General features: G+C 60.0%; 56 protein-coding genes and 1 pseudogene (1 of these 57 cut by a window edge). 32 read left to right on the forward strand and 25 right to left on the reverse strand.

The window, feature by feature from the left end; translation table 11 throughout:
- Positions 1-791 (forward strand): zinc transporter ZupT (zupT, locus tag QKD99_RS03520; RefSeq protein WP_347950722.1); only part of this gene is annotated, 791 nt, incomplete at its 5' end.
- 28 nt (positions 792-819) lie between these two features.
- Here zupT and QKD99_RS03525 read toward each other — a convergent pair.
- From QKD99_RS03525 to QKD99_RS03535, 3 genes are read right to left on the reverse strand one after another with little or no spacing between them, the layout of a single operon-like run.
- Entirely contained in the window at positions 820-1,767 is a 948-nt protein-coding gene (locus QKD99_RS03525) for a DUF808 domain-containing protein (protein ID WP_347950723.1), read from the reverse strand.
- A 3-nt stretch (positions 1,768-1,770) separates the two neighbouring features.
- A complete protein-coding gene (locus QKD99_RS03530) occupies positions 1,771-2,307 on the reverse strand; it encodes a DUF402 domain-containing protein (protein ID WP_005323560.1) in 537 nt (178 codons plus the stop codon).
- Entirely contained in the window at positions 2,308-3,036 is a 729-nt protein-coding gene (locus QKD99_RS03535) for a hypothetical protein (RefSeq protein WP_347950724.1), read from the reverse strand.
- A 275-nt stretch (positions 3,037-3,311) separates the two neighbouring features.
- Between QKD99_RS03535 and typA the strand changes: the two genes are divergently transcribed.
- Positions 3,312-5,222 (forward strand): translational GTPase TypA, encoded by a 1,911-nt coding sequence (typA, locus tag QKD99_RS03540; protein ID WP_284766354.1) that lies wholly within the window; start codon positions 3,312-3,314, stop codon positions 5,220-5,222.
- An 11-nt stretch (positions 5,223-5,233) separates the two neighbouring features.
- On the opposite strand, the gene QKD99_RS03545 is transcribed toward typA, so the two are convergent.
- Entirely contained in the window at positions 5,234-5,896 is a 663-nt protein-coding gene (locus tag QKD99_RS03545) for a GPP34 family phosphoprotein (protein ID WP_347950725.1), read from the reverse strand.
- A gap of 89 nt (positions 5,897-5,985) precedes the next feature.
- On the opposite strand from QKD99_RS03545, the gene QKD99_RS03550 reads away from it, so the two are divergent.
- Genes QKD99_RS03550 through QKD99_RS03580 form a run of 7 tightly spaced genes read left to right on the forward strand, consistent with a single transcriptional unit; the run spans position 5,986 to position 11,748 of the window.
- Complete coding sequence (locus tag QKD99_RS03550) at positions 5,986-7,617, forward strand: ABC transporter family substrate-binding protein (RefSeq protein ID WP_347950726.1); 1,632 nt, start codon at positions 5,986-5,988, stop codon at positions 7,615-7,617.
- Positions 7,607-8,476, forward strand: coding sequence for a PIG-L family deacetylase (locus QKD99_RS03555; RefSeq protein ID WP_225747162.1), 870 nt, complete (start codon positions 7,607-7,609; stop codon positions 8,474-8,476). The genes QKD99_RS03550 and QKD99_RS03555 overlap by 11 nt, the downstream gene beginning before the upstream one ends.
- Complete coding sequence (locus tag QKD99_RS03560) at positions 8,476-8,853, forward strand: hypothetical protein (RefSeq protein WP_225747161.1); 378 nt, start codon at positions 8,476-8,478, stop codon at positions 8,851-8,853. The genes QKD99_RS03555 and QKD99_RS03560 overlap by 1 nt, the downstream gene beginning before the upstream one ends.
- Positions 8,854-8,906: 53 nt before the next feature.
- Positions 8,907-9,230 carry a ferredoxin gene (fdxA, locus tag QKD99_RS03565; protein ID WP_005327491.1) on the forward strand — a complete coding sequence of 108 codons (324 nt, stop codon included), beginning with the start codon at positions 8,907-8,909 and terminating at the stop codon, positions 9,228-9,230.
- A gap of 3 nt (positions 9,231-9,233) precedes the next feature.
- Positions 9,234-10,322, forward strand: coding sequence for a succinyldiaminopimelate transaminase (gene dapC, locus QKD99_RS03570; protein WP_347950727.1), 1,089 nt, complete (start codon positions 9,234-9,236; stop codon positions 10,320-10,322).
- Complete coding sequence (locus QKD99_RS03575) at positions 10,279-11,154, forward strand: pseudouridine synthase (RefSeq protein ID WP_347950728.1); 876 nt, start codon at positions 10,279-10,281, stop codon at positions 11,152-11,154. Before dapC ends, QKD99_RS03575 begins: the two co-directional genes overlap by 44 nt.
- 30 nt (positions 11,155-11,184) lie before the next feature.
- Positions 11,185-11,748 carry a GtrA family protein gene (locus tag QKD99_RS03580; RefSeq protein WP_269953321.1) on the forward strand — a complete coding sequence of 188 codons (564 nt, stop codon included), beginning with the start codon at positions 11,185-11,187 and terminating at the stop codon, positions 11,746-11,748.
- 305 nt (positions 11,749-12,053) lie between these two features.
- On the opposite strand, the gene QKD99_RS03585 is transcribed toward QKD99_RS03580, so the two are convergent.
- The 6 genes from QKD99_RS03585 to QKD99_RS03610 form a co-directional block, all read right to left on the reverse strand.
- On the reverse strand, positions 12,054-12,536 hold the full coding sequence (locus QKD99_RS03585) for a transcriptional regulator (protein ID WP_269953322.1): 483 nt from the start codon (positions 12,534-12,536) through the stop codon (positions 12,054-12,056).
- A complete protein-coding gene (locus QKD99_RS03590; protein WP_239206842.1) occupies positions 12,529-12,738 on the reverse strand; it encodes a helix-turn-helix transcriptional regulator in 210 nt (69 codons plus the stop codon). Before QKD99_RS03590 ends, QKD99_RS03585 begins: the two co-directional genes overlap by 8 nt.
- 54 nt (positions 12,739-12,792) lie before the next feature.
- Positions 12,793-13,653 (reverse strand): type IV toxin-antitoxin system AbiEi family antitoxin domain-containing protein, encoded by an 861-nt coding sequence (locus tag QKD99_RS03595; protein ID WP_338130267.1) that lies wholly within the window; start codon positions 13,651-13,653, stop codon positions 12,793-12,795.
- Between the two features lie 349 nt (positions 13,654-14,002).
- Positions 14,003-15,334: an amino acid permease gene (locus tag QKD99_RS03600; RefSeq protein ID WP_338130269.1), complete on the reverse strand. Its 1,332-nt coding sequence runs from the start codon at positions 15,332-15,334 to the stop codon at positions 14,003-14,005.
- A 99-nt stretch (positions 15,335-15,433) separates the two neighbouring features.
- Positions 15,434-16,405 (reverse strand): 2,3,4,5-tetrahydropyridine-2,6-dicarboxylate N-succinyltransferase, encoded by a 972-nt coding sequence (dapD, locus tag QKD99_RS03605; RefSeq protein WP_347950729.1) that lies wholly within the window; start codon positions 16,403-16,405, stop codon positions 15,434-15,436.
- A gap of 17 nt (positions 16,406-16,422) precedes the next feature.
- On the reverse strand, positions 16,423-17,781 hold the full coding sequence (locus tag QKD99_RS03610; protein ID WP_297846750.1) for an amino acid permease: 1,359 nt from the start codon (positions 17,779-17,781) through the stop codon (positions 16,423-16,425).
- An 89-nt stretch (positions 17,782-17,870) separates the two neighbouring features.
- On the opposite strand from QKD99_RS03610, the gene dapE reads away from it, so the two are divergent.
- From dapE to QKD99_RS03645, 7 genes are read left to right on the forward strand one after another with little or no spacing between them, the layout of a single operon-like run.
- On the forward strand, positions 17,871-18,959 hold the full coding sequence (gene dapE / locus QKD99_RS03615; protein ID WP_284844057.1) for a succinyl-diaminopimelate desuccinylase: 1,089 nt from the start codon (positions 17,871-17,873) through the stop codon (positions 18,957-18,959).
- 3 nt (positions 18,960-18,962) lie between these two features.
- The gene (locus QKD99_RS03620; RefSeq protein WP_347950730.1) at positions 18,963-19,727 is read left to right on the forward strand and encodes a TIGR00730 family Rossman fold protein; all 765 of its coding nucleotides are present in this window, start codon (positions 18,963-18,965) and stop codon (positions 19,725-19,727) included.
- A 14-nt stretch (positions 19,728-19,741) separates the two neighbouring features.
- Positions 19,742-20,554, forward strand: a complete 813-nt coding sequence (folP, locus tag QKD99_RS03625) for a dihydropteroate synthase (protein ID WP_294165309.1) — start codon at positions 19,742-19,744, stop codon at positions 20,552-20,554.
- Positions 20,551-21,273, forward strand: coding sequence for a glucosyl-3-phosphoglycerate synthase (locus tag QKD99_RS03630; RefSeq protein ID WP_347950731.1), 723 nt, complete (start codon positions 20,551-20,553; stop codon positions 21,271-21,273). Before folP ends, QKD99_RS03630 begins: the two co-directional genes overlap by 4 nt.
- Positions 21,274-21,276: 3 nt before the next feature.
- Entirely contained in the window at positions 21,277-21,570 is a 294-nt protein-coding gene (locus QKD99_RS03635) for a DivIVA domain-containing protein (RefSeq protein WP_005327512.1), read from the forward strand.
- A gap of 13 nt (positions 21,571-21,583) precedes the next feature.
- The gene (locus QKD99_RS03640; RefSeq protein ID WP_005323535.1) at positions 21,584-21,751 is read left to right on the forward strand and encodes a DUF3117 domain-containing protein; all 168 of its coding nucleotides are present in this window, start codon (positions 21,584-21,586) and stop codon (positions 21,749-21,751) included.
- Between the two features lie 9 nt (positions 21,752-21,760).
- Positions 21,761-22,627, forward strand: coding sequence for a methyltransferase domain-containing protein (locus QKD99_RS03645; RefSeq protein WP_284844055.1), 867 nt, complete (start codon positions 21,761-21,763; stop codon positions 22,625-22,627).
- Between the two features lie 333 nt (positions 22,628-22,960).
- Here QKD99_RS03645 and QKD99_RS03650 read toward each other — a convergent pair whose 3' ends face one another.
- Both QKD99_RS03650 and glgA read right to left on the reverse strand, forming a co-directional pair.
- The gene (locus QKD99_RS03650; protein WP_347950732.1) at positions 22,961-24,403 is read right to left on the reverse strand and encodes a GH32 C-terminal domain-containing protein; all 1,443 of its coding nucleotides are present in this window, start codon (positions 24,401-24,403) and stop codon (positions 22,961-22,963) included.
- A 12-nt stretch (positions 24,404-24,415) separates the two neighbouring features.
- Complete coding sequence (gene glgA / locus QKD99_RS03655) at positions 24,416-25,570, reverse strand: glycogen synthase (RefSeq protein WP_297553471.1); 1,155 nt, start codon at positions 25,568-25,570, stop codon at positions 24,416-24,418.
- 109 nt (positions 25,571-25,679) lie between these two features.
- Here glgA and glgC point away from each other — a divergent pair, with 109 nt between their 5' ends.
- Positions 25,680-26,897 carry a glucose-1-phosphate adenylyltransferase gene (gene glgC, locus QKD99_RS03660; protein WP_239277895.1) on the forward strand — a complete coding sequence of 406 codons (1,218 nt, stop codon included), beginning with the start codon at positions 25,680-25,682 and terminating at the stop codon, positions 26,895-26,897.
- Here glgC and QKD99_RS03665 read toward each other — a convergent pair.
- Positions 26,894-27,541, reverse strand: coding sequence for an O-methyltransferase (locus QKD99_RS03665; protein WP_284836429.1), 648 nt, complete (start codon positions 27,539-27,541; stop codon positions 26,894-26,896). The two genes, glgC and QKD99_RS03665, sit on opposite strands and share 4 nt — an antisense overlap.
- Before the next feature lie 151 nt (positions 27,542-27,692).
- Between QKD99_RS03665 and sigE the strand changes: the two genes are divergently transcribed.
- From sigE to QKD99_RS03680, 3 genes are all read left to right on the forward strand, one after another.
- Complete coding sequence (gene sigE, locus QKD99_RS03670) at positions 27,693-28,337, forward strand: RNA polymerase sigma factor SigE (protein ID WP_239277897.1); 645 nt, start codon at positions 27,693-27,695, stop codon at positions 28,335-28,337.
- An 85-nt stretch (positions 28,338-28,422) separates the two neighbouring features.
- On the forward strand, positions 28,423-28,872 hold the full coding sequence (locus QKD99_RS03675) for an anti-sigma factor (protein ID WP_239277899.1): 450 nt from the start codon (positions 28,423-28,425) through the stop codon (positions 28,870-28,872).
- Positions 28,873-28,895: 23 nt separating this feature from the next.
- Positions 28,896-29,447, forward strand: a complete 552-nt coding sequence (locus QKD99_RS03680) for a twin-arginine translocase TatA/TatE family subunit (protein WP_347950733.1) — start codon at positions 28,896-28,898, stop codon at positions 29,445-29,447.
- A gap of 4 nt (positions 29,448-29,451) precedes the next feature.
- Here the strand turns inward: QKD99_RS03680 and QKD99_RS03685 are convergent, their stop codons facing one another.
- The gene (locus tag QKD99_RS03685; protein ID WP_347950734.1) at positions 29,452-30,582 is read right to left on the reverse strand and encodes an Mrp/NBP35 family ATP-binding protein; all 1,131 of its coding nucleotides are present in this window, start codon (positions 30,580-30,582) and stop codon (positions 29,452-29,454) included.
- Positions 30,583-30,687: 105 nt separating this feature from the next.
- Between QKD99_RS03685 and QKD99_RS03690 the strand changes: the two genes are divergently transcribed.
- Positions 30,688-31,428 (forward strand): hypothetical protein, encoded by a 741-nt coding sequence (locus QKD99_RS03690; protein ID WP_239277903.1) that lies wholly within the window; start codon positions 30,688-30,690, stop codon positions 31,426-31,428.
- A gap of 452 nt (positions 31,429-31,880) precedes the next feature.
- On the opposite strand, the gene QKD99_RS03695 is transcribed toward QKD99_RS03690, so the two are convergent.
- Both QKD99_RS03695 and QKD99_RS03700 read right to left on the reverse strand, forming a co-directional pair.
- Complete coding sequence (locus QKD99_RS03695) at positions 31,881-35,621, reverse strand: multifunctional oxoglutarate decarboxylase/oxoglutarate dehydrogenase thiamine pyrophosphate-binding subunit/dihydrolipoyllysine-residue succinyltransferase subunit (RefSeq protein WP_347950735.1); 3,741 nt, start codon at positions 35,619-35,621, stop codon at positions 31,881-31,883.
- Between the two features lie 159 nt (positions 35,622-35,780).
- On the reverse strand, positions 35,781-36,515 hold the full coding sequence (locus QKD99_RS03700; RefSeq protein ID WP_347950736.1) for a hypothetical protein: 735 nt from the start codon (positions 36,513-36,515) through the stop codon (positions 35,781-35,783).
- Between the two features lie 117 nt (positions 36,516-36,632).
- On the opposite strand from QKD99_RS03700, the gene QKD99_RS03705 reads away from it, so the two are divergent.
- The 3 genes from QKD99_RS03705 to QKD99_RS03715 all read left to right on the forward strand — a co-directional run bounded on the left by QKD99_RS03705 (position 36,633) and on the right by QKD99_RS03715 (position 40,283).
- Positions 36,633-38,336: a carboxylesterase/lipase family protein gene (locus tag QKD99_RS03705; protein ID WP_284844048.1), complete on the forward strand. Its 1,704-nt coding sequence runs from the start codon at positions 36,633-36,635 to the stop codon at positions 38,334-38,336.
- 81 nt (positions 38,337-38,417) lie between these two features.
- Positions 38,418-39,266, forward strand: coding sequence for a DNA primase (locus QKD99_RS03710; protein ID WP_179386333.1), 849 nt, complete (start codon positions 38,418-38,420; stop codon positions 39,264-39,266).
- Between the two features lie 174 nt (positions 39,267-39,440).
- A complete protein-coding gene (locus QKD99_RS03715) occupies positions 39,441-40,283 on the forward strand; it encodes a hypothetical protein (RefSeq protein WP_347950737.1) in 843 nt (280 codons plus the stop codon).
- Here QKD99_RS03715 and QKD99_RS03720 read toward each other — a convergent pair.
- The gene (locus QKD99_RS03720; RefSeq protein ID WP_239191617.1) at positions 40,280-40,798 is read right to left on the reverse strand and encodes a hypothetical protein; all 519 of its coding nucleotides are present in this window, start codon (positions 40,796-40,798) and stop codon (positions 40,280-40,282) included. The genes QKD99_RS03715 and QKD99_RS03720 overlap by 4 nt on opposite strands.
- Positions 40,799-40,910: 112 nt before the next feature.
- Here QKD99_RS03720 and QKD99_RS03725 point away from each other — a divergent pair, with 112 nt between their 5' ends.
- Complete coding sequence (locus QKD99_RS03725) at positions 40,911-42,152, forward strand: MFS transporter (protein ID WP_347950738.1); 1,242 nt, start codon at positions 40,911-40,913, stop codon at positions 42,150-42,152.
- Between the two features lie 14 nt (positions 42,153-42,166).
- Here the strand turns inward: QKD99_RS03725 and QKD99_RS03730 are convergent, their stop codons facing one another.
- The gene (locus tag QKD99_RS03730) at positions 42,167-42,388 is read right to left on the reverse strand and encodes a hypothetical protein (protein ID WP_347950739.1); all 222 of its coding nucleotides are present in this window, start codon (positions 42,386-42,388) and stop codon (positions 42,167-42,169) included.
- An 8-nt stretch (positions 42,389-42,396) separates the two neighbouring features.
- Between QKD99_RS03730 and QKD99_RS03735 the strand changes: the two are divergent.
- A pseudogene (locus QKD99_RS03735) lies at positions 42,397-43,020 on the forward strand ((Fe-S)-binding protein); the annotation flags it as partial.
- Positions 43,021-43,916: 896 nt separating this feature from the next.
- Positions 43,917-45,917, forward strand: a complete 2,001-nt coding sequence (locus QKD99_RS03740; protein ID WP_347950740.1) for an ATP-binding protein — start codon at positions 43,917-43,919, stop codon at positions 45,915-45,917.
- 4 nt (positions 45,918-45,921) lie between these two features.
- Here the strand turns inward: QKD99_RS03740 and QKD99_RS03745 are convergent, their stop codons facing one another.
- Positions 45,922-46,842: a NaeI family type II restriction endonuclease gene (locus tag QKD99_RS03745; protein WP_347950741.1), complete on the reverse strand. Its 921-nt coding sequence runs from the start codon at positions 46,840-46,842 to the stop codon at positions 45,922-45,924.
- 10 nt (positions 46,843-46,852) lie between these two features.
- A complete protein-coding gene (locus tag QKD99_RS03750) occupies positions 46,853-47,890 on the reverse strand; it encodes a DNA cytosine methyltransferase (RefSeq protein ID WP_347950742.1) in 1,038 nt (345 codons plus the stop codon).
- 176 nt (positions 47,891-48,066) lie between these two features.
- Here QKD99_RS03750 and QKD99_RS03755 point away from each other — a divergent pair, with 176 nt between their 5' ends.
- Positions 48,067-48,459, forward strand: a complete 393-nt coding sequence (locus QKD99_RS03755) for a hypothetical protein (protein WP_337888824.1) — start codon at positions 48,067-48,069, stop codon at positions 48,457-48,459.
- Here QKD99_RS03755 and QKD99_RS03760 read toward each other — a convergent pair.
- Positions 48,437-48,844, reverse strand: coding sequence for a (deoxy)nucleoside triphosphate pyrophosphohydrolase (locus QKD99_RS03760; RefSeq protein ID WP_347950743.1), 408 nt, complete (start codon positions 48,842-48,844; stop codon positions 48,437-48,439). The two genes, QKD99_RS03755 and QKD99_RS03760, sit on opposite strands and share 23 nt — an antisense overlap.
- 133 nt (positions 48,845-48,977) lie before the next feature.
- Here QKD99_RS03760 and QKD99_RS03765 point away from each other — a divergent pair, with 133 nt between their 5' ends.
- Together QKD99_RS03765 and QKD99_RS03770 are read left to right on the forward strand one after the other, a co-directional pair.
- A complete protein-coding gene (locus tag QKD99_RS03765) occupies positions 48,978-50,324 on the forward strand; it encodes a YjiH family protein (RefSeq protein ID WP_347950744.1) in 1,347 nt (448 codons plus the stop codon).
- A 98-nt stretch (positions 50,325-50,422) separates the two neighbouring features.
- Positions 50,423-50,860, forward strand: coding sequence for a hypothetical protein (locus tag QKD99_RS03770; protein ID WP_347950745.1), 438 nt, complete (start codon positions 50,423-50,425; stop codon positions 50,858-50,860).
- Between the two features lie 37 nt (positions 50,861-50,897).
- Here the strand turns inward: QKD99_RS03770 and hutG are convergent, their stop codons facing one another.
- From hutG to QKD99_RS03790, 4 genes are read right to left on the reverse strand one after another with little or no spacing between them, the layout of a single operon-like run.
- Positions 50,898-51,830 (reverse strand): formimidoylglutamase, encoded by a 933-nt coding sequence (gene hutG, locus QKD99_RS03775; RefSeq protein WP_347950746.1) that lies wholly within the window; start codon positions 51,828-51,830, stop codon positions 50,898-50,900.
- Positions 51,831-51,853: 23 nt separating this feature from the next.
- Positions 51,854-53,194: a YjiH family protein gene (locus QKD99_RS03780; protein WP_347950747.1), complete on the reverse strand. Its 1,341-nt coding sequence runs from the start codon at positions 53,192-53,194 to the stop codon at positions 51,854-51,856.
- 18 nt (positions 53,195-53,212) lie between these two features.
- Entirely contained in the window at positions 53,213-54,361 is a 1,149-nt protein-coding gene (locus QKD99_RS03785; protein WP_347950748.1) for a CoA transferase, read from the reverse strand.
- A gap of 26 nt (positions 54,362-54,387) precedes the next feature.
- Positions 54,388-55,554: an acyl-CoA dehydrogenase family protein gene (locus QKD99_RS03790; protein WP_347950749.1), complete on the reverse strand. Its 1,167-nt coding sequence runs from the start codon at positions 55,552-55,554 to the stop codon at positions 54,388-54,390.
- 199 nt (positions 55,555-55,753) lie between these two features.
- Between QKD99_RS03790 and QKD99_RS03795 the strand changes: the two genes are divergently transcribed.
- On the forward strand, positions 55,754-56,506 hold the full coding sequence (locus QKD99_RS03795; protein ID WP_239277919.1) for an IclR family transcriptional regulator C-terminal domain-containing protein: 753 nt from the start codon (positions 55,754-55,756) through the stop codon (positions 56,504-56,506).
- Positions 56,507-56,610: 104 nt separating this feature from the next.
- Positions 56,611-56,719: the start of a histidine ammonia-lyase gene (gene hutH / locus QKD99_RS03800; RefSeq protein WP_347950750.1), read on the forward strand. It continues 1,445 nt past the right edge of the window; 109 of the gene's 1,554 nt are visible here — the first part of the coding sequence; its start codon is at positions 56,611-56,613; its stop codon lies beyond the right edge, outside the window.

The raw sequence follows: 56,719 nt of genomic DNA on the forward strand, positions 1-56,719 counted from the left end.
TTAGTACCTTTGCCTTTGCCTTCGCCTTGGTGCTGCTGTCGGGTCTATCGACCTCGATTGGCGGCGCTTTGGCGGTGGGAAGGCGCCAGCCGGGGCCGGCTTTTATGGCCGCTGCACTGGGGCTTTCGGCCGGCGTGATGCTGTATGTCTCCTTTATGGAGATCCTGCCGGAAGGCATTGCGCAGCTTTCCGACGCCCTCGGCGAGGAAACCACCGGCACCTGGGCCGCCGTCGGGGCGTTCTTTGCTGGCATCGCCGTCATCGCCATCATTGACCGGCTCGTGCCGGAGGAGATTAACCCCCATGAGCCGGCCACCACGGCCGAAGAAGCCCGCCGCAAAAAGCTAATGAAAACCGGCGTATTTACCGCCTGCGCGCTGGGCCTGCACAATTTCCCCGAGGGGTTTGCCACCTTCCTATCCGGCCTGGATTCTAAGGAAGTTGCGGTGCCGGTGGCGGTGGCCATCGCCATTCACAATATCCCGGAAGGCATTGCGGTGGCTGTTCCGCTGCGCGAGGCCACTGGCTCCCGCAAGAAGGCCTTTTGGTGGGCCACCTTGTCTGGCCTGGCCGAGCCGCTCGGCGCGCTCATCGGCTTCGGCCTTCTCTTGCCGGTTATTGGGCCGGCGACGATGGGCATTAGCTTCGCCGCCATCGCCGGCATTATGGTCTTCATCTCGCTGGATGAGCTATTGCCCACCGCTGAGGAGACCGGCGAGCACCATCACGCTATCTACGGCTTGATTGCCGGCATGGCCGTGATGGCGGTTTCGCTGATGCTATTTATGTAGCCCGGCTATGCAGCCGGGCTACGGCGTTTTAAGCCTCCGCCGGCTGGGCGGAGGTGGCCGAGGTCTTGCCAAAGGAGGCCTTGACCGCCATCACGATGGTGGCAACGACTACGCCAAACACCAGGCCGCAGACCATGGAGATACCGGTATCTGCCAGCCACGCCAGGGCACCGTTGGAAATATTTTCGGTCACGGAGGCAATGAACTCGTGTGGCTGATCCATACCGAATTCGTGCAGGCCCTTGACCACGATATGGCCGCCGACCCACAGCATAGCGGCGGTACCGATGACGCCGATGATATCGAGTACGATCGGCATGCCCTTGACCAGAGCGGTGCCGATGGTGGAGTTGCCATTGTGGCGCTTATTGAGGGCTAAGCCGATATCATCCATCTTGACCAAGAGGCCAACGGCGCCGTAGACACCCAGGGTCAGCATGATGCCGACGAAGATGAGGGCACCGAGGCGCATCCAGAATGGCTCGTTGATGACCTCATTCAAGGAAATGACCATGATCTCAGCAGACAAGATGAGGTCGGTGGTGATAGCAGACTTAACTAGGCTGTCCTCGGCCTCGGCGCCCTTTTCCTGGACTGACTCGGTCTCCTTTTCCCGGTGGGGGAGAACGTGGTGCAAGATCTTCTCCGCACCTTCAAAGCACAAGAAAGTACCGCCGCACATCAGGATGGGGGTGAGCGCCCACGGCGCAATCCAGGAGAGGATCATGGCGATGGGCAAGATGATAACGAGCTTATTGATGAGCGAGCCCTTGGTAATGCGCCAGATCATCGGCAGCTCGCGCTGCGGCTTAATTCCCTCCACGTATTGTGGGGTTACGGCAGCATCGTCGACTACCACACCTGCGGCCTTCACGGAGGTCTTACCCGCAAGGGCGGCCACATCGTCAACGCTAGAGGCAGCGGAGCGGGCGATCAGGGCGACGTCGTCAAGCAGGGCAAAAAGGCCACCGGCCATAAATTATCCTTCTGGGGTTAAGGTGATGTTATCGGACCACGTTAAGTGTATCCCCTGATGCGCCAGCCAAGCCATCGCATCATCGCCGCTGCGAGTAATGCCCTCGACCGCGGCAAGTGTGGTGTCGATCGCCTTCTCGGCGTCCTCGGCGGAAATCAAGCCGGCGGAGGTAGCGGCAGAGAGTTCATCAATATCGAGCACGGAAATGGGCTCGCCGCGCGTGGCAACCAGATCCACATAAAGGTCGCGGGTGGTCCACACCGCGCCATCGCGCTGGATTTCGGCCACATCAATATAAAAGTCCTGGTGGACGTCTACACCAGGGCGGAAATGGAAGATATTGGCGCGCAGGTTGAGATCGGGCAGCAGCCACGATTCCAGGTAGCCAAAGCGCGGGTGATCGGCGCCGCGCGCCATGTAGAGGCCGAAATCCGTCTCGGTGTACGTGTCGACCTCGCGCAGGAAACCCTTGGGGTCGGTATTGGTGTACTCGGCGGTATTAAAGGTCTCGCGCTTGACCGGATGGAGATCCGCCGGCATCTACTTCACCTCAAGGAAGGCGGCGGTGGGGGCAAAATTGCAGCGGGATTCCTGGGTGTTTACGCCGCCAGAAAGCAGTGCGATGACGGTGCCCTTGCCAGTCTGGGCGGTGCCGGACAAGGTGGTAGGGCCGTCTTGATTGATGCCGTTGTTATTCAGTGGGGTGACGCCGCTGCGCAGGGTGTCAAGGTTGAACCACTGCACGTTCATCCCGCCTTGTTCGCGTGCGGCCGGTGGGGTGCCGAGGGCGGTGAAGAGGAAGACGGTTTCGCCAGGCTTTGCTCCCGGTGCTGGCATTTCGGTGGGGCCAGGAACAGCGATGGCCGAGCCCATGGCATCGCTGGTGCCGCCAATGCAGTGTGCGGAAACTGTGGGCCAGTAGAACTGGCGGAAGTTCGGGTTATTGCCCTCTGGCATGGCTACGCCGCCCTTGCCATTGCCGCCGCCGGCGAAGAATGCGAGGCCCGACAAGATGGCGTTGCGAACATCCTCGGGAATCCAAGGTTGTGCCGCAAAAGCGCGGATGCGGTCCTGGGTTTCCTGATTGGGGCGGCCGAGCTCGTCCAGCGGGCTATGGGAGGATGCCTGCTGCACCAAGGAAGAAAGATCCGGTGCGGAAGCCTGCGCTGGGGCGACGAGGGGAGAGGCGAGGCCAATGAGCGCGGCCGTGGCAGCGGCGATATAACCGGTGCGGCTGGACAGGTGCCAGGTGGTGCGGGCGTGGCTCACGTTATCAATTCCTTGGGTGCGGTCTCGGGAAGGGCGGTTAAACCCCAGTTGTCACATTCGTAACAATATTACCTACAGTAACGATAGTGATGGCTGGGGGAGTGTCAAGTGCTCTGGCAATCTATAAGATTTTTCGCCCGTTCTATACGGTGCGCTACGGGGTAAAGCCATCCCCAATGCTGCACTTGGCCCTTTAAGGGGGTATCGTGGGAGCTCGTTCAAGATCAATTTCGCGCGCGCAAGCGCTGTAGATCCTCCGAAGGAGAACCCCACTAGTGAGTAATACCGAGTTCCGTAATGTTGCCATCGTCGCGCACGTTGACCATGGCAAGACCACCCTGGTCAACGGCATGCTGGAGCAGTCCGGCGCCTTTGGTGACCACGGTGAACACACGGACCGCGTCATGGACTCCAATGATCAGGAGCGCGAGCGCGGCATTACCATTCTGGCCAAGAACACGGCTATTCACCGCAAGGGCCTGGGCAAGGACGGCCAGGACCTGATTATTAACGTCATCGACACCCCAGGCCACGCCGACTTCGGTGGCGAGGTCGAGCGCGGTATTTCCATGGTGGATGGCGTTGTCTTGCTCGTCGATGCCTCCGAGGGTCCGCTGCCGCAGACCCGCTTCGTGCTCACCAAGGCACTGGAAGCCAAGCTGCCGGTTATCATCTGCGTGAATAAGACTGACCGCCCGGATGCCCGCATCGACGAGGTTGTCTCCGAGTCCCAGGACCTGCTGCTGGAAATCGCCGCCGGCCTGGAGGATGAGGAAGCCGCGGCCGCCGCCGAGGAGCTGCTGGACCTGCCGGTTCTCTACGCTTCTGGCCGTGCTGGCGTTGCCTCCACCGAGAACCCAGGCGATGGCAACGTCCCTGAGGGCGAGGATCTGCAGCCGCTTTTCGACGTCATCTATAACGTCCTCCCAGAGCCTTCCGCTACCGTCGACGCCCCACTGCAGGCGCACGTGACCAACCTGGACGCCTCCGACTTCCTGGGCCGTATCGCGCTGCTGCGTATCTACGCCGGCCGCATCAAGAAGGGCCAGCAGGTGGCCTGGATTCACTACGACGAGGATGGCAATCAGCACACCAAGACCGTAAAGGTCGCCGAGCTGCTGCGCACCGTCGGCTTCGAGCGTCAGCCGGCCGAGGAGGCCATCGCCGGTGACATCGTTGCTATCTCCGGCATTTCTGACGTCATGATTGGTGACACCATCGCCGATCCGGAGCACCCAGAGGCCCTGCCGCGCATCACCGTGGATGAACCGGCCATCTCCATGACCATCGGCGTTAATACCTCCCCGATGGCAGGCCAGGGCGGCGGCGATAAGCTCACCGCACGTATGGTCAAGGCCCGTCTGGAGCAGGAACTTATCGGTAACGTGTCCCTGCGCGTGCTGCCTACCGAGCGTCCCGATGCTTGGGAGGTCCAGGGCCGTGGCGAGATGGCACTGTCCGTGCTCATCGAGTCCATGCGTCGCGAGGGCTTTGAGCTGACCATCGGCAAGCCGCAGGTTGTGACCAAGGAAATCGACGGCAAGACCTACGAGCCATACGAGATCCTCACCATTGACGCCCCGTCCGAGCACCAGGGTGCTATCACCCAGCTGCTGGCCTCCCGCAAGGGCCAGATGCAGGCCATGGACGTGCGCGAGGGCGACTGGGTACGCATGATCTTCCGTGTTCCTGCCCGCGGCCTCATCGGCTTCCGCACCCAGTTCATGACGGAGACCCGCGGTGCCGGCATCGCAAACTCCATTTCTGACGGCCTGGATGTCTGGGCCGGCGAGATCAAGTCCCGCCCAACCGGTTCCCTGGTGGCTGACCGCACCGGCCAGATCACCCAGTACGCGCTGATGCAGCTGGCTGACCGCGGTAACTTCTTCGTCGAGCCAGGCGCTGAGGCTTATGAGGGCATGGTCGTTGGTGCCAATAACCGCGATGAGGATATTGACATCAACATCACCAAGGAAAAGAAGCTGACCAATATGCGCTCCGCCACCGCGGATGCCACGGTCACCCTTGCTAAGGCACACACCCTTTCCCTGGAAGAGGCGCTGGAGTTCTGTGGCAACGACGAGTGCGTCGAGGTCGCCCCGGACGTTCTGCGCGTGCGCAAGGTGGAGCTTTCCGCTACCGACCGCAAGCGTGCTGCTGCTCGCGCGAAGCAGATGAATAAGTAAAAAGCCGCACCCTAGGTGGTGGTGATTGCCGCTGTCGTGGCCACCATCGCCGCAACCGCTGCCGCCTCCTCAACTACGGCCTTGACCGCAGAGGAGGCGGTTTTGTCGTACTCGACCTCTTCTTTGATCTCCTGAATGCGTGCCCGCATCTCGCGGCGCTTCATTCCCTCCGCGTCGTTTTTCAGCAGGGTATAGGCGCCGCTGACCTCGCGGAGGATATCCAGGATGATGACGTCATTGACCGTGGCTGGTCGCTGCGCCTCCAGGACTGCAACCAACCGTTCGCGCAGTTCCTTTTCCAGCTCCAGGTCCGTCATGATGTAGCGGTCGCCGCTAATCTGCCACCACTTGGCCTTTTCCACATCGAGCTGTCCATTCGCGTGGAAATCCAAGGCGATGATTTCCCGCGGGGTAAACCACGAAGCCTCCAACAGGCTCTGCATCCTGGTGGCCTTGTGCCGCTGCAGCTCTTCCCAAGCCCAAGCCAAGACGGGGTGCTCCGGGCGCTGTGGAGTAGTCTCTACCTTCTTTTTCTCACCGAGCTCTACGTGCCCGCCCAGTAGCAGGTCCGCGAGTACGGTGGCGCGCAGAGCGGCCTCATTATTGGACACCCAGTCTTCCTTCTTGCCGTTGTCCTTGGTCAGTAGAAGAAACATTTCTTGGCAGATGAGCATTGGGGTCTCCTTAATAGTTGCGGTCTGTGGCCAAGTCTAGCGCCAAAAATCTTCGTTTCGGCGGGGTGGAGGGACTAAAGTAGTCCGCGATGAAAAAGAATCCGGCTTCACCAAGGCGCGCGGCGTCGGCAATCGCAGCGGTACTCAGCACCGCCAGCCTTGCAATACTTAGCGCCTGCGCGGCTAACCCCGGCCCACCACCGGTGGTGGAGGAAAATTCCTCCGCGCTGCAAGAAGAACAGACCACCACCACGGCTACCCCGGACGAAGAGCAGCCGCAGGATGCTGACTCCGACAAGCGCCCCACCATCTCGGTGGGTGTGGACCCTCTGCGTGCGGGATTGAACCCGCACTTGGTGGCCAATAATTCCGAGCTGGTCGACCAGATTGCAGAACTGGTGTTGCCCTCGGCGTTCCACGACGGGCAAAGGGATGCCGATATCCTCGAATCCGCCTCTGAGGTCACCGCTCCTAAGGGCGTGGCGCAGCGGGTGCGCTACGTCATTGCCTCGCCCGCACAATGGTCCGATGGCACCCCCATTTCCGGCGCGGACTTTAGCTACCTGTGGAAGCAGATGACCACCACCGCTGGTGTGCGCGATCCCGCCGGCTACCACGCCATATCGGCCGTCAATACCTCCGATGGCGGCCGCGTAGTCACCGTGGACTTTTCCCAGAAGGTGAAAGATTGGCACCTGCTTTTCCATAATTTGCTGCCTTCCCACCTGCTGCAGGACGATAACTTTGGCTCTGCGTTAGCCGATAAGATTCCGGCATCGGCCGGGCGCTTCCTCGTCGATAGCGTGGACCGCGGCCGCGGAGTCATTACCTTGAACCGAAACGACCGCTTCTGGGGTGCTAATCCGGCCCAGGTGGACGTCATTCAGCTGCGCGAGGTACGCGATAGCACCCAGGCGCTCAATATGCTGCGCTCCGAGCAGATTGGTTTCGCGGACTTTACCCCGGATCAAACCTCGCAGGAGGCACTGGGTCTTTTAGGGCATGTTTCCGATAAGACACTGACCCGCCCGCGCCAACTGCGCCTGCACATGTCCACCGCGGATGGAGCGCTGGAAGAAAGGGCAGCGCGCCGCGGATTGGCCTCGCTGATTGATACGGACCAGGTCGCGCGCTTGGCCACCGGCCGCGCTTCCAACCTAGAGCCCGGGAATAACCCGATAAGCAAGGATGTGGATCTCACTGCGCTGCGCACCCGCGCTAGTAAGAAGCCGATTCGCTTTGCGGTAGACCCCACCAGCCCCACGGCCTTGGCTGCGGCCAATACGCTTTATGACGTCCTCGAAGCCCACGGGATCGCTGCCGAGGTGGTGTCCGAACGCCTGACCACGATCACCTCCAAGCTCCTGCCCGAAGGCGAGGTGGATGCGGTAGTGACCTGGGAGGATATCTCACTGAACTCGGTGTCCGCGGCGAATATCTTCAGCTGCGATGACAAACAGCCGCTCGCCGGCGACCTGTCCGGAATCTGTCCGGAGAACGCGGATGAGATTCGCGAGGAGATTTTGTCCGGAGCCATGAGCCCGAAGGAAGCGCTCGGACGCATTCGAGATGTGAACTCTAAGGAGGCCCTCTACGTGCCTTTGGTGGATGAGACGCGTATCCACGCGCTCGGGGAGGGTATTGTAGGCCCCGGCCAGAGCATTGATGATTGGGACGAGGGTCTTATCACCGCGCCCCGCTGGAGGATAGATGAAGACTAAGGACTTAACCGGCTACCGCGTGGTGGCAGTGCACGCCCACCCGGATGATGAAACCCTCTTTATGGGTGGCACCCTGGCCACTCTAGCCGCACGCGGCGCCGAAGTTTCCGTCATTACGCTTACCTTGGGCGAGGATGGCGAGGTCATCGGCGAGCCTTACCAAGGCCTGGCCGATCATGATCAGCTCGGCGGTTTCCGCGCCCGCGAATTGGCCAATGCCCTCGATGCGCTGGGCGTCAAGGGAGTTCAATTGGGCGGATTCGGGCATTTCCGCGACTCTGGCATGGCGGGTTCTCCCTCGCACGATAACCCCCGTGCGTTGGTCAATCGCATCGAGGAGGCCGCCGAGTTTCTCAGCGACGAGCTCGAAGCCATCCAGCCCCACGCCATCCTCACCTACGGGCCCGATGGCGGCTACGGGCACCCGGACCACATTGCGGTGCATGAGGCGGTGATGAAGGCGGCTGCGCCAAGCACGCGCATTTGGTACGGCATTTTTGAACGCGCCGCCAACTATGCCGGCTTGGACACCCTGGATGCGCCGGCCGGGTGGACCAAGCCCAGCCAGGAGTACCTAGACAATTTCACCAACGAGGGCGCCGATGTCACCGTCGCTCTTTCCGACGCCGCCCTTGACGCCAAGCGCTGCGCCATGCGCGCCCACGCCTCCCAAATCTGGGTGGCCGATGGCTCCACCACCCGCACCAACCCCGAGGCCGCCGTGGCCGCGCTGCACGAACCCGAGCAGGTGCCCGGGGCCTATGGACTATCCAATCTGCTGGTCATGCCCCTGCTGCGCGCCGAGTACTTCCAGCTGGGACAGGGTGAGCCGGCCGATGACCTGCTGGGCGGCCTGTAATGCGCACGGATTTTAGTCGCGGCGAGCAGGTCACCGGCCTAGTGTGGCTGGCCATCGGCGCGTTGCTATCGGTCTTCCTCGAGGTCATCTACCTCACCGCGCGAATTCCGCTATCCAATGGGGCGAGCGTGGCCTTTCCCATCACCATCCTGCTTGCGTGGTGGTTTAATTCCGTGCTTACCCGCACTGCCCGGCTATGGAGTCCCGCGCCGGCGGTCGGCGCCATCCCGCTCATCGTCTGGTGCCTGGGCTTTTTCGCCTTCATGCTCCTCGTACCGATGACAGGAGACATGCTCTTGGCCAATAATATTCTCAGCCTGCTCCTGCTTTTGGCCGGGATAGGCGGGGGCGTTTGGCCATTTTTCAAGCAGAAGTGACATACTATTAATCACCCCAAATCCGAGAAATCAGGAAGCTTCAAGGAATCTCCATGACTTATACGATCGCACAGCCTTGCGTTGACGTAATGGACCGCGGCTGCGTTGAGGAATGCCCTGTTGACTGCATCTACGAGGGCAAGCGCATGCTCTACATCCACCCGGATGAGTGCGTGGACTGCGGCGCCTGCGAGCCAGCTTGCCCGGTCGAGGCCATCTTCTACGAGGATGACGTTCCCGATGAGTGGCTGGACTACAACGACGCCAACGCAGCCTTCTTCGATGACCTGGGCTCCCCGGGCGGCGCGGCGGCCCTCGGCCCACAGGACTTTGACGTCCCGATGATTGCCGCGCTTCCGCCACAGAATCAGGAGTAAGACATGGCACGCACACCGCTAGGAAAGACGCTTCCAGACTTCCCCTGGGATTCGCTGGCCGGCGCCAAGAAGAAGGCCCAGGCCCACCCGGGTGGAATCGTTGACCTCTCGGTGGGCAGCCCCGTTGACCCTGTGTCCCCAGGCGTGCAGCTCGCGTTGACCGCAGCCGCGCAGAACTCTGGTTACCCGCAGACCGCCGGCACCCCGGAGCTGCGCGAGGCCATCGCCGCCGCGCTCACCCGCCGCTATAATATGCAGGTTGACCGCGTCCTGCCGGTGGTCGGCACCAAGGAGGCCATCGCCTGGCTGCCCACGCTTCTGGGCATGCGCGGTGAGACCGTCGCTTTCCCCTCGGTGGCCTATCCCACCTATGAGGTGGGCGCCCTGCTCGCCGGCGCCACGCCGCTGCGCGCGGATTCCGATTTCCAGGATGCCTCCCTGGTCTTTTTGAACTCGCCGTCCAATCCCACCGGCCGCGTCCTCAGCGTGGAGGAACTGCGCCGCATCGTGGCGTGGGCGCGGGAGACCGGCGCCATCATCGCTTCCGATGAGTGCTATATGAGCCTGGGGTGGAACGACGATAATCCGCCGGTATCCATCCTTGATCCGCGCGTGACCGATGGAGATAACACCGGGCTCATCGCCATGCATTCGTTGTCTAAGACCGCGAATATGGCCTCCTACCGCGCCGGCTTCTTCGCGGGCGATAACGAGCTCATCGCCGAGCTGCTCCAGCTGCGCAAGCACGCCGGCCTCATCGTTCCAGGTCCCATCCAGGCCGCCATGGTCGCCGCGCTAAACGACGACGACACCGAGGCGCTCCAGCGCAACCGCTACGCTTCCCGCCGTGCGGTGCTCATGCACGCGCTTGTCGACGCCGGCTTTACCATCGATCACTCCGATGCCGGCATGTACCTGTGGGCCACCCGCGGCGAGAATTGCCGCGATACCATCGACTGGCTTGCTGAGCGGGGCATCCTCGCGGCTCCGGGTGACTTTTACGGCCCAGCCGGCGAGAAGCACGTGCGCATCGGCCTCAATGGCACCGATGAGCGCATCGATGCCGCCGTCGACCGCCTCGCCGGTGCCTAATTCCGGCAGGCCTCCCAGCCGCGCGGGCATTTCGCCGCGCAAAACGGTCCTGCGCGGCCGCGTGCCCGAGGAAGGGGAGTACTTCGCCGCCCGTGCCGGCGATTCCCCGTTTCCACCCGGCACCGCGCTGCCGCCCGGCGCCGTGCTCCCGCACCCCGTGCCGGCGTGGTACCACCCCTCCGTTCCTCCGGAGCGCCCGATTCCTTTCGACTACTCCGTGGTCCACGTCGACCACGACCTCATCGTGGCCGATAAGCCGCACTTCTTGCCCACGACCACCAACGGCCGCCTCCAGCGCGAAACGCTGCAAACCCGCCTCCGCGTGGATTTTGGCGAAGACGACATCGTACCCCTGCACCGCTTGGATCGCCTGACCGCTGGCCTCGTCATCTGCTCCCGCAATCCCGACACCCGCGCCGCCTACCAGCGCATCTTCCTGGAGGGGAGTGCGGTGAAGAGGTATCGGGGCGTCGTCAAGCAGTCGCTTTTCGTAGACCGGGAAATCACCCTGCGCATGCACAAGCCCCGCGGGGCGCGCCAGGTGCTCGTCGCCCCCGACGGCGCGCCCACCTCCACGTTTGTGCGGGCCGCCGGCCGAGAGGTGACCATGTGGCCGCGCACCGGCCATACCCACCAGCTGCGCGTGCTGCTCAATCACCTCGGCCACCCGCTGCTTGGCGACGATACCTATCCCACCCCGCGCGAGCTCGACCTCTACGACTTCCGAACCCCGCTCGCCCTGCTCCACGAGGCTATAACTTTTATAGATCCTCTATCACATTCCGAGCGTCAATTTTTCAGTTCCCAGGCCTTAAGAACTACAATCGAGTAGTTATTTAATCACTGGCTAGAAAGGCGGCCCATGGCAGACCTCAGCGTGGCGCGCTTTGTGTCCAATTTTGGGCAGTTTCTCAAATTCGGCATCGTTGGCGGTTCGGGAACCCTAGTGAACTTGGTTGCTTCAGTCATCGCCAAAAAATGCGGCTGGGCGTTCTTCGAAGCGATGCCCAATGACCCGCTGGTCAACCTCTTCGGAACCCAATTTCACCTGCGCTGGTTCATGCTGTATTCCACCATCGCTTTCTTGGTCGCGAATACGTGGAACTACCAACTCAACCGCATGTGGACCTTCAAATCCGTAACTAAGGTTTCCTGGCTGCGCGGCTTCTTCCCGTTCCTACTTACCGGACTCGGGGCATTCCTCGTTTCCATTGCTATCCAGCACTTTTTAATGAATCCCACCTCTCCGCTGCATCTGCCGGCCGATATTCTGGATGATTCCACCGGCCTGCGCACTATGTATTACTGGGCAAATGCGATTTCTATCATCGTGGCGATGCCTATCAACTTCGTTATTAACAAGTTGTGGACCTTCCGCTCGGAGCCGAAGGCGACTCAGGTCGTCCACGAAACTGAACCTGCCTAGCCAGATCCGGGGCCGGCCTCACCCGCCTTGCTCCGAACCGCCCCAATTCCCCAACACCCTTTGGCTCCATCGCCCTTCGCGCTCACCAGCGCACGGCGATGGGGCTTTTTCTTGCTGCCGGTGAGCGCGAAGGGAGCGTCGGTAAGCAAAGCTCCCGTAGCGGTCACCGGCATGCCTTCGACGACGGTGGGTGAGCCTCTCGGTGAGCGTGAAGGGGCGGTACCTCCCCACGCGCTCACTGGGGCAGAAAACGCGGGAACCCGCCGTCCGCAGTGAGCGCGAAGGGCGGGGTGAGGGCCGAGAGGTTAGTCTTCGAGCTCGGCATCCAGGCGAGCCTGGTCGCGGCGGTGCTGGCGGCGACGGATGAAGGGGGTGAGGATTAGTACGGTGATTGCACCGACGGCGGTGCCGAGGAGGTAAGAGGCGGGGTTGTGGCCGTCGGCAGGCGCGTAGGCGTTATAGGCAATGCCGACGAACATGGCGATGAGCGGGATGAAGTAGAGGGCCATTGCGGTCCAATTTCGGCCCACCGGTGGGGTGGCGACGCGTTGACGCATCCACGCGGTGCCGATCGTGTTGCCCAGGATGGACGGTACGAGCGCGAGGAAACACAGCATGCTCATTCGGCCGGGGAGGACCCAGGCGAGGATTGCAGCGACGACGAGCTCGAGGAAGGGGATGAGAGTGATGGCAATTGCGCTGGCTTTGTAGAGCGTGTCGCGTTCGAATTCATCGCGAGTGGCGCGTTCAATTTCAGTTTGGGTGTAGTTGGCGATGGCGTTAATCATGTTGTTCGGCTCCAAAGATTTCTTCGACGGTTTTTCCAAGTTCGTGGCAAATGTCCAGCGCGAGGTGCACGGAAGGGGAGTAATTGCCCCGTTCGATATTGGCAATAGTCTGGCGGGAGACGCCGGCTTTTTCAGCGAGTTCGGCTTGTGATAATTCGAGCCAGCGGCGCCACTTGCGGACCATGTTGGGGTGCTCGGCCATCCGGACTCCTTTACTGTCTGTCTTGCTTACACGTCTTAATGTAAAGGATAGTTGTCATCTAGGCAAATGTCTCACACATAGATGCCACTTCCAGTAAGGCTGAGCTGCTGAGGTCGGAAGCTCAGGGTTGCGGCCTTTTAGCACCTCAATAGTGGCTTTGATAAGCAGGATGGCTTCGCTGAGGTGGTAGTTGATGTCGTCGGCAGTAAAGCGCAAGACCGTATACCCGTGGGCGACGGCCGCGTTTTGTTTGGAGCGGTCAGCTTGAAAGGCCACGCTGTGTTTGTGGTATTCCCAGCCATCGACTTCCACCAGGAGCCTTCCAATCCTGAGATCAAAGCGGTACCCAGCAATGAGAGCATTGTGTTCTGGGAAAATTCCTACAGCGCGCAGCTTTCTGCTTAAAGTGCACTCCGGTGGGCTATCCGCTCCAATCGCAGCGTGCCGGATCGTCTCCTTTAGAGACCTCGGGACACGCCGCATTCGCCGACTGTCCATTTCTAGACGGCCGGGTCCGTGCTTTCCCCGATAGTGTTCTTCCAAAAGAGGCCTGCACGCACGCGAAATCCTACGTGCGGCCCACAACGGTTGCACCACCGGAAGGCCGTTGACTTTGTGCGTGGCTTGAAGTCGCGAATGTGAAACGCGAAAGTTCTTTCCCTTCAAAGTGCGCGGTCCCTCCGCTTCCAGAGGAAATGTCAGCTGCCGGCCGAGGTAAATCTCCTGCGCCGTCTTTCCCGTGAAGTGGATGCGGCTGAGCCCATGCGCCAGTGCCCGCGCCACCGCCCAGGGCGTCCATTCATCGGTGTAAATCCCCCGATGCACGCGAAAGAGCTTCCCCTCGCGTACCTTGCGACGAATCGCATCTTTGCTCAAACCTTGCCCGCGTAGTTCCGCGGTAGTCCATTCCCCCATGGGGCTTAACCTAAGCGGTCGTGTTGGGCTGAAGCTACGCGCGTCGCGGCATCCTGTGGATAACCCGGGGTTCGGAGGCAATCTTCCGCTGCGTGGTTCGGATGGCTGTGGATAACTGCCCTTCGCGCTCACCGGCGGCCCCGGATGGCCCCGATTTGTGCTCCCCGTGAGCGCGGCGGGGGCCGTGGGCAGAGCTCGCCCTTGGCGCTCACCAGGTGATGAAAAAGAGAGACCCCGCCTTGTGCCGGTGAGCGCGAAGGGCGGGGAGTGGCCAAAGGCGGGGTGTGCAAGGGCGGGGCGTGGCCGAGGGTGGAGGGAAGGGGCGAGGTGAGCCCCTGGGATAAGGGGGCTAGGTCAGAGGCAGCGTCGAGGTCGGGTTGATGCCGCGAACCTTGGAATTGATGACGCCGGCGAGGGCGAGCACCGCGAACATGGCGGCGGCGGAGAGGAGTTGGGTACGGGCGGTGGCGTCGGTAAGCATGAGCACAGCGATGGCCGCAAAGAGGGCGAGGGCGAACCAAGTGAGGTAGGGGAAGGCCCACATGCGGATGGGGAGGGGATGGAGGGCCTCGAGCTGGCGGCGCAGGCGCAGCTGGCTGACGGCGATGAAGACCCAGACGATGAGCAGGGAGGCGCCGGCGGCGTTGAGCATGAAAGTAAGAAGCCAACCGGTATCGGCGTAGTTGAGCACGACCATGACGGCCGAGAGGAGGACGGACAGGCCGATGGCGGTGGTGGGAACGCCGTCCTTATTGGTGGTGGTGAAGATGCGCGGGGCCTCGCCGCGGGAGGCTAGGGAGTGCATCATGCGGGAGGAGGCGTAGATCTGCGAGTTGAAGGCGGAGAGTAGCGCGAGGACGATGACGACTTCCATGATGCCGGCCGCGCCCGGGATGCCGGCGCGTTCGAGAACCATGGTGAAGGGCGATTCCGCGGCCGTGGAGGCACCGCCCAGGATGGAATAGGGCAAGAGGAACGTGATGACCAGGACGGAGCCCAAGTAGAACACGGAAATGCGCAAGATGGTGGAGCGCACGGCATTGACCAGGGACTTCTCTGGGTCCTCGGACTCAGCAGAAGCGATAGCAACCACCTCGATGCCGCCGAAGGCGAAGGCCACTGCGAGCAGGCCGGCCGCGACGCCGCCGAGGCCATTGGGCATGAAGCCGTCCTCTAGGAAGACGGAGGTGCCGATGAAGGAATGACCGGGCAGAAGGCCTAGGATGAGCAGCGCGCCGATAATGAGAAAGGCCACGATTACGATGACCTTGATGAGGGCGAACCAGTACTCGAATTCGCCGAAGCTGCGCACGCGCAGCAGGTTGATGATGCCGAAGAGGACCACGCAAACGGCGGCGGGGATCCACGGCGAGACGTTGAACCAGGAGCCAATGAAGCCGGCCGCGCCGGTGATTTCGGCGCCAAGGACGGCGACGGTGGCTAGCCAATAAATCCAGCCCTGGGTAAAGCCCGCCCAGCGGCCGATGCCGTGTTCGGCGTATTCGGAAAAGGAGCCGGAGGCGGGGATAACGGTGCCCATCTCGCCCAGCATCTGCATCACCAAAATGGCCAGAAAGCCAGCGATGACGTAGGCGAGGAGCACGGCGGGGCCGGCGGCGGAGATGCCGACGCCGGTGCCCAAGAAAAGTCCGGCACCGATGGTGGAGCCTAGCCCCATCATCGTCAGGTGGCGGACCTTCAGACCAGAACCGAGGGTGGAGGAGTTATCAGTCACCCCTCCATCTTATTTTGCCCGATTGGTCTATAGGAATCGGGGGTATTAATTCTTGTGCAGCTCGTCGTTAAGCGCGACGGCCTCGGACTTCCACTCCACGGCCTCAACCGCACCGGAGACGGAGTTGCGGCGCAGCAGCATGCCGGAGGCGCCGGAGAGCTGGGAGCCCTTGACGTTCTCGCCATTATCAACGCCCAGTGCTTCCGCGACCTTGCCAAAGACGGTTACCTTGGTGCCGGCGGTGACGTAGAGGCCGGCTTCGACCACGGCGTCGTCGCCAAGCGAAATGCCAATGCCGGAGTTGGCGCCGAGGAGGCACCGCTCGCCAATGGAAATGACCTCCTTGCCGCCGCCGGATAGGGTGCCCATGATGGACGCGCCGCCGCCGATATCGGAGCCATCGCCCACGACGACGCCCGCGGAGATGCGGCCCTCCACCATGGAGGCACCCAGGGTGCCGGCGTTGAAGTTGACGAAGCCCTCGTGCATAACGGTAGTGCCCTCAGCCAGGTGGGCGCCCAGGCGCACTCGGTCTGCGTCACCAATGCGGACGCCGGACGGTACAACGTAGTCCACCATGCGGGGGAATTTGTCCACGGAGTAGACAACGACCGGGCCGCGGGAGGCCAAGCGGCCGCGCACCATCTGGAAATCGGATACGGCGCACGGACCGTAGTTGGTCCAGACCACATTATTGAGGTGGCCGAAGATGCCATCCATATTCAGGCCGTGCGGCTTGACCGCGCGGTGGGACAGGAGGTGCAAGCGCAGGTAAGCATCGTAGGTATCGACGGGGGCGTCATCCAGATCCTTGATGGAGGTCTCAACGGCAACGCGGGCCACGCCACGCTCCTCGTCCGGGCCCGCCAGCGCGGAGAACTGCTGGGGAACCTCCTCCAAGCGCTTGGTTTCGGTGGTCTCTACGTTCTTATCGGTGTGTACGGCCGGAAACCATACGTCCAAGACGGTGCCGTCATGGGTAATGGTTGCTAGGCCGCGTGCGGATGCAGAAGTCATGCCCGCTAGCTTAGCAACTACTTCCGCGCCCCCGCGCGCTGGCCGGTGGGAAGCACAAAGGACAAGATAACGAGCACCGCAGCCAGGATGAGCACCGAGATGACCTGGTTGCGCGCGGCCGGATCAAAGAGCATCAGCAGGGTCAGTCCGGCCAGGGCGGCGGCCGTAACCCACGGAAGCCAGGGGAAGCCGGGTACGTGGATCTCGGTCAGCTCGCCGTTCTTGCGCAGCACGGGGTGCAACTTGATAAAGGACGCGACGATGAAGGCCCAGATGACTAGCAAGCACCCTCCGACCGCGTTGAAGAGGAATGCCAGAAGCCCCGGCGGGTTCCAGAACTGCAGGCCCACCGAAGCGAAGGCGAAGACCATGGACAACATGACTGCGTTGATGGGGGATCCGGCGCGGTTTTGCTTGAGGAAGAATCCCGGGGCGCAGTGGTCCTTGGCCATATCAAAGACCAAGCGAGAGGTGGCGTAAATCTGCGCGTTGAAGGCAGACAGCAGTGCTAGGGCGATAATCGCTTCCATGAAGCCGGCCGCGAAGGGAATCTTGGCGGCCGCTAGCACCAGGGTGAAGGGGGAATCGGCCGCGACATCGGCGTCCTGGATGGAGCTAAACGGCAGCGCCATGGTGATCACCACGATGGAGCCGATGTAAAAAATCATGATGCGCACGATGATGGCGCGCACCGCGGTGGCGACGTTGTGCGCCGGGTCCTCGGACTCGGCCGCCGCGATGGTCACCAGCTCGATGCCGCCAAAGGCAAAGGCGACGGCCAGCAATCCGGCGGCGAATCCAGGCATGCCATTGGGCAGGAAATTATCGGTGAAGCTGCTACCGGCCAAGGAGACATCCATGCCCGGCAGGATGCCCAGCGCCATAAGTGCGCCGATGACGAGGAAGGCGACGATGACTCCGACCTTGATGATGGCAAACCAGAACTCGAACTCACCAAAACCGCCCACGGCCGCGAAGTTGACCACCGCGAAGAAGGCCACAGCAATAAACGCTGGAATCCACGGGGCAATATCGAACCAGTTGGAAATGATGGCGGCCGCGCCGGTGATTTCGGCACCCATGACCATGATCAGCATGAACCAGTAAATCCACCCCATGGTAAAGCGCGCCCAGTGACCGAAGGCCTGGCCGGCGTAGGTAGAAAATGACCCCAAAGAGGGGCGGGCGGCGGCCATCTCACCAAGCATCCACATCACCAGTGCGATGAGCGCGCCGGCCACGGCATAGGAGATGAGCACGGAGGTGCCGGAAATCTGGATGCCGAGGCCGACGCCGAGGAAAAGACCGGCGCCTACGGCAGAGCCAAGGCCCATCATCGTGAGATGACGGGATTTCAATTGAGTGGCTTCGGCCATTGTTATCACCTTAGGGAGGACGAATTATTTGCAGTGAAGTGAACTTTACACAATGCGGTGAGCTGCGCGGAGCGCTAGCATGGCGCTTTGTGACTTTAGATCTATATGCAGACCCCATCGAACTAACCAAGGCGCTCGTGGATATTCCGAGCCCCTCCCACCATGAGGAGGCCATCGCAGACGCCATCGAAGAAGCGCTGCGCGGATTGGACGTCGAGGTTGCCCGCTACGGAAATACCGTGTGCGCCCGCACGAACCGCGGACTAGATTCCCGCGTGGTGCTCGCCGGCCACATCGATACCGTTCCGTTGGCAGAAAATGTACCGCATCACATGGAAACCTCTGAAGACGGGGTGGAGATTATGTGGGGCTGTGGCACTGTGGACATGAAGTCCGGCATGGCCGTCTACCTCAATGCTTTTGCCCAGCTGCACGAAGCGAACGAGCTAAAGCATGACCTCACCGTCATCGCCTACGAGGGGGAAGAGGTGGCTACTGAATTTAATGGTTTGGGCCACCTGCAAAAAGACCACCCGGAGTGGCTCGAGGGCGACTTCGCGCTCTTAGGCGAGCCCTCCGGTGCCATGGTGGAGGCCGGCTGTCAGGGCTCCATCCGCCTGCGCGTTACCGCCCACGGCACCCGCGCGCACTCGGCCCGCGCGTGGCTCGGATCCAACGCAGCACACAAGCTCGCGCCCATCATGAGCCGCATCGCCGCCTATGAGTCCCGCGATGTCACCATCGATGGCTGCACCTACCGCGAGGGCCTCAACATCGTCCACCTCGAGTCCGGCGTGGCCACCAATACGCTGCCGGATGAGGCGTGGATGTTTGTAAACTTCCGCTTCGCGCCGGACCGCACAAGCGACGAGGCGCTGGAGTACATGAAGTCCATCATCGGCGAGGAAGAAGATGTCACCATCGAAATCGATGACATCGCCCCCGCCGCCCAGCCTGGCTTGGGCCAGCCAGCGGCCAAGGCTCTTATCGACGCCGTCGGGGGCAACGTCCGCGCCAAGTACGGCTGGACCGACGTCGCCCGCTTCTCCGAAATGGGCACCCCGGCCGTAAACTTTGGTGCCGGCGACCCCGGGTTCGCGCACAAGAAGGACGAGCAGGTCCCCACCGCGCAGATCACCGAAGTATCCACCGCCCTCTTGAACTACCTGAAGGGATAGACCATGACCCCTGAGCAGATGCGCACCCTGCGCGGCCCGATGCTGCTGCGCACCGAAGGCGAGCAGGCCTCCACTTTTGACCAACGGCTCTTGGAGTCCGGCGCGGACCATGAGTGGCAGCACGCCGATCCATGGCGCGTCTTGCGCATCCAAGGCGAGTTCGTCGCTGGTTTCGATGCGCTTTCCAAGCTGCCGAAGGCCGTTACCGTCTTCGGCTCCGCCCGCACCACGCCGGAAGATGCGAGCTACCAGCTGGGCGTCGAGGTTGGCCGCAAGCTGGCCGAGCACTCCTATGCCGTTATCACCGGCGGCGGCCCCGGCATCATGGAGGCAGCCAACCGCGGCGCCCACGAGGCCGGCGGGCTCTCCGTGGGCCTGGGCATCGAGCTGCCCCACGAGCAGGGCCTTAACGAGTATGTGGATCTGGGCCTGAATTTCCGCTACTTCTTTGCCCGCAAGACGATGTTCTTGAAATACTCGCAGGCCTTCATCTGCCTGCCTGGCGGCATGGGCACGATGGATGAGTTCTTCGAGGTCATGTGCATGGTCCAGACCGGCAAGGTGACCAATTACCCCATCGTGCTCATGGGCACCGAGTACTGGTCCGGCCTGCTGGAATGGATGGACAACACGCTCGCGGCTAATGGCTATATTAACGAGGACGACCGGGAGCTTTTCCTGCTTACCGACGACCCCGATGAGGCCCTCTCCCACATCATCCAGCGCCACCAAGTCATGAGCGATAAGCGCATCAGGGAGCCGCGTTGAGCCTCGCGCGTGTGATGGCGATTGTCAATCGCACCCCGGATTCCTTCTATGACAAGGGCGCTACCTTTGACCTCGACCCAGCGTTGCGCCGTTGTGATGAGGTGATCGCGGCCGGTGCGTCGATCGTCGATATCGGCGGCGTCAAAGCTGGCCCCGGCAAGGCCGTGGACGCGGCGGAGGAAATCGACCGCGTGGTGCCGACCATCGAGAAGGTGCATGAGCGCCACCCGGATGTGCTCATCTCCGTCGATACCTGGCGTAGCGAGGTGGCAGAGGCCGCCATCGCAGCCGGCGCCGGCCTGGTCAATGACACCTGGGCCGGCTGGGATCCAGAGCTGATTGAGGTCGCCGGCCACCACCGTGTGGGCTACGTGTGTTCGCACACCGGCGGCATTACCCCGCGCACTCGGCCGCATCGCGTCCACTTCGATGACGTGGTGGCCGATGTCATCGCGGAAACCACTCAACTGGCCGAGCGCGCCGCCTCCCTCGGCTGCCCGGAGGATATGACCTTCATCGATCCGACGCATGACTTTGGCAAGAACACCTTCCACGGGCTCGAGCTCCTGCGGCGCATCGACGAGGTCGTGGCCACCGGTTGGCCGGTGCTCATGGCGCTATCCAATAAAGACTTCGTGGGCGAGACGCTCGACCGCGGAGTAGGAGAGCGCGTGGCCGGCACCCTGGCCGCCACCGCGTGGTCCGCGGCCCGCGGCGTGGCCGCCTTTCGCGTGCACGAGGTGGCCGAGACCGCCGATGTCATACGCATGACCGCCGCCATCCAAGGCGAGGTCGCCCCGCTAGCAACCACGCGAGGCCTTGCATGAACGTCTCCGTTATCATTCCAGCGCTCAACGAGGAGGGCACTGTCGCGGACGTCGTGCGCGCCTGCCTCGCCGATGAACCGTTTGAGGTGCTCGTCATCGACGCCGACTCCACCGACGCCACCGCCTCCCGCGCTGCCGCCGCCGGAGCGGACGTGCACAATTGGCGCGATATCCTTCCAGGGGAACCGCGCCCCGGGAAGGGGGAATCCCTCTGGCGCGGGGTTGCCGCGGCGAAGGGAGACATCGTCGTCTTTGTCGACGCCGACCTTGAATCCGCCGCACCCGGCATGGTCTCGGCCTTGGCCGCGCCCTTCGCCGACCCAGCGGTGGAGATGGTCAAAGCCCGCTACCGGCGCAGCCTCAACGGCCAGCCCACCGGCGGTGGCCGCGTGACCGAACTGACCGCCAAGCCGCTCATCAAGCAGTTCTTTCCCGAGCTCGCCCACATCGATCAGCCCCTTGGAGGCGAATACGCCCTGCGCCGCGCCACCGCCCTAGAACTGCCCTTCGTGGAGGGCTATGGGGTGGAAGCGGGGCTAATGGTGGACGTCGGCAAGCGGGGCACAATCGCACAGGTAGACCTGGGCACGCGGGTACACCGCAACCGGCCGCTGCACGAGCTGGCACCGATGGCCGAGGTGGTCACCCGCACGCTGCTCGCCCGCGCCGGAGTCATCGCGCCCGTTGCTCAACGCCCGCCGCTAAAAGGTAAGGTTTAAGCCATGCTGTCTTGGATTATGCTCCTCCTTGTTCTCATCGCCCTGACCGTCATCGGCACCTGGGTATGGGGTTCCATTTTTGGCCGCGGCGAGGTTATGCACCCGCTCGACGAGCCGCAGAAGGTGCGCGAAAATAACCGCGCCGCACTCCGCGAAGGCCGCCTTGACCAGGTGAAATTCGAAGTAGTTCCCCGTGGGTACCGCCAGGATCAGGTGGACGATCTCCTCGCGCAATTGGAGGAACAACTATCTTCCGCGCAGAAAAGGTCTAAGCTGGAAGGAAAAGAAGTTAACTAAAAGGAGACTCACTATGGCAGCAATGAAGCCGCGCACCACGGGCGGAGAAATGGAAGCAGTAGAGGAGTCCCGCAAAATTGTCATGCGCATCCCCTCGGATGGAGGCGGTCGCATCGTCATCGAGCTGAGCAAGGACGAGGCCGCCGAGCTCGGTTCTCTGTTGACCGAGGTTTCTAGCTAGTCTAGGTACATGCTTTCTCATATCGTCGACATACTGGCCGATCCCAACGATGGCACCGCGCTTTCTGGTGCCGATGATTTCTCTCGCCTCGTTTCGGAATCCGGCCACTCTTATGATGTGGCCAAGCAGGGCTACGTCACCCTGGCAGCCGGCGCCGGACTCAAGCACAAGGGCGATGACATGGATATGGTCAACGCCCGCGAGACCTATTTGGCCATGGGCCACTTCGCGCCCTTCGTCGAGGCGGTAACCGGGGCCGTCCAGGACGCACTGGATTCCGCCTCCTTGGCCGAGTCCACGCCCGCCTCCCTCCTCGAGGTGGGTGCCGGCACCGGCTACTACCTGGCGCATACTCTGGACTCCATCGCGGAGGCCCGCGGCGTCGGCCTCGACATTTCCCCGCACGCCGCGAAGCACTTGGCTAAGTGCCACTCGCGCGTCGGTGCCGTCGTGGCCGATGTGTGGGAGCGCCTGCCCATCCGGGATGAGTCCGTCAACGCAATCTCCGTCGTCTTCGCCCCGCGCAATCCCGCCGAGTTCCAACGCGTGCTCGCCCCGGGTGGCCAGGTCATCGTCTTGACCCCGGGCGCCGGACACCTGGATGAGCTGCGCGAGCCGCTCGGCATCCTCGGCGTTGAAGAGGGCAAGGTCGAGCGCATGTATGAGCAGGCCGAGGGCTTCCTCGAGCAGGCGGCGGACCCGGTCGATATCTCGTTCCCCATCGAGCTTGATAAGGCCTCCGTCGCCGCTCAGGTCGGCATGAGCCCGTCCGCGCGCCACATCAGCGCCGGCGAACTCGCCGAGCGCATGGCCGCACTGCCCCCGACGCTCACGGTCACCGCCCGCGCCCGCCTGGACCGCCTTCGCGCCGTCTAAGCCCCCGGCCTGCGACAGCCACCTCCACCGCCCTTCGCGCTCACCGGCAGCGCGTGGGGCGGTTCTTTCGTCTCCCCAGTGAGCGCGAGGGGAGGTTCCTCACCCTTGCCGCTCACCGGCGTACGCTTGCCGACGCCCCAGCTTCTCCTCGTGAGCGCGAAGGGCGCGTGTGAGGGAGCGAGGGGAGACGCGGCCCAACGGAGCGAGGCCGAAAACGCGCAACCCCGCCCTTGCCGCTCACCGAGGGAAGCGGAACCGCGGTGGGCAGCTGCGCTGGTGAGCGCGAAGGGCGGGGAGGGGACGGGCCGGGTGAGGCGGCGCTGAGAGCTGGGGTTAGAGCTTGGAGCCGGAGCGCTGCCAGTCCTGCTCGATGACGGCATCGCCGGAGGTCTCGACTTGCAGGCCGGAGCAGCCGCCTTCGAAGTAGACGCGGGAGGCCATCGCGATGAGGCCACCGTCGACGAAAACCTCAACGGTGGAGCCGTCTTGGATGATGGTGAGGGTATCGGAGTCGCCTTCGGCAAGCGTGGCGGTGGCGGGTTCGGAATCGGCGAAACAGTGGTCGAAGGCCTTGTTCATGGAGCGATCGAGGCTGATGTCATCGCCGGAGTGGCAGATGGTGGCGGCGGGGTCACCGGCGCCGTCGAGAAGCGTGACCGTTACGCAGGAACCGGAAGGGACCTCCATGACGCCGGTCCAGGAACGGGCGTAATCGGAGAGCTTGACGGCATCGGGTAAGCCAGGGGCGGGTGCTTGGTAGAGGACGCCGCCTTCGAGGGTGACTCGACGAGGCAGGGACAGGGCATTGGCCCAGCCTTCGGCCTCCCAGGAGGCGTGCTTGGTGGCGTCGTCGCCGCGGCCATTGCCGTTGAGGAGACCGACGATGACGGCGCGCTCGTAGCGCTGCTCTGGGGTGAGAGTGCCGGTAGTGGTGTTGGTACTGCGCGGGCGGGAGAAATCATGGCCGAAGTCCACGCGGCGGAAGCCGGAGACCACGGTAAAGGTGGTGCCCTCCAGCCGGCCGACGAGGTAACCGGAGACGTCGCGGCCGCCGCGCTCTAGGGTGACGAAGAGGACGTCGTAGATATTGCCGTCTACCTCATCGCGCAGGCGAACCAGGCGTGGGGAGACGACCGGTGGGATGGGCGAGGTGGCGGGGACTTCGCCCTCGAGGAAGCCAGGGTCGCCGTCGAAATTGAGGCTGCCCCGCAGGCGCCAGGACACGCCATCGGTGGATTCGAGGATGACGGGAACCGGGGCGTCGGAGTGGCCGGTGAGCGCGAGCATGAGCCAGCCGTCGTGGCCGTCATCGCGGTCCTCGGAGGCCCAATCGGGCACCACGGAGGGGGAGCGGAAGTGATCAAAGTTGCGGGTATTGCCTACGACCTCGCCAAAACGAACAACATTGGGGTCGAGGGCTTGCGGGTCATCAGAGACCTCGCAGATCTCGTCCACGTCAGCGTAGCGGGCGAGGTGAACGGCGATTCCGGCGGCGGTCACGGAGGTGAAGTAGAGATGGATATCGTCCGGGCCTTGGGCTACGGAACCTGCGCGCAGGGAGAGCTCGCCGCCGACGGGGGCGAGGACATCGTCGCAGTCCAACCAGTCAAAGGGAGACTCTTCGGAGTAGGTGTGTCCCCAGCGGGCAGGGGAGTCTGCGGTGGGGCGGTACTGGTAGAACAGGTGCCAGGTATCGCCGTCGCGCAGGATACCAGCGGGGGCGTCGAGGACGCCGTCTTCGGGGACAAAATGCAGTTCGGGGCGGTGAGTTGTCACGGCTATCCTTCCTTAAATCAAGCTGCGGTAGATATCGACGGTCTGGGCGGCAATGGTAGCCCAAGAGAAATCGCGAATGGCGCGCTCGCGGCCGGCGCGGCCGAAATCGGCGGCGCGCTCTTTATCGACGGCGAGGTCATTGACGGCGGCGGCGAGGTCGGCTTCGAAGGCGGCGGTAGCGGCGGCGTCGTATGGCACCAGCACACCGGTCTCGCCATCGACCACAACCTCCGGAATGCCGCCTACGTTGGAGGCGACAACGGCCGTGCCGCAGGCCATAGCTTCCAGGTTGACGATGCCGAGCGGCTCGTAGATGGACGGGCAAACAAACACATCCGCACCGGAGTAAATCTGCTGGACCTCGTTGCGCGGGAGCATGTCCTTGACCCAGAAAATACCATCGCGCTGGGCGCGCAGCTCATCCACCAGCGCCTCGGTCTCCGCCGCGATTTCGGGCGTATCGGGCGCGCCGGCACACAGCACCAGCTGGATATCCGGGTCGAATTTCTGCGCCGCCTGCAACAGGTGCTTCACGCCTTTTTGCCGGGTAATGCGGCCGACGAAGGCAACGATGGGGCGTTGCTTATCGACGCCCAGCTTGTCCAACACATCTCCCTCTCGTGGCTGCCACAGCTCGGTGTCGATGCCGTTGAGGACAACGTGGACCTTGGAGGCGTCGATCCGTGGGTAAGCATCAAGGATGGAGTCCTTCATGCCGGCGGAGACGGCGATGACGGCGTCGGCATATTCCATGGCGTTCTTCTCGGACCACGAGGAAACGTCATAGCCGCCGCCGAGCTGCTCGCGCTTCCACGGGCGGTGCGGCTCCAGCGAGTGGGCGGTGACCACATGCGGAATATCGTAGAGCTGGGCGGAGAGGTGGCCGGCAAGACCCGTGTACCACGTGTGGGAATGGGCGATGTCGATATCGGAGGCGGCATCGGCCATGCGAAGCCCAGTGGACAAAGTCTTAAGCGCGCCATTAGCACCCTCAAGTGCGGGGTCCACGCCGTGGACAAATACGTCTTCTTCTTCGCGCGGGGAGCCCATGCAGTGCACGGAGACATCGATGATATCGCGCATAAAACGGGTGAGTTCAGCTACGTGAACTCCGGCCCCGCCGTAGATTTCCGGCGGGTATTCTTTGGAAAAGATTCCGGCTCTCATGCCCACCCAGAATACGTATCTCTGGTGCCGCGTGCAGAAATACGGGATGGGGGTAGAAATGTGCATATATCTGCTGCGAAATGTGGGATTTGCGGTTAGGTTTGGAAACGTGAGAAGCCTGCCAAATGTCCTAGCCATCGTCCTCGCCGGCGGCGAGGGAAAGCGTCTTTTTCCCCTGACCGAAGACCGCGCTAAACCCGCCGTGCCTTTTGGCGGTTCCTACCGCCTCATTGACTTTGTCCTGTCCAATCTGGTCAACGCCGGTTTCCTCAAGATTGCGGTGCTGACCCAGTACAAGTCCCACTCCCTGGACCGCCACATTTCCCAGGCGTGGAACTTAGCAGGGCCGACGCCGCAGTACATTGCCTCGGTGCCTGCCCAGCAGCGCCGCGGCAAGCGGTGGTACAACGGCTCCGCGGATGCCATTGTGCAGTCGCTTAACCTCATCTATGACGAGAATCCGGACTACGTCATCGTCTTCGGCGCAGACCATGTCTATCGCATGGATCCGGCGCAGATGGTAGAAGAGCACATTGCCACGGGGCTGGATTGCTCGGTGGCCGGCATTCGCGTGCCGCGCTCGGAGGCAACGGCGTTCGGATGCATCCAGGCCGATGGCATGGGAACCATCACGGAGTTCGTGGAAAAGCCTGCGGACCCACCGGCTACGCCGGATGATCCGAATATGAGCTATGCCTCGATGGGCAACTATGTCTTTACGGCGCAGGCGCTTATTGACGCCCTCTTGGAGGACGAAAAGAACGAGGACTCGGCCCACGATATGGGCGGCGATATTATCCCGTACTTTGTGGAGCGTGGGCAGGCGCATGTCTATGACTTCATGGCCAATGAGGTGCCGGGGTCTACCGAGCGCGATCATGGCTACTGGCGCGACGTGGGAACCATTGATTCCTTCTATGAAGCGCACATGGACATGATTTCGGTGCATCCGATCTTTAACCTCTATAACCGGAATTGGCCGATTCACTCCACGGATGACTCCAATTTCCCTCCGGCGAAGTTCGTGCAAAATGGCATCGCGCAGTCTTCGATGGTGGCGCCGGGCTGCATCGTCTCTGGCGGCACGGTGCGCAATTCCGTGCTGGCGTCTGATGTCCACGTGGCCGATGGCGCCACGGTCGAAGGATCGGTCATCTTGCCGGGCGTGCGCATCGGCCGTGGTGCGGTGGTGCGCCGCGCGATCCTCGATAAGAACGTCGTCGTCAGCGATGGCGCAATTATCGGCGTGGACCGCGAGCGTGATGAGGAGCGCTTCAAGGTTTCTGACGGCGGCGTGGTTGTCGTCGGCAAAAACCAGAAGGTCTAGAGTTTCGTTACGAGGGTGAGCCCGGACCCCAACGGCAAGCGGGTGACGTTCGCGCCCTCGAGCTCGCGCAGGTACTCGTCTGCTTCGCGGGCGGCGGCGGTGTCGCGGTCGGTCCGGGAGACGTCGGCAAGCGTGCCATCGAGCAAAGAATTAGCCAAGACCAGGGTGCCGCCTTGGTGCAGCAATGGCCACGCGGCCTTGATGATGGCGGGGAGCTCGAGCGCGGCGACGTCGGCGTAGATGACCTGGTAGGCATCATTAGCCAAGCGGCCCATGACCTCGAGTGGGCGAGACGGCAGGAAGCGGCCGCGTGAAGGTGGATAGCCCGCCTCGCGGAAGGCGGTCTTGGCGCTACGCTGGTGCTCAGCCTCGGGGTCGATGCAGGTCAAAATGCCATTATCGGGCATGCCGGCAAGCAGGTAGAGGCCTACCACATTGGCGGCTGGGGTGATCGCCACGGACTGGGGGCGTTCGGTAGAGCTGGACGAGGCGGCCGTCAGCGTGGCGAGCAGCTGGCCCGTTGATTCATCAGGAACGGGCAGACCGTACTCATCGGCGTGGTCGCGCGCGCCACGCAGGGCCGCCGAAGGCTCGCTGGTGGTCTCGATATAAGAACGCAGTGCTTCATATGCGGTAGTAGTCACGTAATAAACCTTAGGGAAAAGTGTCCGTCGATGTGGCAAAAACGCGCCTAGCCAGCAAGGTTGTGGTAGGTGGGGATAATGTGACGGACTCACAGGAAATTATCAGCACTGTGGCTGGAGTTTCACTTTGAAGTATAGAAAGATGACATGCATGACAACAACGAAGCGCGATGCCGAATCCCTTCAGCCCGCCACCCCTGAGGCGGCGTTGACCGGTACCGCGGCGTTCGATGCCGGCGAAGCCGACATGCCCGCTTGGGGTGATCTCGTGGCCGAACACGCCGATGGCGTTTATCGCTTGGCGTACCGACTCTCTGGTAATCAGCACGATGCAGAGGATCTCACCCAGGAAACCTTCATGCGCGTCTTCCGCTCCCTGGATAAATACCAGGCCGGTACGTTTGAAGGCTGGCTGCACCGCATTACCACCAACCTCTTCTTGGATATGGTTCGCCACCGCTCCAAGATCCGCATGGAGGCCCTGCCGGAGGATTATGAGCGCGTGCCCGGCACGGATATGACCCCGGAGCAGGCCTATACTGTGGCCAACTTGGACCCGGCGCTGCAGTCTGCGCTCGATGGTCTGGCTCCCGATTTCCGCGTGGCCGTGGTGCTGTGTGATGTGGTTGGCATGAGCTATGACGAAATTGCAGAAACCCTAGGCGTCAAGATGGGTACGGTGCGCTCTCGCATCCACCGTGGTCGCTCGCAGCTGCGTGCGGCACTCGAAAAGGAAGCACAAACCAATGCGGAAACCCGCATGCTGCTGCGCACGCGTTTAATCACCGCGCGCTAAACTTTAAAGAAACTGCATAGTCCCCGCTGCCGGCGGGGACTTTCCGTGTCACTGAAGGCCAAGCAACTAGTGGAGGAGGGTGTCGATGGACTCGCTGCGAGGACGCCGGCCCGTGTCCATGCTGGGCGTGCGCGGCGGATTCGATACTGCCCAGGCCAAGGCTCGCGATAAGGCGAAAGCCAAGGCTCGGCGCAGCGATACCATCGGGCACCTTGGCCCTGAGGCTGTCGTTGCCTTCGTAGACGGGGAGATGGAACCGAAATTCATGCACCGCGTGCGCATCCACCTGGTGCACTGCGCCGAGTGTCGTGCGGATGTGCACCAGCAGCGCCATGCCTCAGAGTGGGTTCGCCACTGCGCGGATTCCGCGAAGGTCAAGGCACCGCAATCCCTGCTGGCAAAGCTCGCGGGCATTGCCACCGAAGAGGTTGCGCCCGGGCCGGATGCTGCAACGCCTGTGTACCGGCCGCAGCAGGATTTCTTGGACAAAGTGGAGATGGTGGTTCGCGCAATCAAGCACAATCAGCGCGGCTAAGAGTGAGGGACTAGTATTTAACCGTGTTTTCTTCCATTGGTTGGCCCGAGATTTTCGTCATCGTGGTTTTGGGCATCATCGTCATCGGCCCGGAGCGCATGCCCGAGGTGATTAAGGATGTGCGCGCGGCCATCTACGCGGCGCGCAAGGCCATCAATAACGCCAAAGCGGAGCTCAATGGCGAGATGGGGTCGATTACCTCGGAATTCGATGATATCCGCGGCCCGCTCACCCAAGCCGCCCAGTGGACGCGCCTCGGCCCGAAGGGTGCAATTACCAAGGCGCTTTTCGACGGCGACGATTCCGCCTGGGACGATTTCAACCCCAAGAAAATGGCAGAAAACGTCAAGACCGCTACCGCGCCACAGGAGCCGGAGGAACAGCCGCAGCCTCAACCGCAGCAGCAGCGCCGCCCGAGCTTCGACTACTCCCAGGTCTATGCCGAGCAGCCGCAGCCAGAGCCTCAGCAACGCCCTCAAGCGCCCCAGCCAACGGAGCAGCCCGCGCCAGAGAAAAAGCCGCCACGCGGTGGGCAAGAATCCACCGGCGGCGGCTTGTGGGGCGATGTAACCTAGAGCGCTAGTTCACGCCCAAGTTGAGGTTTTTGCCCACCAGGGAATCAGAACGTATGGCCAGCTTATCGGCCACTGCCTGGATCTGTTGGGCGGCGGGGGACTCGGGGGAATCGAGAACAATCGGTGTGCCGGCATCGCCACCGCTGCGCAGGGTGGGATCCAACGGCACGGAGGCCAGCAGTGGCACCTCATGGCCCAAGATGACGCCTAGGCGATCGGCCACAATCTGTCCGCCGCCAGAGCCAAAGACATCCATGGTGGAGCCATCCGGCATCACCATGGCGCCCATGTTTTCAATTACGCCGGCCACGCGCTGGCGGGTCTGCTGGGAGATGGATCCGGCGCGCTCTGCCACCTCGGCCGCCGCGGCCTGCGGGGTGGTGACAATGAGTAGCTCCGCATTCGGGATGAGCTGGGCTACGGACAAGGCGACGTCGCCAGTGCCCGGAGGCAGATCCAAGAGCAGCACGTCGAGGTCGCCCCAAAAAACGTCAGCCAGGAATTGCTGTAGCGCGCGGTGGAGCATGGGGCCGCGCCAGACCACTGGGGCATTGCCCTCCACAAACTGCCCGATGGAAATGTGCTTAATGCCATGAGAAATCGGCGGCAGCAGCATCTCATCATCGAGCACCGTCGGACCGTCGGTGCATCCCAAGAGGTTAGGCACGGAGTGGCCGTAAATATCGGCGTCCACAATGCCAACCTTGAGGCCCTTCTGGACCAGCGCTGCGGCAAGGTTTACGGTCATGGAGGACTTGCCCACGCCGCCCTTACCGGAGGCCACCGCGAAAACGCGAGTGGTGGAATCCGGCTTTGCAAATGGGATTTCCGGCTCGGCCTGGCCGCCGCGGAGCTTCTTCTTGAGCTCGCGACGCTGCTCATCGCTCATGGCTTCCATCGTCACCGTGACGTTTCCAACGCCCTTGATATCCTCTACCGCAGCGCGGGTATTGGACTCGATGGTGGACTTCATGGGGCAGCCAGCGATGGTGAGGCAAATTTCCACGGCCACGTCATTACCGGTGACGGTAACGGACTTCACCATGTTGAGCTCGGTGATGGGGCGGCCGATTTCGGGGTCTTCGACGCGGGAGAGTGCCTCGCGTACGGCGGATTCAGTAATAACGCTAGACATAACCCTTGCCATCTTAGTCACGCCGCAACAGGAGGTAAACACACCCTCGGTGTAGAATCAGCTAGACGCTCACGTGCCGCTAACTAAAAGGAGAAGAGTATCGCTATGCGCAGCTTTGCCCGCCCCGCCCGCGCCATTGCCGGTGTGGTGCTGTCCGCAACGCTGCTTACCGGCTGCTCTTCCCAGTTCGATACCAACCCCTTTGCTAAGAGCTCCCAGAGCGAGCCCATCGGCATCTTGGTGGATACCAATGAGACCGACCAGCTGGTCCTTGCAGAGATCTACCGCCAGGAGCTGATGGGTCAGGGCCGCGAGGCGTCCATTGTGAAGGAAGACATCTTCCAAGAGACCAAGGGCGGGCGTTCCATGAACCCGGGCGGCAATTTCTATGTGGGCTGCACCGGCGCGTTCCTTAATATCCTCAATCCCGGTGAGGCGCGGGCGATTTCTAAGGATTACAAGAAGGCACAGAAAGCTTCTGAGCCCGGCGGGGAGGACTACCTGGCGCGGACCCACATTGCGCTCATGTCGAGCTTGCCCACGGATACCACCACGGTCGAGCCTTCCGGTGCCAGCGGCTGCGAGGAGGCTGAGCCCGAGTTGCCAGAGAATTTCGTGGTGCTCTATCAGGACGATCTCTTCGACCGCGAAGAGCGCCAGGCCGTGGCCTCGCTGACTAAGTTCCTTACCCAAAAAGATCTCTCTGACATGGCCGAAGAGGTAGAAAACGACGACTCCAGCGCGGAGAAGGTCGTGCGCTCCTGGATGAATTCCTCCGGCGTCGACATTGCCCATGAAGAAGGCGACTCCGATTCTTCCGGCGGGTCGAATCTCACTGGTTCTTAATATTTGACCATTGGCAGGTTTGTGTGAGTTTCCCGGGCTTGTTGGCAACTTGGAGCTCCCGCTGGTTAGCAACCGGCAGACCAACACCTCCACAGGATCAAGGACACGTGTGACTCGATATGGAACCATTCTGGGCTTGTGAATTCCGACGCTAGTGCTTTTCATTGCTCCCGGGTTTGAGTGACAAGCATCCGCGACACGATTGGACATATCGAGTAAGCGCGCTAATTCTTAACCCGCTCCCTTGGCGCTCATGGGAAAGCGACCGCCAAGACAATAGTGTTCCGCTGGTGAGCGCGAAGGAATCGGAGATGAGAAAAGACGTGAGAGGGCAAGAACGCCGAGGGAGTGCTCCGGCAGAAGCAAGAACAGAAGCTTTACTAATGCTGGTGTCGGCATGAATAAACCCCAGTGAGGAGGTCCTCACTGGGGTTTAAACGGGGTAGAGGCGACTAGATATCGAAGGCCTCTTCCAGCAGGTTCTTCTGCTCAATCTGGTGCACCTTGGCGTTACCGGTGGCAGTCGAGGACTGAGCACGGCGGGAAACGCGTACCAGCTCCGGCATATCCGGAATCAGGGTGCGCAGGTGCTCGTTGTAGAACGGCCATGGGCCCTGGTTGGCCGGCTCGTCCTGAACGAAGCGGACCTGGGTGGCATTCGGGTAAGCCTCGAATGCCTCGCGGAGGCGGTTGAACGGAATCGGGTGGAGCATCTCCACGCGGACGATGGCGATGTCATCGCGGCCGTCGGCCTCGCGCTTCTTTTCCAGATCCCAGTACAACTTGCCGGAGACCAGCATGATGGTCTTGACCTTGTCGGTATCGCCGACCTTCTTGCCGTTGATATCAACGAAGTTCGGGTCATTGATAACGGACTGGAAGCGCTTGACCTCGGTGAAGTCTTCCACAGCAGAGGTGGCCGCCTTGTTGCGCAGCATGGACTTCGGGGTGAAGACGACCAGCGGGCGCTTCATCTCACCGAGGGCCTGACGGCGCAGCAGGTGGAAGTGGTTAGCAGGGGTGGAAGGCTGAGCCACGGTCATGGAGCCCTCAGCGCACAGCTGCAGGTAGCGCTCGATGCGGGCGGAGGAGTGGTCCGGGCCCTGGCCCTCGTAGCCGTGTGGCAGGAGGAGTACCAGGCTGGACAGCTGTCCCCACTTGGCCTCACCGGAGGAGATGTACTCGTCAATGATGGTCTGGGCGCCGTTCGCGAAGTCACCGAACTGTGCTTCCCAGGCCACGAGGGCGTCTGGGTTGCCCACGGTGTAGCCGTACTCGAAGCCCATGCCGGCGTACTCGGTCAGCGCGGAGTTGTAAACCATGAACTTGCCGCCGTTGCCCTTGGAGGTGGCGACCGCGTGCATCGGGTTGTACTCGTTGCCGTTGCGCGGGTCGAAGGTGACGGCGTGGCGCTGGGTGAAGGTACCGCGACGGGAATCCTCACCAGCCAGGCGGACAACCTTGCCCTCACCGGCCAGGGAGCCGAAGGCGATGAGCTCGCCCCAGCCCCAGTCGATGCCGCCCTCACGGGAGGACTTCTCGCGCTCCTTGGCTACCTTGCCCACGCGCTTGTGGTACTCGAAGTCCTCTGGTGGGTTGCCATAAGCGGCGCCCAGCTCGGCGAGTTCCTCGGCGGTGATGGAGGTATCCAGGCCGCGGGTGAGCTCCTGGGAGGAGGTGATGCCGGTCTGCTCCTTCGGGCGAGCCTTGCCAGCTTCCTTGTGCTCGGTAAAGACGGATTCCATCTGGTCGTGGAAGTCGCGAGCGGCTGCCTCGGCGTCCTCGGCGGAAAGGTCACCACGGCCGATGAGGTCGTTGGTGTAGTGCTCGCGCACTGCCTTGTGCTCGTCGATGACGGAGTAGAGCTCCGGCTGGGTCATGGACGGGTCATCGGCCTCGTTGTGACCGCGCAGGCGGTAGACCATGAGGTCGATGAAGACGTCCTTGCCAAACTGGCGGCGGTACTCGGCTGCCATCTGGCCTACCCAGACAACTGCCTCTGGGTCATCGCCGTTGACGTGGAAGACTGGGCAGTCGAAGCCCTTGGCCAGGTCGGTGGCGTAGTGGGTGGAACGGCCGGAGTCCGGGGTGGTGGTGAAGCCCACCTGGTTGTTGACCACGATGTGGACGGTGCCGCCGTTGGTGTAACCGCGCAGCTGGGACAGGTTGATGGTCTCCTGAACAATGCCCAGGCCGGTGAAGGAGGCATCGCCATGGAGCATGACCGGAACAACGGTGTGGCCCTCTGGGCCCTTGTCCAAGATGTCCTGCTTAGCGCGGGCGATGCCCTCCATGACCGGATCCACGGCCTCAAGGTGGGATGGGTTGGCGGCGAGGGTGACCTTGATTTCGCCATCGCCAAACATCTGCAGGTGGTGGCCCTCGGAGCCCAGGTGGTACTTCACGTCACCGGAGCCGCCGAGCTGGCCGCCCTTGTAGTTGCCGTCGAACTCGCCGAAGATATCGGCCAGCGGCTTGCCCACGATATTGAACAAAACGTTCAGGCGGCCGCGGTGCGGCATGCCGATGACGACCTCGTCCAGATCCTGGCCGGCGGCGGTATCAATGATGGAATCCAGCAGCGGGATGAGGGTCTCGGCGCCCTCGAGGGAGAAGCGCTTCTGGCCCACGTACTTGGTCTGCAGGAAGTTCTCGAATGCTTCTGCGGCATTGACCTTCTGCAGGATGTACTTCTGCTCCGCGTTGGTCGGCTTCGGCATGCCCGCCTCCAGGCGGTCCTGCAGCCAGCCGCGCTCATCGCGGTCCAGGATGTGGGTGTATTCGGAGCCGACCTTCAAGGTGTAGGCGGCGCGCAGGCGGGACAGCACCTCGCGCAGGGTCATCTGCTCCTTGCCACCAAAGCCACCGACGTTGAAGGTGCGGTCCAGATCCCAAATGGTCAGGCCGTGGGTCGCGATGTCGAGGTCGCGGTGGTCCGGGTTAGGCAGGCCCGGCTGTACCCAGCCCAGCGGGTTGGTATCGGCCAGCAGGTGGCCGCGGGAGCGGTAGGACTCGATGAGCTGCATGACGCGGGTGTTCTTGTCCACGCCGGAGTTCGGCACGTCCTGTGCCCAACGGAACGGCTCATAAGGCACGCCCATGGAGGAGAAGAGGTCGTCCCAAAAGGCGCCGTCGACAAGCAGCTGGCCAATGGTGCGCAAGAACTCGCCGGACTCTGCACCCTGGATGACGCGGTGGTCATAGGTGGAGGTCAGGGTAACCAGGCGGCCGACGCCCAGGTCCGCCAAGCGGTCCGCGGAAGCACCAGCGAACTCGGCCGGGTAATCCATGGAGCCCACGCCGATGATGGAACCGGCGCCCTTGGTCAGGCGGGCGATGGAGTGGCGGGTGCCGATGCCGCCTGGGTTGGTGAGGTTAATGGTCACACCAGAGAAATCATCCATGGTGAGCTTGTTCTTGCGAGAACGGGTAACGATGTCCTCGTAGGCCTCAACGAACTCGGAGAAAGACTTGGTCTCGCACTCCTTGATGGCGGCGACGACCAAAGCACGGGAGCCATCCTTCTGCGGCAGGTCAATGGCCAAGCCTAGGTTAATGTGCTCCGGCTGGATGACATAAGGCTTGCCATCCTTTTCCTCGTAGCGCACGTTCATGTCTGGGTGCAGCTGTACGGCCTTAACCATGGCGTAGCCGATGATGTGGGTAAAGGAGATCTTGCCACCGCGAGTGCGCTTGAGGTGGTCATTGATCATGGAGCGGTTTTCCCACATGAGCTTGACCGGCATATCGCGCACGGTGGTAGCGGTAGGAATCTCCAGGGATTCCTCCATGTTCTTCGCAATGGCCTTGAACATGCCCTTGAGCTGGTGCTCCTCGCCGCCCTTGTAGTCTTCGATGCGGTCGAGCGGGGACTCGGACTTCTTCACGGACTGCTTGGCCTTAGCGGACTTTTCCTGCGCCTTGGCCACGGACTTATCCACGTTGGTCTCGCGGGCCTCCTGCTTGCGGGCGGTAGTGGTACCCTCAGTCTTCTTTGCGGCAGGCTTAGACGGCTTCTTCGCGGCCTCCTTGGCTGGGGCCTTAGACTTAGGCGCGCCGTTTGCCTCGAAGTAGTCGCGCCACTCCTTATCTACGGAGCTAGGGTCCTTGGAGTACTGCTGGAACTGCTCGTCTATCAGCCACGCGTTGGGGCCGAAGATATTCGATGTGCTCACGGCAGGTATTCGCCTCATTTCTCTGCTTTAAAATGGTCGTTTATTCGACTTTAGTGCGGCCTTTGGACAAGCGCATAGGCCGCTCGCCAAAGAGTCTGCCTACATGATACGGGTCATACCCCTAAACTCACTATGTTAGGGGTATCAATAGCCCCACTTAGTGGTTCCCGGCTACCCCTAGGCTTGGGTGAGGGGAGAAAGCTGCTCGCTGGCATGCTCGATGACCTGCTTGGCCAACTTGCGGTTGGCGGTGGTGCCCAGCACGGCGCCGATGCCCATGGGTATGAGCTTGCTGATCCACGCCCACTTCAGGCGCTTGGTGATTTGCTTGGTAAAAAGCTTGGTCAAGCGGCCGTTGATGCCAGACAGCGTCGGGCCGGAGAAGCGGGAGAGGCTAGCGGCCGAGCGCATGCCCGCCACGCTATTGAGATCGCCCACAAAGGTATCCACCAAAGCGGAGCCCTTCGAACCGGTCAGCACCACAAGTACAAGGGCGCGGCGGCGCTCGGGGGACTTGATGTCATCGCCACGCAGGTAGGCCGAAGCCAAGATGTACCACGCGGCCGCCTCCAAGAAGACCACGGATTCGCCGGCGATGGTAGCTGTGCCGGTTACCAAACCGACACCAGGGATGGCAGCGGAAGCACCGGCGGCCGCACCGGTGCCGGAGGTGATATTGAGGAAGTGCTTGTCAATGAGCTCCTGCAGCTGCTGCGGGCTCGCGTCCTTATTGCGCTTCTTTAGGTTCTCGACGTACTTGATGATGACGCCGGACTGCACGGCCACTGCGCGGTCCAGGGAATTGAGGAGCGCGGAGGTAAAGCGGTTGGTATCTTCCGGATCGATGTCATAGGTATCGACGGTATCGACCTCGGCGGAGTTGTCCTTTTTGTCTTTAGTAAATAGCCCCATTTTTTCCTTCTCTTTTGCTAAAACTTATCTGCGCCCAGCATAGTAAAGGCTCTATTTATGCGCCGCTGCGCCGTAATGAGATCGCCGAGGGCGTGCAAGCGACCTAAGCTAGTGGGTATGGTTACGCCGCACGAGAACAACCGCGATTCCGGGGGTTTCCCTCTGGAGGAATCCTTCGCGGCGGCGCGCCTGAAAGCGGAGCAGGCTCACGAACGCGCCCGCCGCGCGCACGAAGAGGCCCAAAACGCCCTGGCAGATGAGCTCACCGTGCGCACTACCTCCGGGTGGGTGCGCGGCGTTATAGAGGAGGACCTGCGCACCGATCGCCCCATTAGCGCCGGTCCGGTGCTCACCTGGCGCGGCATCCCCTTTGGCGATACCACCGCCGGGGACAACCGCTTCCGCGCCCCGCAGCCTGCACCGGCTTGGGATGGCGTGCGCGATTGCAGCCAATTCGGCCCACCGGCCCCGCAGCCCACGTACTCCTGGACTGATCGCATTATCGGCTCCGAGGACTGCCTGCACCTCGACATCGTGCGCCCGCGCACCGAAGAGAAGCTTCCTGTGGTGGTCTACCTGCACGGAGGCAGCTTCATCATGGGCTCGTCGCACATGCTCATGCTCCGCGGCTTTGAGCTGGCTACCCGCATGGAGGTGGTCTACGTATCCATTAACTTCCGCCTCAACTCCCTGGGCTATTTGGATCTGCGCAGCCTGGGTGGGGACTGCAGTGCTAACCCGGCGGTGGCCGATCAGATCCTGGCGTTGCAGTGGGTGCGCGACAATATTGCGGCCTTTGGCGGCGATCCTGAATCCGTCACCCTCATGGGGGAATCGGCCGGGGGCGCGGCGGTTCTCACCCTCATGACGAGCCCGGCCGCGGAGGGACTCTTTCACCGCGCCATCGCCCAGTCCCCGCCGATTGCGATGATCCATTCCCGCGCCCAGTCCACCTTGTGGGCGCGCGAGCTGGTCCACCGCATGGCCTTGCCCCGGCGCACCTCGGTGGAGGACCTGCGCCAGGAAAACTTTGCCGATCTGGTGCGCTCGGGCCAATCCATGATGTGGCGGGCCGGCGAGCTCATTCACCTCAATTCCTGCTACGCGCCCACGGTGGATGATGAGCTCATTCCGGAACACCCCATAGCTGCCTTTGAAAATGGGCACCAGCACCAGGTTCCGCTGCTCATCGGCACGAACTCGGACGAGGCTAGCTTTGGTAAATTCCTCTTCCAGCGTCAAAGCTCCCGCGAGCGCGCCGCCTTGCGCCTCCTGGCTTCCTTCGATCCCCAGCACGCCCCCGAAGTCGTCGCCGCCTATGACGGCGCGGTGGCCCGGGAGGACTTTGCGCACCTGCTTGCCGACGCCCTCTTTTGGGCACCCTCCACCCGCATCGCCACCGCGCATGCGCAGGCGGCACCAACGTGGATGTATCGCTTCGACTTCGCCTCTGCCGTGCTCAAGTGGCTGGGCCTAGGAGCCATGCATTCGATGGAGCTGGGCAATGTCTTCGGTGACCCTTACTCCTCGCGCGCGTCTTTCCTTACCAATTGGGGCTCGCGTGCGGAGATGGAAGAACTTACCGCCACCATGCAGCAACACTGGTCTGCCTTCATCCATGGCGGCCGCCCGGAGATGAGCTGGCCGCGCTACGGGTCCACTCAGCGCGCCACCATGATCTTCGATGCCGAGGCCTATATTGAGCACGCGCCGCACGAGCTCAAGCGGCAAGCCTGGGAGGGATACCATATGTTGGAGTGGGGAAGTGGGCGCCCGGAGCTGGTGAGATCCTTGGGCTTCCAACCATCCGGGTGGGAATAACGGTAGACTCCACAGTGACCGCGGGCGGCGGCTTGCCTACCGTGGGAACCTCTGCTTCCGAAGGATGGATTTTAAACCACCATGAGCTTTTTCGAAGATATTGCTTCTGCATTGGATGCCGAGGGCATCGAGTCCCGCGTCAACGATGACGTCATGTTCGTTCCAATCACCTCTGATCTGGAAATCCAATTTATTGAAATCGATCCGCTTCTTCCCGCCGCGAACGTCTACATTGCCGCGGCGGATGTTGATGAAGACGATGAGGAATTCGAGGCAGTCCTCGTCTCCGTCGCCTTCTCTGTAGATGATGCCGTGGAGGCGGTGTCCCGCCACATCGCTACCGACCAGGTGGTCACCGTCCTGCGGGACCTGCTGGAAGGCACCGATGAGCGCATCGCGGAACTAGAATTTGCCCAAGATGAGCTCAACCCGCACCTCGTCGTGGCTGAAGTGGCCAACGACTCGGAGCTGCGCGTGCTCGTGGAAACCATCGACGGCGTCCCGTCCGCCATCGTGCGCTTCCTTGCCTTCGACTTCGACGAAGACGATCTCGATGACATGGAGGATGAGGCAGTCGCCCTCGCCTGGGAAGTGGACGAAGAGGATGAGGACCTCGACGAGGCTGACCGCCTCGCCCTCTTTGATAACGCCGAGTTCGATGACGTTCCCATCGTGGAGGTTCCCGCCGAGGCCCTTGAGCTTGGCACCTACACCGACTTCGATCGCCTCTTTGATGTCCTAGGCCTCGTCTCCGAGCAGGCCCTGGACTGGGAAGCACAGCTCGTCTCCTTCGATGACGAAGACTACGAAGAGCCTGACGTCTACGACATCTTCGGCGAAGACGACGAGGACGAAGACGAAGACTACTTCGACGGCGACGATGCCGACCTGGACGACGAATCCGTCGCCCCCGCAGCTGACGAAAAATAATCCCCGCCTCCCCGTAGCCCAGCCCCGCCGTCTCCCGCGGCCGGGCTGGGCCTTTCCCGTTTTAGGGGCCCTTTTGTGTTGCTACTTTCGCGCGCCGCCAATTAGGCTTTAGGGCATCCCCAGCCTGCAGCTGGAAATCCGCCCTAAACCTAGCCTTGTGAGGAGGAGAAGACCATGGCGATGACCCGCGATACCACGTGGCGCTACGTCCTTGTTGTAGTAGCCGTGGCACTCTCGCTTGCCGCGTGGTTTTGCACCGTCTTTGGGGTGTACTCCACGGTAAATATGACTTTCGAGTCCTACCTGACCGCCAGCGTCTGGGTTCTCCTCCTAGCGGCCGCGGTGCTGCTATATACCTCGCAGCATGGGCTGGTGCCTAACTGCATCCTCCTGTATCCGATCTTCGGCGCCTCCATCAACCTGCTGTTGGGCTCGTTGACGGTGCGCACGCAGGTGCCGATGTTCTTCGATGCTGTCGGCACCGCCATCGTCGCCATCATCGCCGGTCCCGTGCTCGGCATGGCCACGGGGCTTACCACCACCGTATTGGGCGGAGCGTACTTTGCCTATAATCTCGCCTTTGCGCCCGTAGGTATCTTAATCGGTGCCGCAGTAGGCCTGCTGGCTCGCCGCGGGGTATTCAACAAGCTGTCCTGGATCATTTTCTCCGGCCTCGGAATAGGCATCGGCTCCGGCGTGATGAGCGTGTACGTACTCATCTTTTCCTTCAGTGGTCACCCACGCAAGGGGCCACAAAACCTCACCAAGTTCTACGAGATGATCGTCCAAGACGAGCGCCTGGCCATCATCTTGCAGGGCCTTACCTCGGACATTCTGGATAAGGTCTTTACCGTCCTCATCGCCTGCTTGGTCCTGCGCTTTATGCCAAAGGTAATTGCCCGGCACTACACGGTGACCTTCAACCACGAGGTGATGAGGAAGGTGCTCCACGCGCCTGACCCGCATGCAGAGTCAGACGCATCTGCGCAGTCAACACAACAGCGCGCGACCGCCTAGGCGGCTTGGCTGAAGCCGGCGAAGAGCGACTCGGGGGAGTGGACCGGCTGATAGGAGCTATCCACGAGCCACACATAAGTGGCATTCGGGCCACGGGAGACCTCGTGGACTGCACCCACCATCTCTGCCGGCACGAGCGTGCGCACCCAGCCCTCGGCCACGGCCGGATCTACCGGCTGACCAAAGTTCTCGGTAATGCGGATGGTGATCAGATAGGCAGGAATGCGGTCTTGCCCAAAGCCGCGCACGCGGGCCTTCACGCGCGCACCCACGCGGTGGCGGGTGATGCTCATGCAATACTCTCCGCCCGGTCCACCGGCGGGCGTCGGCAGTTGCTTTATCGGTGGGCGCCAAGTGGGAGTAGGGCGCGCCAGGGAGCGCGGGTGGTGCATGATGGCGGCGATGGAATTGATGGTGTCATATTCGTGGTAGAGCAAGTCCGCCGCAATCTCGGAAGCGGACTGGGGCAGGTTCATTGCGGTGGGCTGGGGAAACTTCTTTTGTACGTTGTGCATGGCCATCACACTAGAGCCCAGCGTGGACATCGACCCACCAAACGCAAACACCTGTTCGAATGTAAACCGCAAATGGCTTTCGCTGACACCAAGGATTAGAGTTGCAGCCGATATGATGAATACACGTAGTGGGGAAGTAGAACACGAGGAAGCGCCGAAGATCCCGCGCGAAATCTGGGTCATGGTTACCGCCGCCTTTATTATCGCTTTGGGCTACGGCCTCATCGCCCCGCTGCTTCCGCAGTTCGTGGTGAGTTTCGATGTCTCCATGGCTGCCGCGGGCCTTGTGGTCTCCATCTTCGCCGCCTCGCGCCTGCTCTTCGCGCCCATGTCCGGTTCTTTGGTGGACCGCGTCGGCTCGCGCCGCGTTTACCTCATCGGGCTCATGACCGTCGCGGTAACCACAGGACTCGTCTCCATTGCGCAAAGCTACTGGCACATCGTGGCCCTGCGCGCCCTGGCCGGCATTGGCTCTACCATGTTCACCGTCTCCGCCATGGGCCTTATTGTGCGCATGTCCCCGCCGACGATTCGCGGCAAGTGTTCTGCCACCTACGCCACTGCCTTCCTGCTCGGGAACGTCGCCGGCCCCGTTCTTGGTGCCAGCCTGTCCTTCCTGGGCTTTCGCTGGCCATTTTTCATCTACGGTGTGGGCGTGGCGCTGGCCGCGTTCGTCGTCTGGTGGCAGATGCCCCGCGTGAACCACAAACAAGCCAGGAAGGATAAGTTGCCGCCCATGCGCCTGCAGGAGGCCTGGGGTGATACCGCCTACCGTGCGGTGCTGACCTCCAACTTTGCCCATAGCTGGATCAACATGGGCGTGCGCGTATCCGTCCTGCCGCTTTTTGCGGCCTCCATCTTCCACAATGGCGCGGCCGCCTCCGGCCTGGCACTCGCAGTCTTTGCGGCCGGCAACGCCATCGTGTTGCAGTTCTCCGGCAAGTGGTCCGACATCCATGGCCGCAAGCCGCTTATCCTCATCGGCCTTATCGGCTCTGCCATCTTCATGGTGCTCATGGGCATGGCCACCAGCGTGTGGTTCCTCCTGCTGGTTTCCGCCTTCGCCGGCGCCTCCTCCGGGCTTATCAACCCCTCCCAGCAGGCCGCGGTGGGAGACATCGTGGGCAATGACCGCTCCGGCGGCAAGGTGTTATCCACCTTCCAGATGGCCGGAGACTTCGGCCAAATCTTGGGCCCCATGCTCATTGGCCTGCTTGCCGACGCCTCCGGCTTCCCCCTCGCCTTCACCGTCTGCGGTGCCATCGCCTTCATCGGCATCATTGCCTGGGCATTCGGTCGCGACCCGCACGCCGGGGTGGGGAACAAGCCGAAGCGAGTGCCGCAGGGGAAGTAGGCACTTATTCTCGGCTAGAGAATTTCAGCCAATTGGGAAACGCAAAGGTAAACGAAGGCAACGGAGATTACCGCCATCAACGTGTTGACGATCCAACCGTTTCTCCATTGCTTTGGGGTGTGTTTGGTATTCAGCAGCACCAAAAGCGTAAGGCCTAAGAACGGCATAAACAAAGCACCCAGGACTCCGTAGGCGATGATGAGTCCGGTAGGCTTTCCAAGGAGCAGGAGCAGCATCGGTAGAGTTTGTGTGCTGTGGTTTGACCTGGCACTCGACGGGTCAGTTGGATATGACGCAGCGCGTGCTCAAGCAAACGGCGAAGGTGATGAAACCTTACCTGGACCGCGGCCTGCAGGTCATCGGCGTGGAACCTTCTTGTACCGTGATGCTGCAGTCTGAGGAAGTCGAGCTGTGCAGTGACCCATCGATTCAGCGCCTGGCGCACCACACGTATGCGTTCAGTGAGTTCATTGCACCGCGCTTGAAGCAGTTCGTGGAGGCGGGTCTCATCAATCTGAGCGACATCACCGCGCTGACGCAGGTGCACTGTCATGAGAAGTCACTGGGCGACCCGCAGCACGCTGCGGCAGTGCTTGGCGCTTTGGGCGTAGGCGATGAGCAGATTGCAACTGGATGCTGTGGTTTGGCCGACAACTGGGGATTTGAGAAAGGCCTCGCTGAGGTCTCCATGGCCTTGGGTGAGCGGGAACTCTTCCCGAAGGTTCGGGAGGCAGCTAAGGAAGACAATCTCGTCATTGCCGACGGCTTCTCCTGTCGCGCTCAGATCGAACAGGGTGCCGGCACCAACACCCAGTACATCGCTGAGATCGTCTACGGCATCTTCGGCAAGACCAGCTACTACAACTAAACAGGCACCCGATAAAACCACAACAACGGTCGGGCTTCCACCACAAAGCAGGGAAGGTCGGCCGCTGGCTGTTTTGTACTAGCGCTGGTTGTTGTCCACTAGTTCTTGTATAAGTTCGCGGTTAGTACCGCGGCGCAGGGTGGCCGTATGGCTTGTGCGGTCGGCGGCGATCTTGGCCGCCTCAACGCATACATGGGTGGTGCTGTGCCATTTGGGAAGGCTTAAACGCGCTTTCGCGGAATGGCGTGTAAGAGAGCATGGACGAAAAATTTATTTTTCCTCAACGGCGAGAAGTCGGATTATACGAGCATTGTAAGCCGGATGACCCAGAACCATAAGGTCACGTCTAAGCAACAAATATACGAATGCATTAAGTTTCATAGAAATACTATCTGATTGATAAAGATTCCTAATAAATTACAAAGTGTCAGATAAAATGCATTCCTAATGCGTGGAGGATAGCATGTTTCCTTATCTATTGAAGCATCAATAAATCTAAGAGACCTTCAGGCTGTACGAGAATTTTAAGCCTTTCGCCTTGCGTCTCGCGGTGGCCTCGAAAATGACCTCTTTGTGACTGTTCTTCCAGCCGCAAAGGTTGCTTCGGTATCTCTCGTTGGAGTGACCGCTCAAACTGGATGGACTGTTCTTCTGGGGTGTAAATGTACTGGAGGAAGCAGTGTGTGGACGCACTCTTTTGTAGTGTAAGTTCGTTTGTATGTTTGGACATCTCTGCGAGGTGAAAGTCTTGAACCGGTGGATTTTCAAGCGAAATCTAGAAAAGGTGGCCTTACTGTTGGATAGATAAGAGGTTCGAACTTGTGAAAACTGCTGACTGACGTCGAGTTTTGTGGATAGTGTGTTTAGTAAGAGCTAAGTTTCAGGAGGTCGTCAGCATGTCTCGTCAAGTTTCCGTCGATAATTCCGCGGTTGGAAATCTGATTCGCCAGGCATACCAAGCCGGTGGAAAATTTCAATGGGTCCGCGAAAGTTTGGTTAACTCAATCCAAGCTGAGGCAACTTGGGTCAAGTTTGGAATTGAGGAATCGGGGTACGAAAGTCAAGGGGTCCTTCGTCGCTATGTCGCAGATAACGGCCATGGAATGAACGAAGATGAGCTTGGTGACTTTCTTTCTCATTTCGGTTCAGGCGGCCGTGAAATCTCCGATCATGGAAACTTCGGCCAGGGTTTTAAAGCATCGTGTTATCTCTGGAACCCGTACGGAATCGTAGTGCTCTCGTGGACGAAAGGCACTCCAGATGGGCGCATGATTTGGATCCACAAGCGGGTACGGAACGGGACAGAGTACTGGGAGCTGAAAGACTTTGAGTCTTACGATGAAGTCGGAGACCCCTTCGTATCTGACTGTATTCCCCCGACTAGAGAAGCTTTATTTGAGATCGGAGTGGATCCGGACCGCCTGATGTTTGAGCAGATTCGTGAAGCTGGACAGGGCACAGTATTTTTGTTTCTCGGAGATTCCGCGTCGCGAAATACCCAAGGCGGAGATTTTCTTCGTCAAGAAGAACAACAGTCAAGAGGTATTCTTCGATACATAAACATGCGTTTCGTAGAGCTTCCCGACGACGTTGATATCCGTGTGGAGAATCTAGAGAAACATGTTCGCTCCGCAGAACGCCGCGGGTCTAAAGACAACTTTTACCTGGGACCTGATGGTAAAACGACAGTTGGCGTCCATAGTAGAACTCCCAAGGGAATTAAGGGAATGATTCCCGATGGCGCAGTCAAAGGAGTACTGGAGAATGGCCCGTACGATACAAAGTTTCATTGGTACCTCAGCCCTTCTGATGCGAAACCGGTAAAAGGCGGCGATGGCCCTACCAGGCCGGTTATTGCAATTTTGTACCAGGGAGAGGCGTATTCGCTGCTTCAGACGACGAGTGATTTTAGATCCTTTGGGCTGCCAAAGGCGGTTCGAGATCGAGTATGGCTAACGATTGAGCCGCCAGAATCAATTGAAGGCGATGAAACAACTTGGGGAGTTAAGCCACAAGGTTCAAGGAATCAATTGATTGTGTCTGGTGGTGGAACCCTTCCCTGGGCTGAATGGCGCGATTGGTTTTCCGATTCGTTGCCTGATGCGATTACAAACGCAATCTTGCTGTCCGATAATTCGGTTCCCAATCCTGAGGATCTCGAGCAAGAAGAAGCATTGCGCCGAACCATGTCGCGCTTTAGTCAACGCTTCCGGCCAATTCATATTGTGGAGAACCCTAACGGAAATGTGCGTGCGTCTGGGCAAATCTCTTCAACAGGGTCTCCCGAGTCATTAGGCGGTAGCAGGCCGCCTGGTGAAGATTCCGAGACCCACAGTGGCGCAAACGAAGCAACTGGAGGACAAGGCGACACGGCCGTTCTGTCAGAATCTATCGATGGGGACAAAACCGGTGTGCGTCGAGCGAAATCCGATGGCATCCCAAAGGTTTCATGGGATGACGATTTTCCGTTCGAGGATCGGTTCCTCGCAGCGAAGTTCGAGCCCAACGAAAGGTTTAGAACTAATAATGGTGGAACGGGTAAAGGCGTTTTACATCTGAATTTGTATTTTCCGCTTTTCCAAAATGAGTTTAAGTACTGGCAAGAACAGTACGGTCACGCTCCGTATGAAGAAGTCATGGAAATCGTGAAATCTGCATACGAAAGTGAAGCAGTGTCCAAGGTGATGCATGCGAAAAAGCTGAATGGTGCTCGAACAATTAGTCCAGAGGCGCTAGAAGAAGCTGAGTCCCCCGTAGATTTGAGGATTTCTCAAACCGTAGTGAATGCTTGGCTAGGGCCAGAAGCTCTGACTGCTGCGCTGTTGGGACTGGTTAATGTTGAGTCGCGGATCGTAAATCGATTCAATGGGCGTCACTACATCAGAACCGGAGGTTAGATGTCTACTTGAATGGGAGCGTCGGAGCTGGTTCGACTTCATCGGTTGGTGTTGCAATCCGCCAGTAAGAATCATCGATATAGGTCTTAGAGCCCTCGAAGCTTTTTTCACACTTAACTAATCGCGTTGATAGTGAATCACCGTCTTTGGGGATTGGCAGGCCTAATTCGGCGGCAATTTTCTGGTGCTTGAGGTAATCTCCAAGGATCACGATCCCCTCAGGCTGTAGAGCAGAACGAGAGCCTCCGTTGTATCGAATACGTTTCATATAGTCCTTTTGCTGCGCGACAGTGGCGATGATGCCACGTGGGACTATGATGCCTTGAGCAATTCTGAACAATTCATTGAGGCGCTGAGCTCCGGAACCTGAAGAGAAAATCTTTGCTCGGTCGTCCTCGCTGAGTTGTAGGAGGGTGTTCGGCGGGAAAGCTTCGTCTAGGAAAAGCCATTGAATTGCGCTGCGACCAGCGGCGGAAATCGAGCGCTTGCCGTCGCGATTGCCGCCTCTAGTCAGAATTGAGGAATCGAGAAGAGCGAATCCCACTCGAAAAGTTCCCTGCTCATCGTCGGCATGGCAAAGCATTCCATGATGTCCGAGAGCCTCGATAGGGATCATCCAGCCAAACTTCTGTTTCGAGTACTTGCAGTCGACTTCGAAGCCCTCGATGTCGAAATCCATCACCTCACCGTCGCCGATAAAGCCGTCGAATTCTCGGCGAATGTTGATTTCGACTATTGAGCCGAGGTGAGCAGATTCGGTCTTACTGAGCTGGCTAATGGCGAAACGTCCAGTATGTTGACCATCATAAATCTGGTCGAAAGACTCGCGGAAGACACGTCCGAGGCGTTCTCCAGTGGGGTCTTGCTCTTTGAATGCAGCCGCTAGCTGAATAGAAATCGTTTCAGGTCGAATCTTGGCAATCACCTTGCCAATTTTAGTTCAGACTCAGCTGGTTGACACGGGTTGGTGTTGCAGGTTCTAGAGACTTCGGAATTGGTTTCTTTCGCAGCGCGAATTTTATGCGTTCGCCGATTGCCTTGGCCACCGGCGGAGGAAATGCATTGCCAACCTGCCGCCATTGTGCGGTTTTCCCACCGGCCCACTTCCAGTCTTCGGGGAAACCTTGGATGACACCACCCATTCGTACCGTCAATCGCGGCATTTCTTGTTCGGGGTCTGTTGTGAAATCAGCAGCTGGCGGTGATTCGGCGATAGAGGAGCCCTTGATTCCGAGTTTCTTCCAAGCTTCTCGAGCGCGCGTTGGCCCTACATCTGGGCCACCATGTTTTTTGCTTCCGCCAACAAGAGTCGGGCCCACTGTGTTTGCGTTTCGAGCCCAAGCTTCAGCCCCAGGCCAACCATTTTCTGCCATGAGCGGGAGAAGTGCTGTTCCCACCGGTGTGTGTGATTTAACTACTTTTGGCCAGGCAAAATAGTTGGCAAATTCATCCTTTAAAGCGACAAGGATGAACCTTGGTCGAAGCTGCGGCACTCCATAATCAGCTGCTTGGAGAAGTTTCCAAAAGGCGGTGTACCCCATCTCTTCAAGCTGAACAATTATTTGATTTCGGTAGGAGTCAAACCGTTTTTGACCGAGCCCTTTGACGTTTTCTAGAAGTACAGCACGTGGATCAATTTCGTTGATCAGACGTAGCGCCTGTGGAAAGAGGTCGCGTTCATCGTCGGCGCCAAGTTGCTTACCTGCTATTGAAAAAGGAGGGCATGGAACTCCGCCAGCAAATAGGTCGATTTTCCCTCTCCATGGCCTACCATCCAGGTTATGGACGTCCATTTCATGGACATTCCATTTTCCAAGAGGTCCTTCAGTTCCGCGGTTCTGGCGGAGAGTTTCAGCGGCCCAATTATCGATTTCGACGACCGCTGTGTGATGGAAACCTGCCTGTTCTAAGCCCAAAGCCTGGCCGCCAGCGCCAGCGCAAATCTCGAATGAGTGGAGGCGTGAGGTAGCCATCGAGCCGGTTCCTTTCTGATCGTGAAAACGTAAACAACCATCGTGGTAGACAACCATCGTGTGACAATGGTTTGATTAATAAATTGTCTGCGTTGATTCTCTGTAGAGAGCATAGCGAGTTGACGGACATTCCATATAATTTTACGAACGCTTGTTCCCTAAAGAGGTGTTATTGCATGAAAACGACGCGAGTGCCCTGGCATCGAGATGAGATTTTGGTAGTAGCTGCGATCGGGATCAAGTATGGGTGGCCGAAAACGCCGCCGCGTTCGGAAATGGAAAAGATCTCGGTTCTACTGCGTAGATGCGCCGTCCACCCTGAAATCGAGCTAGGTGAAGAGGACACGAAGTTCCGTAATGTTAATGGTGTCGAGCGAAAATACTACGACTTATTAACTGCACGCCCAGAGTTTCCAGGAAAAGCGACCAATGGTGGAAAAACTACTCATTCGATTGTTGAATACATGATTGAGCACCAGATGGAAGTCTATGAAGCTGGAATCAAGATACGGCAAATGCTGGAGTCTGACACATACCGGAGTTTCGTTATTCCAGGGCTAAGAGTTTAAGACTCGGAATGTCGGCCGACGCCCACTCTAGTTCTTGGGCTTTGTCTGGGGTGACCCAGTGGGTGGCGTCGTGGTCGGTCAGGCTGAGGTCGTCGGCTAGCAGGGAGGCGGTGGTGGTGCAATAGAAGGTGGTGAGCTCAATGGTGGTGAAATCGTAATGGTGAACGGTTGTCGTAACCTTTTCGCCGACGGTGGCTGAAATGCCGAGTTCTTCCTTAATTTCGCGCGCGAGTGCTTGCTCTGGTGTTTCGCCGGGTTCGATCTTGCCGCCGGGAAATTCCCACATGCCGGCAAGGGAAGTGCCGGGCTTCTTGCGGAAGGCTAAAAGCTGTGTGCGTTCTTCATCGACGAAGACAGCGCCAACGACGCGGATAGGTTTAGACATGACTCTATTGTGCCTTGGATCTCGAAAACGTCTAGACAGTGAGCTGTTACTTAGATAACATGTCCCCAATGTTCGCGTAAGGCTGTCACGCGGGCTTGATTTTTGTAGGCAAGCTTGAGGGGACGGTTTTACTGTGACTTCTACCGAATCGGTTTACTCCTCCCACCAGAGTCATGACGGGGAAATCCCGCAGCCTGGGGGACGGTGGAAACTCTTTTTATATAGCGCGATTGGCGCGTTCGTATTCTTCCTGCCGGTGACGTATCAGGATAAGCGCTCCATTCCTTTGGATCACATGGTCACGATGGTGCGCGAAGGGATTCCGGCAGCGGTGCCGTGGATTATCTTTGCCCTTGCTGTCTACGGTACGGTGCGCAGCTTTACCACCGGGGCGTTTAAGGAAAGCGCGCTGCAGGCAGTCTTTGCGGTGCTCAACATTGTGGGTGCGGTGGTCTCCTTCCTTATGGTCATCGATGCGCTGCCGTGGGTGCTGGGCGATGAAGACCTGGTGCCGTTCCTGTGGAACTCCATCGCGATTCCGGTAGGCCTCATTGTGCCTATCGGTGGTGCATTCCTGGCGTTTCTCATTGGCTTTGGCCTGCTGGAATTTGTCGGCGTGCTCATGCAGCCCATCATGCGGCCGCTGTGGAAGACGCCGGGGCGCTCCGCCATTGACGCGGTGGCCTCGTTTGTGGGCTCGTATTCGCTGGGCATTTTGGTGACGGACCGCGTCTACCAAAAGGGCGGCTATACCGGGCGCGAGGCGGCCATCATTGCCACCGGTTTTTCGACGGTCTCTGCGGCCTTCATGGTTATCGTGGCCAAGCAGCTTGACCTGATGAAGATCTGGGGCACCTACTTTATTGTCACGCTCATCGTGACCTTTGTAGTGACGGCCATTACCGTGCGCATTCCGCCGCTGCGCACCATTCCGGATGAGTACTTTGCAGACGCGCACCCAGACCCGGAAAAGCCGGTGGAGGGCTCACGCATCAAGAACGCGTGGCGCGAAGCAATGCTGGCACTGCAGCGCGCGCCGTCCTTGTGGGAGTCCATCTGGGAGAATCTGCGCGATGGCGTGCGCATGGCGGCGGCCATCGTGCCTTCCATTATGTCGGTGGGCCTTATTGGCCTACTGCTGGCGCGCTTTACGCCCATCTTCGAGTGGGTTGGCTACCTGTTTTATCCGTTCGCGTGGGTAGTGCAGCTGCCGGAGCCGGTCCAGGCTGGAAAGGGCGCGGCCATGGGTATTGCGGAGATGTTCCTGCCTGCCACCGCGGTGGCAGGCAGCGACAGCATGGTGCTCAAGTTCGTCATCGGCGTGGTGGCAGTCTCTGCCATTATTTTCTTCTCCGCGCTGGTGCCGTGCATCTTGGCAACCAAGATCCCGGTGAAGCTGACCCACCTGGTCATCATCTGGTTCGAGCGCGTGGCGCTGACCATTCTTATCGCCACGCCGATTGCCCACCTGCTGTTTTGATAAGTTGAACCCGAGACGGGTAAGAGGATCGATATCGCTGGAGGGCAATGATGCTTATAGCCACTATCGCAGCTGAGGTAGCTTTTTGGCTTTGCTTAGTGGCTGGCTGCCTCTTGCGCTACGTCTTTAAACTGCGCAAACTCGGCTTGATACTTATGGCCGCGACCCCCATAATCGACCTGCTGCTCTTGGTATTTTTCTATGTGAGCCTGAGCCAAGGCGGTTCGGCCGAATTCATGCACGGCTTCGCGGCCTTTTATATTGCTTTCTCGGTTGTCTTCGGCAAAGGCATTATTGGATTCGTTGACCAGAAAGTTTCTGGCGGCAGCACTCGCACAGGGCCCAAAGATGACCAGCGCAGTTTCACACAATGTGTCCTCGCAAGTGTTGGCGCAGCGCTTTTGCTGCTCATAGGCATTGCGGTGACTGGCTTAGCGGGTAGCTTCTGGCTTGTCTACTGGCTCATCGCCGTTGCCTTTACTCCCGCTATGTGGTGGGGAGTCCAACGCTGGATGAGTAAGAAAGCTACCCGATAAACTGTACGGCCCGGGTAAACCCCAACGCCGTTGGCGTTTAGCTAGTGAGGTGCGCCGTGGCGATGTCGTCGATAAGCCGCGCCGCCGCTTTGGCGGTGCGGTTATCTATGTCAAAGGTGGGATTGAGCTCGACGACGTCCACCAAGGCCAGCTTTCCAGTCCGCGCAATAGCTACGGCCATGGCGCGGATGCGCTCAAAGGATACGCCTAGGGAAGCCGGGGCGGATACGCCCGGCGCGGTGGATGCTGGCAAAACATCGAGGTCGATGGACAGGTGGACCTTGTCCTTGCCCTCCGTGGCGCGGGCAGCGAGCTCGCCGCACTCGGCCGGGGAGAGGTTGACCAGCTCTTCGTCCAGGGTGATGGCCACGCCGAGGGACTCGGCTTCGTCGAAAAGCACCGCGGTGTTATTGGGGCGGGAGATGCCCAGCACGGTGTAGTCGAAGTCATCGGTGAGCTCTGAAATCTGCTTGAACGGGGTGCCGGAGGTGGCGTGGTCCGCGTGGCGCAGATCGAAGTGGGCGTCCAGGTTGATGATCTTGGTGGCGCCCACCGCACGGTAAAGGCCGCGGTGTGAGCCGAAAGCTGTTTCGTGACCGCCGCCCAGAATGATGGGGAGGGTGCCGGCTTCGACGAGTTCCTGCACCTTATCGGAGAGCGCATCGTGGGCGCCGTCGAGGTCGTCGGCTTGGGTGGTGATCGTGCCGGCGTCGGCAAGCGCATGCGCATGGTGCACCGCCAAGGAACCCAGCGCGGAACGCAGCGCGGCCGGGCCTGCGGCTGCACCTTGGCGGCCGCCATTGCGCAACACACCCTCATCGGAGGCAAAGCCCAGGAGGGTTACCGGGGCGGGGGATTCGGTGGACTGATTGATAACGCTATGCCAGCGGGCATGCTCTGGGCCTGGGCCATCGGAGCGACCGGACCATTCGGGGGCGGGGGTGAAAAGTTCAGCTTTTTCGGTGTTCATGGTTATCGATGTTAGGCGGTGAGTTACATCAGCGCAGCGATGCCGTAGGCAAACGGTGCGGCGATGATGGTGGACAAAATGACGCGCTCGAACCAGATTATGATGATGTTCTTAATGCTCAGTGGAATGTCCGTGGCCAGCACGGAAGGCACCATAGAGGAGAAGAAGAATACCTGGGAGACTGACACCATGGCGATAATAAGCCTTAGGACATCGGATTCCGCGCCGGCAACCAAGGTGGCTGGTAGGAAGAGCTCAGATAGGCCAATGGCGAGGGCTTCGGAGCCAAGACCCGGATCCGGTACTCCCAAGATCCACAGCACTGGGTAGAACAGGTAGCCAAAATAAGTAAAGAACGGGGTGTAGAAGGCCACTACCAAACCAAGGAAGCCCACGGACATGATGCCTGGTAGAACCTGCATGGTCATGAGCAGGCCATCGCGGAAGTTGTGCCACAGTACCTTCCAGAGCGGTGGCGAATCACGGAGAACTGCCTTTGCTTCTTCCCAGGCAGTGTGCGCACGGCTGTCATTGACCTCGGATTCCGGGTTGGGTTCCGCGCCGGGGTAGTAATCCTCCGAGATGGTAGCGATGGGTGGAATGCGCACCATTATTACTGTCACCAGGAAAGTGACGATAAGGGTGGCTCCGAAATACATTCCCCACACACTCATAAGGTCAAGGGCGCGGGCGATGACCACCATGAATGTGGCGGAGGCGGTAGAAAATCCAGCAGCGATGATGGCCGCTTCTTTCCCGGTATATCCACCGGCCTTATACACGCGGTTGGTTACCAGCAGGCCTAGCGAGTAGCTGCCGACAAAGGAGGCCACGGCATCAATAGCTGAGCGCCCAGGCGTTTTGTACAGCGGCCGCATGATGGGCTGGACCCATACGCCCATGTACTCCATGAGGCCGAAACCGACGAGCAGCGCGAGGAAAATGGCGCCTACTGGTATCAATAGGCCAACGGGAATGACCAGCTTATTGAGGAGGAAGGGGCCAAGGTCTTCTCTAAAAATAAAATCCGGACCAAAGTCGAACACCAGCATGACCGTGATGACAACTGCCAAGATATTCAGAAATGAAAAGACCGCGCGGGCTGCAGAAGTCTTCCACCCTCCGGTGATAAAGGGCGTGACGGCGCCGGCGATGATAAGCAGCAGTACTACATACTTCGAGCCAGTGCCCAGGGAATCAGAAATCCAGCCCACTAAGTGATCCAGCAAGATGGTGTTTTCTTCCCCAATAGGGAAGGGAACGAAGAATGCAAAAATGCCGAGCCCGCTATAGACAAAGAACCGCCAGGTGTTTTTCACCGGAGGGGTGGCGATTTCAGCACGGGGATTCTTGGTGTCAGTCATGGTGTCTCCATTTCAGAATCATCCGCGGGCCGGCTCAGCAAGCCACTCGGGGATAAGGGAGTTATGCTCGCCTAGCTGCGGAGCTGGCTCTGGTGAGCGGGAGCCGGTCAAGCGCAGAGGAGAGCTTAAGGTGGTGAACCCATCGGATTCGGTGAAAAGCACGTCGCGCTCGGTGCCAACTTCTCCGTGCAAGGCCTCATCGACGGAATGCACCGGCGCAGTGGGGACTCCGTGCTCCTGGAACAGCGCGAGCGCTTGCTCGACGGTCTTGCCCCGCAGGGCGTCCTCGATGATGGAACGGACCTCTTCGCGGCGCTCCTTGCGAGCGGCGTTGGAGTTATATCGCGGGTCATCGACCATGTACTCCAAGCCCAAGGCACGCGTGAGGCAGCCGAAGAGCTTCTCATTCAAGATGGCAATGACCACCTCGCCATCGTCTACACGGTAAGTACTGAAGGGAACCGTCATGGCATGGTCGCTGCCGACGGCCGTAGGTACCTCGTCCTCGTAGAGGTCGCGCATGGCCACCGACTCTAGAATGGAGACAAGGGAGTCAAACATAGCGACGTCCACGTGCTGCCCGCAGCCGGTTCGGTGGCGCTCTTGCAAGGCGCCGAGTGTGCCAATGGCGCCGTAGAGTCCGGGGATTAGATCTCCCAGACTGATTCCTACGCGGGTTGGGCGCCCTCCCGGCCAGCCGGTAATGGACATGATGCCGCTCATAGCTTGCGCGACGAGATCGTAGGCTGGTGCCTTGCTCATCGATCCGGTTTGACCAAAACCGCTAATACTGGTGACGATGAGCTGCGGGTTGAGCTCCATGAGGGATTCTGGGGATATACCCAGCTTTTCCATTACTCCCGGCCGGAAGTTTTCTACCAATACGTCGGCACGCTGGACCAACTCGCGCAATGTGTTCAAGTCTGCATCTTCTTTGAGGTTCAAGGTGATGCCCTTCTTGGACCGGTTAAATAGCCGGTAGTAGGCGGAATCACCTTTGAAATCAGGGCCAAAATTGCGGGAGTCATCGCCCCAGGGGGTTTCGATTTTGATGACCTCGGCCCCTAGGTCAGCCAGAATCATTGAGCAAAAGGGACCTGCCAGTACGCGTGACATATCCAGCACGCGCAGGCCTTCGAGGGAGTGTGGGTGTCCAGTATCGACCATGGGGAGCTCCTTTCTAGGGAGGCGGTTTAGACAAAAGCGGAAATTCCGGTGATGGAACGGGCAGCAACGAGCTGGTTGATATCGAAGGTGCCTTCGTAGGAGTAGATAGCTTCGGCATCGCAGAAGTGCTTGGCGGCGGTGTAGTCAGAAATGATGCCGTTTCCGCCGAGAAGTTCGCGGCCAAGTGCGGCGGACTCGCGCATCAACTTGGATACGTGTGCCTTAGCTAGTGCGGAGTGCTCCCCGCGGGTATCTCCCCGGGCCTCCAGGCGAGTAAGGGCCGCCATCATGGATTCGGAAGCGACGAGGTTGCCCAAAATGGTGGACAGTTTGGATTGGTTAATCTGGAAGCTAGCCAGCGGCTTTCCAAATTGATTGCGCTTGCCGGTGTAGTCCAAGGCAGTGTCGAGCACGCCCATTTGCAGTCCTACTGCTTGCCAGCCCACCGTGGAGCGGGCGGACTTTAATACCTTGTTGGTGTCTTTGAAGGTATTGGCATGAGCCAGTTTGTAATCGTCTGGAACAAAGACGTCGTTTAGCGTGATATCAGCATTTTGGACGGCGCGAAGCGCGATGCGGTTTTCCATGAGGGTGGCCTTGTAGCCTTCCCAGGAGGTATCCACCAGGAATCCCTTGACATGGTTGTCCTCTGGGTCGCGAGCCCAGATGATGACGTAGTCAGACCATGTAGCGTTGCCGATCCAACGCTTGGCGCCGTTGAGGATCCATCCGCCATCGACCTTCCTGGCGGTGGTGGACATGTCTTGGGCGACATCGGAGCCAGCATCTGGCTCGGTGATTGCGAAGACGCCGGTCTTTTTCACCGCATAGATATCTGGGAGCCAACGCTTTTTCTGTTCTTCGGAGGCTAGTAGCTCGATTGAACCGGTAAACAGCCCATCCTGGCCGCTAAAGAAGGTGCCAACCGAGGCATCAGCGCGATGGATTTCTGCCGTGACGAGCCCAGCTAATAGGTGGGAGCGGCCTTGGTGGCGTACGAGGCTGATGATGTCGAGGTCTTGAATCGAGGGGAGTAATTCATGGGGGAATTCCGAACGGTTCCAGTAGTCGGTGGCGATAGGGCGAACCTTCTCGTGGGTCCATTCGCGCACCTTGTGGAGTATCTCTAGCTCCTCGGCGGGAAGGTCCTTTTCAAATCCATAGAAGTCTCCGTCCGGGTAGCGGCCAGTCATAGGGTCCTCCAATCTCATAGGTAATCTGACGCACAATTGGTTTCAGAATGTAATCTATGACACTCTGTGGGGGATAGGTTACGGAGTGCGGCAAGACGGAGCATTAGCTGAACCGTGTGGAAAGTCTTGTATGTGAGACTGTTAAAAAGTAAGTTATTTCTGTGTAGTAACAGTTATTGGTAGCGGAGGATGGGTGACAGTGGCTAAATCTCAGGTCCCAGCGGCAAGAAACGTGCTCGCTATTTTACGGTTGCTTTCTACTATTGACGTCCCCATTTCTGCCAGTCGTATCCGTTCTGAGCTGGACCTACCGCGCTCGTCTACCTATCACCTGCTTAATGAAATGGTGGAGTCTGGCTTTGTAGTCCACATCGAGGAAAACCAAACTTACGGTCTTGGGCTTGCTGCATACGCCATGGCTTCGGCATATTCCACGCAACAGCCACTCGTACGACTAGCCACTAATCAACTGCGCGATATAGCAACGGTGGTGGCCGGCTCGGGCCACGTTGCGCGCATGTCTGGATCAGAGATTGTCTATTTGCAAGAGGTGCGAGCACCGGGGGCCGTTTCCTTGGTGACGGATAAGGGGGTGCGCTTGCCTGCGTATAAGACTGCTTCCGGAAAGATTATGATGGCCTACCAGTCAGACAGTGAGGTGCGTGCCGCCTTTTCCGATAAGGGGGCATCTGCCTATTTCTCTCCCTATAAGAAGCAGGTGGATGTCTTTCGTGCTCGTGGGTGGGCAGAGGAAAGGGAAGAAATTTCTAAAGGGCAAGCAACGGTCGCGGTAGCCGTTATGGATCACCTCAGACGCCCTTCCGCGTCACTGGCCGTGACCTTTTCCATAAACGAGGAAAACCTAGCGAAAGAGGGGGTGGTGGTGGACCGCCTAACGATATTGGCTAAGGATCTTTCTCGCCGTATCTATGGCAAAAAGTCCGCCGGTTAGGTTTCCCATCCTCACATGGCAAAAATATGATGTAGCATACATCTATCGCGTTGGGCTGTCGCGCGACACATTTTTAGCTATTGATCCAGAACAAGGAGATTGTCATGCCTAACGCCTACCCATCCACCGTGACCGTCAACGTTGGTGCGCTGAGCATCGAAGACGTCGTTGCTGTTGCCCGCTATGGGGCGAAGGTGGAGATTGCGCCCGAGG

The organism is Corynebacterium sp. c3Ub_189 (assembly GCF_039907195.1).
Lineage (GTDB): Bacteria > Actinomycetota > Actinomycetes > Mycobacteriales > Mycobacteriaceae > Corynebacterium.

Coding starts and splice junctions, on each gene's coding strand:
- QKD99_RS03525 (WP_347950723.1), bottom strand. CDS start 1,767: ATGGCCGGTGGCCTTTTTGCCCTGCTTGACGACGTCGCCCTGATCGCC.
- QKD99_RS03530 (WP_005323560.1), bottom strand. CDS start 2,307: ATGCCGGCGGATCTCCATCCGGTCAAGCGCGAGACCTTTAATACCGCC.
- QKD99_RS03545 (WP_347950725.1), bottom strand. CDS start 5,896: ATGCTCATCTGCCAAGAAATGTTTCTTCTACTGACCAAGGACAACGGC.
- QKD99_RS03550 (WP_347950726.1), top strand. CDS start 5,986: ATGAAAAAGAATCCGGCTTCACCAAGGCGCGCGGCGTCGGCAATCGCA.
- QKD99_RS03555 (WP_225747162.1), top strand. CDS start 7,607: ATGAAGACTAAGGACTTAACCGGCTACCGCGTGGTGGCAGTGCACGCC.
- QKD99_RS03560 (WP_225747161.1), top strand. CDS start 8,476: ATGCGCACGGATTTTAGTCGCGGCGAGCAGGTCACCGGCCTAGTGTGG.
- fdxA (WP_005327491.1), top strand. CDS start 8,907: ATGACTTATACGATCGCACAGCCTTGCGTTGACGTAATGGACCGCGGC.
- dapC (WP_347950727.1), top strand. CDS start 9,234: ATGGCACGCACACCGCTAGGAAAGACGCTTCCAGACTTCCCCTGGGAT.
- QKD99_RS03575 (WP_347950728.1), top strand. CDS start 10,279: ATGAGCGCATCGATGCCGCCGTCGACCGCCTCGCCGGTGCCTAATTCC.
- QKD99_RS03580 (WP_269953321.1), top strand. CDS start 11,185: ATGGCAGACCTCAGCGTGGCGCGCTTTGTGTCCAATTTTGGGCAGTTT.
- QKD99_RS03585 (WP_269953322.1), bottom strand. CDS start 12,536: ATGATTAACGCCATCGCCAACTACACCCAAACTGAAATTGAACGCGCC.
- QKD99_RS03590 (WP_239206842.1), bottom strand. CDS start 12,738: ATGGCCGAGCACCCCAACATGGTCCGCAAGTGGCGCCGCTGGCTCGAA.
- QKD99_RS03595 (WP_338130267.1), bottom strand. CDS start 13,653: ATGGGGGAATGGACTACCGCGGAACTACGCGGGCAAGGTTTGAGCAAA.
- QKD99_RS03600 (WP_338130269.1), bottom strand. CDS start 15,334: ATGATGGGGCTAGGCTCCACCATCGGTGCCGGACTTTTCTTGGGCACC.
- dapD (WP_347950729.1), bottom strand. CDS start 16,405: ATGACTTCTGCATCCGCACGCGGCCTAGCAACCATTACCCATGACGGC.
- QKD99_RS03610 (WP_297846750.1), bottom strand. CDS start 17,781: ATGGCCGAAGCCACTCAATTGAAATCCCGTCATCTCACGATGATGGGC.
- QKD99_RS03620 (WP_347950730.1), top strand. CDS start 18,963: ATGACCCCTGAGCAGATGCGCACCCTGCGCGGCCCGATGCTGCTGCGC.
- folP (WP_294165309.1), top strand. CDS start 19,742: ATGGCGATTGTCAATCGCACCCCGGATTCCTTCTATGACAAGGGCGCT.
- QKD99_RS03630 (WP_347950731.1), top strand. CDS start 20,551: ATGAACGTCTCCGTTATCATTCCAGCGCTCAACGAGGAGGGCACTGTC.
- QKD99_RS03635 (WP_005327512.1), top strand. CDS start 21,277: ATGCTGTCTTGGATTATGCTCCTCCTTGTTCTCATCGCCCTGACCGTC.
- QKD99_RS03640 (WP_005323535.1), top strand. CDS start 21,584: ATGGCAGCAATGAAGCCGCGCACCACGGGCGGAGAAATGGAAGCAGTA.
- QKD99_RS03645 (WP_284844055.1), top strand. CDS start 21,761: ATGCTTTCTCATATCGTCGACATACTGGCCGATCCCAACGATGGCACC.
- glgA (WP_297553471.1), bottom strand. CDS start 25,570: ATGAGAGCCGGAATCTTTTCCAAAGAATACCCGCCGGAAATCTACGGC.
- sigE (WP_239277897.1), top strand. CDS start 27,693: ATGACAACAACGAAGCGCGATGCCGAATCCCTTCAGCCCGCCACCCCT.
- QKD99_RS03675 (WP_239277899.1), top strand. CDS start 28,423: ATGGACTCGCTGCGAGGACGCCGGCCCGTGTCCATGCTGGGCGTGCGC.
- QKD99_RS03685 (WP_347950734.1), bottom strand. CDS start 30,582: ATGTCTAGCGTTATTACTGAATCCGCCGTACGCGAGGCACTCTCCCGC.
- QKD99_RS03690 (WP_239277903.1), top strand. CDS start 30,688: ATGCGCAGCTTTGCCCGCCCCGCCCGCGCCATTGCCGGTGTGGTGCTG.
- QKD99_RS03695 (WP_347950735.1), bottom strand. CDS start 35,621: ATGAGGCGAATACCTGCCGTGAGCACATCGAATATCTTCGGCCCCAAC.
- QKD99_RS03700 (WP_347950736.1), bottom strand. CDS start 36,515: ATGGGGCTATTTACTAAAGACAAAAAGGACAACTCCGCCGAGGTCGAT.
- QKD99_RS03705 (WP_284844048.1), top strand. CDS start 36,633: ATGGTTACGCCGCACGAGAACAACCGCGATTCCGGGGGTTTCCCTCTG.
- QKD99_RS03710 (WP_179386333.1), top strand. CDS start 38,418: ATGAGCTTTTTCGAAGATATTGCTTCTGCATTGGATGCCGAGGGCATC.
- QKD99_RS03715 (WP_347950737.1), top strand. CDS start 39,441: ATGGCGATGACCCGCGATACCACGTGGCGCTACGTCCTTGTTGTAGTA.
- QKD99_RS03720 (WP_239191617.1), bottom strand. CDS start 40,798: ATGCACAACGTACAAAAGAAGTTTCCCCAGCCCACCGCAATGAACCTG.
- QKD99_RS03725 (WP_347950738.1), top strand. CDS start 40,911: ATGATGAATACACGTAGTGGGGAAGTAGAACACGAGGAAGCGCCGAAG.
- QKD99_RS03730 (WP_347950739.1), bottom strand. CDS start 42,388: ATGCTGCTCCTGCTCCTTGGAAAGCCTACCGGACTCATCATCGCCTAC.
- QKD99_RS03740 (WP_347950740.1), top strand. CDS start 43,917: ATGTCTCGTCAAGTTTCCGTCGATAATTCCGCGGTTGGAAATCTGATT.
- QKD99_RS03750 (WP_347950742.1), bottom strand. CDS start 47,890: ATGGCTACCTCACGCCTCCACTCATTCGAGATTTGCGCTGGCGCTGGC.
- QKD99_RS03755 (WP_337888824.1), top strand. CDS start 48,067: ATGAAAACGACGCGAGTGCCCTGGCATCGAGATGAGATTTTGGTAGTA.
- QKD99_RS03760 (WP_347950743.1), bottom strand. CDS start 48,844: ATGTCTAAACCTATCCGCGTCGTTGGCGCTGTCTTCGTCGATGAAGAA.
- hutG (WP_347950746.1), bottom strand. CDS start 51,830: ATGAACACCGAAAAAGCTGAACTTTTCACCCCCGCCCCCGAATGGTCC.
- QKD99_RS03780 (WP_347950747.1), bottom strand. CDS start 53,194: ATGACTGACACCAAGAATCCCCGTGCTGAAATCGCCACCCCTCCGGTG.
- QKD99_RS03785 (WP_347950748.1), bottom strand. CDS start 54,361: ATGGTCGATACTGGACACCCACACTCCCTCGAAGGCCTGCGCGTGCTG.
- QKD99_RS03790 (WP_347950749.1), bottom strand. CDS start 55,554: ATGACTGGCCGCTACCCGGACGGAGACTTCTATGGATTTGAAAAGGAC.